60 protein-coding genes are annotated in these 54,151 nt (G+C 64.9%); 38 read left to right on the forward strand and 22 right to left on the reverse strand.

What is annotated here, in order from left to right; all coding sequences use genetic code 11:
* Nucleotides 1–17 precede the first annotated feature (17 nt).
* The 5 genes from RMO95_RS20250 to RMO95_RS20270 all read left to right on the forward strand — a co-directional run bounded on the left by RMO95_RS20250 (nucleotide 18) and on the right by RMO95_RS20270 (nucleotide 3,655).
* Entirely contained in the window at nucleotides 18–161 is a 144-nt protein-coding gene (locus RMO95_RS20250; RefSeq protein WP_310452545.1) for an aldehyde ferredoxin oxidoreductase C-terminal domain-containing protein, read from the forward strand.
* A 186-nt stretch (nucleotides 162–347) separates the two neighbouring features.
* Nucleotides 348–1,664, forward strand: a complete 1,317-nt coding sequence (locus tag RMO95_RS20255; RefSeq protein ID WP_310452486.1) for an NAD(P)/FAD-dependent oxidoreductase — start codon at nucleotides 348–350, stop codon at nucleotides 1,662–1,664.
* Nucleotides 1,665–1,680: 16 nt separating this feature from the next.
* Nucleotides 1,681–1,935 carry a MoaD/ThiS family protein gene (locus RMO95_RS20260; protein WP_310452487.1) on the forward strand — a complete coding sequence of 85 codons (255 nt, stop codon included), beginning with the start codon at nucleotides 1,681–1,683 and terminating at the stop codon, nucleotides 1,933–1,935.
* A gap of 240 nt (nucleotides 1,936–2,175) precedes the next feature.
* Nucleotides 2,176–2,565 carry a c-type cytochrome gene (locus RMO95_RS20265; RefSeq protein ID WP_310452488.1) on the forward strand — a complete coding sequence of 130 codons (390 nt, stop codon included), beginning with the start codon at nucleotides 2,176–2,178 and terminating at the stop codon, nucleotides 2,563–2,565.
* Between the two features lie 151 nt (nucleotides 2,566–2,716).
* Complete coding sequence (locus tag RMO95_RS20270; protein WP_310452489.1) at nucleotides 2,717–3,655, forward strand: COX15/CtaA family protein; 939 nt, start codon at nucleotides 2,717–2,719, stop codon at nucleotides 3,653–3,655.
* 59 nt (nucleotides 3,656–3,714) lie between these two features.
* Here the strand turns inward: RMO95_RS20270 and pyk are convergent, their stop codons facing one another.
* From pyk to RMO95_RS20285, 3 genes are all read right to left on the reverse strand, one after another.
* Nucleotides 3,715–5,163 (reverse strand): pyruvate kinase, encoded by a 1,449-nt coding sequence (gene pyk / locus RMO95_RS20275; protein ID WP_310452490.1) that lies wholly within the window; start codon nucleotides 5,161–5,163, stop codon nucleotides 3,715–3,717.
* 114 nt (nucleotides 5,164–5,277) lie between these two features.
* Nucleotides 5,278–5,499: a hypothetical protein gene (locus RMO95_RS20280; protein ID WP_310452491.1), complete on the reverse strand. Its 222-nt coding sequence runs from the start codon at nucleotides 5,497–5,499 to the stop codon at nucleotides 5,278–5,280.
* 157 nt (nucleotides 5,500–5,656) lie between these two features.
* Nucleotides 5,657–6,628 (reverse strand): MBL fold metallo-hydrolase, encoded by a 972-nt coding sequence (locus RMO95_RS20285; protein WP_310452492.1) that lies wholly within the window; start codon nucleotides 6,626–6,628, stop codon nucleotides 5,657–5,659.
* A gap of 240 nt (nucleotides 6,629–6,868) precedes the next feature.
* Between RMO95_RS20285 and RMO95_RS20290 the strand changes: the two genes are divergently transcribed.
* Complete coding sequence (locus RMO95_RS20290; protein ID WP_310452493.1) at nucleotides 6,869–7,384, forward strand: OsmC family protein; 516 nt, start codon at nucleotides 6,869–6,871, stop codon at nucleotides 7,382–7,384.
* A gap of 241 nt (nucleotides 7,385–7,625) precedes the next feature.
* Here RMO95_RS20290 and RMO95_RS20295 read toward each other — a convergent pair whose 3' ends face one another.
* A complete protein-coding gene (locus tag RMO95_RS20295) occupies nucleotides 7,626–9,059 on the reverse strand; it encodes a PLP-dependent aminotransferase family protein (RefSeq protein ID WP_310452494.1) in 1,434 nt (477 codons plus the stop codon).
* Between the two features lie 176 nt (nucleotides 9,060–9,235).
* Here RMO95_RS20295 and RMO95_RS20300 point away from each other — a divergent pair, with 176 nt between their 5' ends.
* Nucleotides 9,236–9,649: a DUF2917 domain-containing protein gene (locus tag RMO95_RS20300; protein WP_310452495.1), complete on the forward strand. Its 414-nt coding sequence runs from the start codon at nucleotides 9,236–9,238 to the stop codon at nucleotides 9,647–9,649.
* Nucleotides 9,646–10,560, forward strand: a complete 915-nt coding sequence (locus RMO95_RS20305; RefSeq protein WP_310452496.1) for a 2-dehydropantoate 2-reductase — start codon at nucleotides 9,646–9,648, stop codon at nucleotides 10,558–10,560. Before RMO95_RS20300 ends, RMO95_RS20305 begins: the two co-directional genes overlap by 4 nt.
* Before the next feature lie 111 nt (nucleotides 10,561–10,671).
* On the opposite strand, the gene RMO95_RS20310 is transcribed toward RMO95_RS20305, so the two are convergent.
* Nucleotides 10,672–11,568 carry a LysR family transcriptional regulator gene (locus tag RMO95_RS20310; protein ID WP_310452497.1) on the reverse strand — a complete coding sequence of 299 codons (897 nt, stop codon included), beginning with the start codon at nucleotides 11,566–11,568 and terminating at the stop codon, nucleotides 10,672–10,674.
* A gap of 137 nt (nucleotides 11,569–11,705) precedes the next feature.
* Here RMO95_RS20310 and RMO95_RS20315 point away from each other — a divergent pair, with 137 nt between their 5' ends.
* Nucleotides 11,706–13,178, forward strand: coding sequence for an MFS transporter (locus RMO95_RS20315; protein ID WP_310452498.1), 1,473 nt, complete (start codon nucleotides 11,706–11,708; stop codon nucleotides 13,176–13,178).
* Nucleotides 13,179–13,203: 25 nt separating this feature from the next.
* On the opposite strand, the gene RMO95_RS20320 is transcribed toward RMO95_RS20315, so the two are convergent.
* Together RMO95_RS20320 and RMO95_RS20325 are read right to left on the reverse strand one after the other, a co-directional pair.
* Entirely contained in the window at nucleotides 13,204–15,324 is a 2,121-nt protein-coding gene (locus RMO95_RS20320) for a DUF1631 family protein (RefSeq protein ID WP_310452499.1), read from the reverse strand.
* Between the two features lie 159 nt (nucleotides 15,325–15,483).
* On the reverse strand, nucleotides 15,484–16,377 hold the full coding sequence (locus tag RMO95_RS20325) for an EamA family transporter (protein WP_310452500.1): 894 nt from the start codon (nucleotides 16,375–16,377) through the stop codon (nucleotides 15,484–15,486).
* A gap of 317 nt (nucleotides 16,378–16,694) precedes the next feature.
* Here RMO95_RS20325 and RMO95_RS20330 point away from each other — a divergent pair, with 317 nt between their 5' ends.
* Nucleotides 16,695–18,128 (forward strand): diguanylate cyclase domain-containing protein, encoded by a 1,434-nt coding sequence (locus tag RMO95_RS20330; protein WP_310452501.1) that lies wholly within the window; start codon nucleotides 16,695–16,697, stop codon nucleotides 18,126–18,128.
* A gap of 188 nt (nucleotides 18,129–18,316) precedes the next feature.
* Here the strand turns inward: RMO95_RS20330 and RMO95_RS20335 are convergent, their stop codons facing one another.
* Nucleotides 18,317–18,652 carry a helix-turn-helix transcriptional regulator gene (locus tag RMO95_RS20335; protein ID WP_310452502.1) on the reverse strand — a complete coding sequence of 112 codons (336 nt, stop codon included), beginning with the start codon at nucleotides 18,650–18,652 and terminating at the stop codon, nucleotides 18,317–18,319.
* Nucleotides 18,636–19,013, reverse strand: a complete 378-nt coding sequence (locus tag RMO95_RS20340; RefSeq protein ID WP_310452503.1) for a type II toxin-antitoxin system RelE/ParE family toxin — start codon at nucleotides 19,011–19,013, stop codon at nucleotides 18,636–18,638. Before RMO95_RS20340 ends, RMO95_RS20335 begins: the two co-directional genes overlap by 17 nt.
* Nucleotides 19,014–19,282: 269 nt before the next feature.
* Here RMO95_RS20340 and RMO95_RS20345 point away from each other — a divergent pair, with 269 nt between their 5' ends.
* From RMO95_RS20345 to RMO95_RS20360, 4 genes are all read left to right on the forward strand, one after another.
* Nucleotides 19,283–19,537 (forward strand): type II toxin-antitoxin system Phd/YefM family antitoxin, encoded by a 255-nt coding sequence (locus RMO95_RS20345; RefSeq protein WP_310452504.1) that lies wholly within the window; start codon nucleotides 19,283–19,285, stop codon nucleotides 19,535–19,537.
* A gap of 7 nt (nucleotides 19,538–19,544) precedes the next feature.
* Nucleotides 19,545–19,946, forward strand: a complete 402-nt coding sequence (locus RMO95_RS20350; protein ID WP_310452505.1) for a type II toxin-antitoxin system VapC family toxin — start codon at nucleotides 19,545–19,547, stop codon at nucleotides 19,944–19,946.
* Between the two features lie 71 nt (nucleotides 19,947–20,017).
* On the forward strand, nucleotides 20,018–21,154 hold the full coding sequence (locus RMO95_RS20355) for an XRE family transcriptional regulator (protein ID WP_310452506.1): 1,137 nt from the start codon (nucleotides 20,018–20,020) through the stop codon (nucleotides 21,152–21,154).
* Nucleotides 21,144–21,752: a hypothetical protein gene (locus RMO95_RS20360; protein WP_310452507.1), complete on the forward strand. Its 609-nt coding sequence runs from the start codon at nucleotides 21,144–21,146 to the stop codon at nucleotides 21,750–21,752. Before RMO95_RS20355 ends, RMO95_RS20360 begins: the two co-directional genes overlap by 11 nt.
* Nucleotides 21,753–21,871: 119 nt before the next feature.
* Here RMO95_RS20360 and RMO95_RS20365 read toward each other — a convergent pair whose 3' ends face one another.
* The 5 genes from RMO95_RS20365 to RMO95_RS20385 form a co-directional block, all read right to left on the reverse strand.
* A complete protein-coding gene (locus tag RMO95_RS20365) occupies nucleotides 21,872–22,228 on the reverse strand; it encodes a DUF86 domain-containing protein (RefSeq protein WP_310452508.1) in 357 nt (118 codons plus the stop codon).
* Nucleotides 22,225–22,518, reverse strand: a complete 294-nt coding sequence (locus tag RMO95_RS20370; protein ID WP_310452509.1) for a nucleotidyltransferase family protein — start codon at nucleotides 22,516–22,518, stop codon at nucleotides 22,225–22,227. Before RMO95_RS20370 ends, RMO95_RS20365 begins: the two co-directional genes overlap by 4 nt.
* A gap of 106 nt (nucleotides 22,519–22,624) precedes the next feature.
* Complete coding sequence (locus RMO95_RS20375) at nucleotides 22,625–23,020, reverse strand: type II toxin-antitoxin system VapC family toxin (protein WP_310452510.1); 396 nt, start codon at nucleotides 23,018–23,020, stop codon at nucleotides 22,625–22,627.
* Nucleotides 23,017–23,268 (reverse strand): AbrB/MazE/SpoVT family DNA-binding domain-containing protein, encoded by a 252-nt coding sequence (locus RMO95_RS20380; protein ID WP_310452511.1) that lies wholly within the window; start codon nucleotides 23,266–23,268, stop codon nucleotides 23,017–23,019. The genes RMO95_RS20375 and RMO95_RS20380 overlap by 4 nt, the downstream gene beginning before the upstream one ends.
* Nucleotides 23,269–23,379: 111 nt before the next feature.
* Nucleotides 23,380–24,282, reverse strand: a complete 903-nt coding sequence (locus tag RMO95_RS20385; RefSeq protein WP_310452512.1) for a 5'-nucleotidase — start codon at nucleotides 24,280–24,282, stop codon at nucleotides 23,380–23,382.
* An 80-nt stretch (nucleotides 24,283–24,362) separates the two neighbouring features.
* On the opposite strand from RMO95_RS20385, the gene RMO95_RS20390 reads away from it, so the two are divergent.
* Both RMO95_RS20390 and RMO95_RS20395 read left to right on the forward strand, forming a co-directional pair.
* Nucleotides 24,363–24,653 (forward strand): FitA-like ribbon-helix-helix domain-containing protein, encoded by a 291-nt coding sequence (locus RMO95_RS20390; RefSeq protein WP_310452513.1) that lies wholly within the window; start codon nucleotides 24,363–24,365, stop codon nucleotides 24,651–24,653.
* On the forward strand, nucleotides 24,650–25,045 hold the full coding sequence (locus RMO95_RS20395; RefSeq protein ID WP_310452514.1) for a type II toxin-antitoxin system VapC family toxin: 396 nt from the start codon (nucleotides 24,650–24,652) through the stop codon (nucleotides 25,043–25,045). The genes RMO95_RS20390 and RMO95_RS20395 overlap by 4 nt, the downstream gene beginning before the upstream one ends.
* 33 nt (nucleotides 25,046–25,078) lie before the next feature.
* Here the strand turns inward: RMO95_RS20395 and RMO95_RS20400 are convergent, their stop codons facing one another.
* Genes RMO95_RS20400 through RMO95_RS20415 form a run of 4 tightly spaced genes read right to left on the reverse strand, consistent with a single transcriptional unit; the run spans nucleotide 25,079 to nucleotide 28,604 of the window.
* The gene (locus tag RMO95_RS20400; RefSeq protein ID WP_310452515.1) at nucleotides 25,079–26,092 is read right to left on the reverse strand and encodes a YafY family protein; all 1,014 of its coding nucleotides are present in this window, start codon (nucleotides 26,090–26,092) and stop codon (nucleotides 25,079–25,081) included.
* Nucleotides 26,079–26,969: a ribosome small subunit-dependent GTPase A gene (gene rsgA, locus RMO95_RS20405; RefSeq protein ID WP_310452516.1), complete on the reverse strand. Its 891-nt coding sequence runs from the start codon at nucleotides 26,967–26,969 to the stop codon at nucleotides 26,079–26,081. Before rsgA ends, RMO95_RS20400 begins: the two co-directional genes overlap by 14 nt.
* A gap of 6 nt (nucleotides 26,970–26,975) precedes the next feature.
* The gene (locus RMO95_RS20410) at nucleotides 26,976–27,314 is read right to left on the reverse strand and encodes a 4a-hydroxytetrahydrobiopterin dehydratase (protein ID WP_310452517.1); all 339 of its coding nucleotides are present in this window, start codon (nucleotides 27,312–27,314) and stop codon (nucleotides 26,976–26,978) included.
* A 12-nt stretch (nucleotides 27,315–27,326) separates the two neighbouring features.
* Entirely contained in the window at nucleotides 27,327–28,604 is a 1,278-nt protein-coding gene (locus tag RMO95_RS20415) for a M48 family metallopeptidase (RefSeq protein WP_310452518.1), read from the reverse strand.
* A 56-nt stretch (nucleotides 28,605–28,660) separates the two neighbouring features.
* Here RMO95_RS20415 and orn point away from each other — a divergent pair, with 56 nt between their 5' ends.
* Complete coding sequence (gene orn / locus RMO95_RS20420; RefSeq protein WP_310452519.1) at nucleotides 28,661–29,206, forward strand: oligoribonuclease; 546 nt, start codon at nucleotides 28,661–28,663, stop codon at nucleotides 29,204–29,206.
* A gap of 14 nt (nucleotides 29,207–29,220) precedes the next feature.
* Here orn and RMO95_RS20425 read toward each other — a convergent pair whose 3' ends face one another.
* The 4 genes from RMO95_RS20425 to trxA all read right to left on the reverse strand — a co-directional run bounded on the left by RMO95_RS20425 (nucleotide 29,221) and on the right by trxA (nucleotide 33,077).
* Entirely contained in the window at nucleotides 29,221–30,828 is a 1,608-nt protein-coding gene (locus RMO95_RS20425; protein WP_310452520.1) for a glycosyltransferase family 39 protein, read from the reverse strand.
* 191 nt (nucleotides 30,829–31,019) lie between these two features.
* Nucleotides 31,020–31,229, reverse strand: coding sequence for a 50S ribosomal protein L31 (gene rpmE, locus RMO95_RS20430; protein ID WP_310452521.1), 210 nt, complete (start codon nucleotides 31,227–31,229; stop codon nucleotides 31,020–31,022).
* An 89-nt stretch (nucleotides 31,230–31,318) separates the two neighbouring features.
* Nucleotides 31,319–32,578: a transcription termination factor Rho gene (rho, locus tag RMO95_RS20435; protein WP_310452522.1), complete on the reverse strand. Its 1,260-nt coding sequence runs from the start codon at nucleotides 32,576–32,578 to the stop codon at nucleotides 31,319–31,321.
* 172 nt (nucleotides 32,579–32,750) lie between these two features.
* Nucleotides 32,751–33,077 carry a thioredoxin TrxA gene (gene trxA / locus RMO95_RS20440; RefSeq protein ID WP_310452523.1) on the reverse strand — a complete coding sequence of 109 codons (327 nt, stop codon included), beginning with the start codon at nucleotides 33,075–33,077 and terminating at the stop codon, nucleotides 32,751–32,753.
* A 181-nt stretch (nucleotides 33,078–33,258) separates the two neighbouring features.
* Here trxA and fdxA point away from each other — a divergent pair, with 181 nt between their 5' ends.
* From fdxA to RMO95_RS20545, 21 genes are all read left to right on the forward strand, one after another.
* Nucleotides 33,259–33,582, forward strand: coding sequence for a ferredoxin FdxA (gene fdxA, locus RMO95_RS20445; RefSeq protein WP_310452524.1), 324 nt, complete (start codon nucleotides 33,259–33,261; stop codon nucleotides 33,580–33,582).
* Nucleotides 33,583–33,749: 167 nt separating this feature from the next.
* On the forward strand, nucleotides 33,750–34,856 hold the full coding sequence (aroC, locus tag RMO95_RS20450) for a chorismate synthase (RefSeq protein WP_310452525.1): 1,107 nt from the start codon (nucleotides 33,750–33,752) through the stop codon (nucleotides 34,854–34,856).
* A gap of 46 nt (nucleotides 34,857–34,902) precedes the next feature.
* The gene (locus RMO95_RS20455; protein ID WP_310452526.1) at nucleotides 34,903–35,148 is read left to right on the forward strand and encodes a YdcH family protein; all 246 of its coding nucleotides are present in this window, start codon (nucleotides 34,903–34,905) and stop codon (nucleotides 35,146–35,148) included.
* A 209-nt stretch (nucleotides 35,149–35,357) separates the two neighbouring features.
* The gene (locus tag RMO95_RS20460) at nucleotides 35,358–36,509 is read left to right on the forward strand and encodes an MFS transporter (RefSeq protein WP_310452527.1); all 1,152 of its coding nucleotides are present in this window, start codon (nucleotides 35,358–35,360) and stop codon (nucleotides 36,507–36,509) included.
* 30 nt (nucleotides 36,510–36,539) lie between these two features.
* Nucleotides 36,540–37,946 carry a 3-isopropylmalate dehydratase large subunit gene (leuC, locus tag RMO95_RS20465; protein ID WP_310452528.1) on the forward strand — a complete coding sequence of 469 codons (1,407 nt, stop codon included), beginning with the start codon at nucleotides 36,540–36,542 and terminating at the stop codon, nucleotides 37,944–37,946.
* 20 nt (nucleotides 37,947–37,966) lie between these two features.
* Complete coding sequence (locus RMO95_RS20470; protein WP_409574978.1) at nucleotides 37,967–38,077, forward strand: entericidin A/B family lipoprotein; 111 nt, start codon at nucleotides 37,967–37,969, stop codon at nucleotides 38,075–38,077.
* Nucleotides 38,077–38,715, forward strand: a complete 639-nt coding sequence (leuD, locus tag RMO95_RS20475) for a 3-isopropylmalate dehydratase small subunit (protein ID WP_310452530.1) — start codon at nucleotides 38,077–38,079, stop codon at nucleotides 38,713–38,715. The genes RMO95_RS20470 and leuD overlap by 1 nt, the downstream gene beginning before the upstream one ends.
* Nucleotides 38,716–38,725: 10 nt before the next feature.
* Entirely contained in the window at nucleotides 38,726–39,790 is a 1,065-nt protein-coding gene (leuB, locus tag RMO95_RS20480) for a 3-isopropylmalate dehydrogenase (protein ID WP_310452531.1), read from the forward strand.
* A 21-nt stretch (nucleotides 39,791–39,811) separates the two neighbouring features.
* Nucleotides 39,812–40,921 (forward strand): aspartate-semialdehyde dehydrogenase, encoded by a 1,110-nt coding sequence (gene asd, locus RMO95_RS20485; protein ID WP_310452532.1) that lies wholly within the window; start codon nucleotides 39,812–39,814, stop codon nucleotides 40,919–40,921.
* 105 nt (nucleotides 40,922–41,026) lie between these two features.
* Nucleotides 41,027–43,753 carry a FimV/HubP family polar landmark protein gene (locus RMO95_RS20490; protein ID WP_310452533.1) on the forward strand — a complete coding sequence of 909 codons (2,727 nt, stop codon included), beginning with the start codon at nucleotides 41,027–41,029 and terminating at the stop codon, nucleotides 43,751–43,753.
* 46 nt (nucleotides 43,754–43,799) lie between these two features.
* Nucleotides 43,800–44,375, forward strand: a complete 576-nt coding sequence (locus RMO95_RS20495) for a CbiQ family ECF transporter T component (RefSeq protein ID WP_310452534.1) — start codon at nucleotides 43,800–43,802, stop codon at nucleotides 44,373–44,375.
* Nucleotides 44,372–45,157, forward strand: coding sequence for a tRNA pseudouridine(38-40) synthase TruA (gene truA / locus RMO95_RS20500; RefSeq protein WP_310452535.1), 786 nt, complete (start codon nucleotides 44,372–44,374; stop codon nucleotides 45,155–45,157). The genes RMO95_RS20495 and truA overlap by 4 nt, the downstream gene beginning before the upstream one ends.
* A gap of 4 nt (nucleotides 45,158–45,161) precedes the next feature.
* Entirely contained in the window at nucleotides 45,162–45,806 is a 645-nt protein-coding gene (locus RMO95_RS20505; RefSeq protein ID WP_310452536.1) for a phosphoribosylanthranilate isomerase, read from the forward strand.
* On the forward strand, nucleotides 45,781–46,992 hold the full coding sequence (trpB, locus tag RMO95_RS20510) for a tryptophan synthase subunit beta (RefSeq protein WP_310452537.1): 1,212 nt from the start codon (nucleotides 45,781–45,783) through the stop codon (nucleotides 46,990–46,992). The genes RMO95_RS20505 and trpB overlap by 26 nt, the downstream gene beginning before the upstream one ends.
* 13 nt (nucleotides 46,993–47,005) lie before the next feature.
* A complete protein-coding gene (gene trpA, locus RMO95_RS20515) occupies nucleotides 47,006–47,812 on the forward strand; it encodes a tryptophan synthase subunit alpha (protein WP_310452538.1) in 807 nt (268 codons plus the stop codon).
* Nucleotides 47,813–47,915: 103 nt separating this feature from the next.
* Nucleotides 47,916–48,776 carry an acetyl-CoA carboxylase, carboxyltransferase subunit beta gene (gene accD / locus RMO95_RS20520; RefSeq protein WP_310452539.1) on the forward strand — a complete coding sequence of 287 codons (861 nt, stop codon included), beginning with the start codon at nucleotides 47,916–47,918 and terminating at the stop codon, nucleotides 48,774–48,776.
* Nucleotides 48,776–50,083 (forward strand): bifunctional tetrahydrofolate synthase/dihydrofolate synthase, encoded by a 1,308-nt coding sequence (folC, locus tag RMO95_RS20525; protein ID WP_310452540.1) that lies wholly within the window; start codon nucleotides 48,776–48,778, stop codon nucleotides 50,081–50,083. The genes accD and folC overlap by 1 nt, the downstream gene beginning before the upstream one ends.
* A gap of 54 nt (nucleotides 50,084–50,137) precedes the next feature.
* The gene (locus RMO95_RS20530; RefSeq protein WP_310452541.1) at nucleotides 50,138–50,746 is read left to right on the forward strand and encodes an SPOR domain-containing protein; all 609 of its coding nucleotides are present in this window, start codon (nucleotides 50,138–50,140) and stop codon (nucleotides 50,744–50,746) included.
* A gap of 4 nt (nucleotides 50,747–50,750) precedes the next feature.
* Nucleotides 50,751–51,242, forward strand: coding sequence for a CvpA family protein (locus RMO95_RS20535; protein WP_310452542.1), 492 nt, complete (start codon nucleotides 50,751–50,753; stop codon nucleotides 51,240–51,242).
* 118 nt (nucleotides 51,243–51,360) lie between these two features.
* Nucleotides 51,361–52,902, forward strand: coding sequence for an amidophosphoribosyltransferase (gene purF, locus RMO95_RS20540; protein WP_310452543.1), 1,542 nt, complete (start codon nucleotides 51,361–51,363; stop codon nucleotides 52,900–52,902).
* Nucleotides 52,899–54,083 (forward strand): O-succinylhomoserine sulfhydrylase, encoded by a 1,185-nt coding sequence (locus RMO95_RS20545; RefSeq protein WP_310452544.1) that lies wholly within the window; start codon nucleotides 52,899–52,901, stop codon nucleotides 54,081–54,083. The genes purF and RMO95_RS20545 overlap by 4 nt, the downstream gene beginning before the upstream one ends.
* Nucleotides 54,084–54,151 lie beyond the last annotated feature (68 nt).

The raw sequence follows: 54,151 nt of genomic DNA on the forward strand, positions 1-54,151 counted from the left end.
ACGACCTGCCGCCGCGGCTGAAGACCGAGCCGGCCAAGACCGGGCCGGCCAAGGGTCTGGTGAATGGCATCGACAAGATGCGGCCGGAGTACTACAAGGTCCGCGGCTGGACGCCGGAAGGCGTGCCGACCAAGGAAACCCTGGACCGCCTGGGTCTGTAATTCCTGCCCCACCCCTCAGGGGATCGGCGTTGCCGATCCCCTGATCGTTTAAGGAACAAATTTGGCCCCCACGCTGCTCTGCATGCCTGGTATTCCGCTTCGCGGGCAGGCAATTTCATTCGCTGCCCCCACAGGGGGCCGCATTTTGCGACTAAGCTCCCTCGGGACGGCCCTTCGGGAGACATTATGAAACACGTCATCATTGGTAACGGGCCTGCCGGCGTTGTTGCTGCGGAAGCCTTGCGCAAGGCCGATGCCGCGGCCGAAATCGTTCTCATCGGCGCCGAGCCGGAGCCCGCCTATTCACGCATGGCGATTCCCTACCTGCTGGAAGGCGACATCGACGAAAGCGGCACTTATCTGCGCAAGACGGAAGGCCATTTCGCCGGCCTGCGCATTCGCGAACTGCAGGGCCGGGTGGTCTCCATGGATACCGCGCAGCGCAAGCTGCTGCTCGCCGACGGGCAGTTCGAAACCTACGACCGGCTGCTGGTCGCCAGCGGTTCGCACCCGGTGCGGCCATCGATTCCCGGCATCGACCTGCCGCAGGTGCAAACCTGCTGGACCCTGGCCGATGCGCGCGCGATCGCCAACCTGGCCAAGCCGGGCACCCGCGTACTGCAACTGGGCGCCGGCTTCATCGGCTGCATCATCATGGAAGCATTGGCCGCGCGCGGCGTCGAGCTGACCGTGGTGGAAATGGGCGACCGCATGGTGCCGCGCATGATGACGCCGAAGGCCGGCAACATGATCCGTAACTGGGTCGAAAACAAGGGCGTGCGCGTGCTGACCGGCAAGGGTGTGCAACGCATCGCCGCGGTAGCTCCCAATCCGGGTCTGCTCGACCGGCTGGCGCAGGCGGTCGGCGTCGGCGGCAAGGCCGACACCGGCGGACTCACGGTGACCCTCTCCGACGGCGAGGAGATCGCCTGCGACCTGGTGATCGTCGCAGCGGGTGTGGCACCGAACGTGGGCTTTCTCGACAATACCGGGGTGCAGGTGGCCAAGGGTGTGCTGGTCGATAACCGGATGCAGACCTCGGTGCCCGGCATCTACGCGGCCGGCGACGTGGCCGAAGCCCCGGACCTGTTCACCGGGGCCCACCTCGTTGCGGCGATTCAGCCCAATGCCGCCGACCAGGCGCGGGTCGCCGCGCTCAACATGGCCGGCCGCGAGGCGCGTCTGCCGGGCGTCCTGGCGATCAACGTGCTCGATACGCTGGGCCTGGTGTCGACCTCCTTTGGCCAGTGGTGGGGCGAAACCGCGCAAAACGGCGGCTCGGGCGTCGAGCTCGCGGACGACGCCAATCACCGCTACATTTCGCTGCAGTTCAAGGACGACGTGCTGATCGGCGCCACCTCGATCGGGCATACGGAACATGTCGGGGTCTTGCGCGGCCTGATCCAGACGCGAACCCGGCTCGGCTCGTGGAAGGACTCGCTGCTGCAGGATCCGAACGGATTCATGGCGGCCTACCTTGCCAGTGCGCAGAGCGCGGCATAGCGGTCAGCGATAAAACATGAGGGTGATATTCAAGCTGTTTGCGACCTTGCAGGATTACCTGCCGGCCGAGGCGAAGAAGACCAATGCGCTGACGCTGGAACTGGACGCGGCGACGACCATACAGCAGATCATCGAACGCTTCGCCCTGCCGCAGAAGCTCTGCCATCTGGTGCTGATCGACGGCAACTTCGTGCCGCCCGGCGAGCGTGCCGCGCGAGTGCTGCAGGAAGGCGAGACGCTGGCGATCTGGCCGCCGGTGGCGGGCGGCTAGAGGCTAACGCTCATGGCTTCGGCAAACCACCCCGCATTATGAAATCTCTCACCTTCGATGGGCCCCAAGCTGGCAAATGGGCCCGCCCCTCCCATCCTCCCCTCACGGGGAGGCTACTGATTGGCTCGCTGCGCTCGAACCAGACAAGTCGCGCTTGGCGATGTATTTCACGTTAAGGCAGCAACGCAGCGCGACCCGCGCCGCCGGGTCTTTGAACAGGTTTCTTGTTGAGGAGTTGGTATGAAACGCATGACCGCAATCCATCTGTTGCCGCTGCTTGCCGCGGCACTCGCCAGCAGTCCCGCTTTTGCCGATGCAAAGAAGGACGACGCGGCACGTCAATTGGCCACCAAGTCGGGCTGCTTCATCTGCCACGCGATCGAACTCGATGCGAAGGGGCCGGACGGCCTCAAGCCGGTCGGCCCGCCCTGGAAGGCGGTCGCGGCACGCTACAAGGGCGACAAGAATGCGAAGAAGAACCTGACCGCGGCCATCATGGGCGGCACCTCGGTGTACAACCGGCACTGGAAGGAAGAATCCAGCGGCGTGGCGATGCCGCCCAACGGGGTCGCGATCTCGGAAGCGGACGCGCGCAAGCTCGTCGATTGGATACTCGCGCTGGAGAAGTAGTGCCTCGCAGGGTGGCCTGATCGCGGCCGGCGGCGCTATCATCGGTCCCTGCGCCAACTCCGTGCCGCCGTAGCGCCAGCGCCAACTCTTGCGGGCGCGGCGCGGCAAGGTGGCGCCGCAGACCGACTCCGGACAGCCCCCTGAAACCGCCATGGAAACCCGCATCGCCCGCCTCAAACGCATCAGGATTCTGGCGCTGGTATTGACCGCGCTGTCGCTGGTGATCCTGCTGGTCAGCGCCTACATCCGCCTCAACGGCGCCGGCCTCGGCTGCAGCCCATGGCCCTACTGCTACGGTCAGGTGCTGGTCGGCGGCTCGTATCAGCACAGCGACGCGGCCCGCATCCTGCACCGGGTGGTGGCGTCGACGGCGCTGCTGCTCGGCTTCGTGCTCGCCTGGCAGTGCCGGCGCCCGCACCCGATCGAGCCGCCGGGACGGTATGCCAAGGCACTGCTGGTGCTGATGATCCTGCTCACCTTCGTCGGCATCTGGAGCGCCGATCCGCACCGGGCGTGGGCCAGCTTCATCAACATCCTGGGCGGCGCCGGCCTGGTCCTGATCGCCTGGCGCACCGTGCTCGCCGCCGGCAGCGGGCAGGCGCCTGCGCCCCGCCGCCGTCCCGCCGCGTTGCTGCATGCGGGGCTGGGCACACTGGCATTGACCATGGCGCTGGGCGCCCTGATCGGCGCGCGCTACGCGGCGCTCGCCTGCCCGCTGCTGACCGCCTGCGGCGACGCTTCCTGGCCCGCGGCCGCCGGCTGGAGCGCGCTCAATCCCTTCGTCCGCGTCGCCGTCGCGGCATCGCTCGGCGATGAGGGCGGCGTGGCGCTGCACCTGCTGCACCGCTACAGCGCCGTCGCGACCCTGCTGCTGCTCGGTTTCGGCGGCCTGCGGGCGCTGGCGCAGCCGGCATCGCGCCGGAGCGCGGCGCTGTTGCTGGCGCTGCTGTTGCTGCAGTTCGCGCTCGGTGTGCTGACCGTGCTGAGCGGGCTCAGCCTCGGCCTGGCGATCGCCCATAGCGTCTGCGCCGCGCTGCTGCTGGCGGCCGCCATGCAACTGATGGTGCGGGTCAAGGCCGCGCCGGCCTAGCGCCGCCGCGGCGTGCCGGCGTCGCCGTGTCGCCAGCGGCAACTCTCGGGCAGCCGGCGTCAGACCCGCAGGATCTGCAGCAGCGGCGCGTTGCGCGCCACGTCGTCGCTGAAGCCGGAGACCAGCAGCACGCTGTGGCCGGTGCGGGTCAGATCGCAACTGCGCGCGACGCGCCGGCACAGCGTTTGCGAGTCGCGGTACTCGGCTTCGGTGGTGGTCATCGGCACCACGCCCCAGTTCAGCGTGAGGCGCCGGCACACGGTTTCGTTGGTCGACACCGCGATCAGCGGCGCGGTCGGGCGATGCGAGCAGATCACGCGCGCGGTGGTGCCGCTGCGGGTCGGGATGATGATGCCCTGCAGCTTGAGGTCGTGCGCCAGCGCGGTCGCGGCATTGGCGACGCCGTCGCGCAGGTCGAGGTCGAGGTGGCTGGCCGGCTCGTCGCCGAGGAAGCTGCCCTGGCGCCACTGGTAGCCTTCCACTTCGCGCAGCACGCGGTCCATCATCTGCACCGCGCGCAGCGGGTACTTGCCGCTGGCGGTCTCGGCCGAGAGCATCACCGCATCGGCGCCGGTCAATGCCGCGTTGGCCACGTCGCCCACTTCGGCCCGCGTCGGACGCGAATGATCGATCATCGATTCCAGCATCTGCGTCGCCACGATCACGGCGCGGTTGTGGCGCCGCCCGAGGCGGATCAGTTCGCGCTGGATCAGCGGCACCTGCTCGGCCGGCATTTCGATGCCGAGGTCGCCGCGCGCGACCATGATGGCGTCCGAGGCCTGGACGATGGCCTCGATGTTGTCCATCGCTTCCGGCGTCTCGATCTTGGCGATGATCGGCGTGTCGGCCCCGGCGCGCGCGATCAGGCGACGCAGGCCGGCGACGTCCTTGGCGGTGCGGACGAAGGACAGCGCCAGGTAATCGACGCCGAGCTCGATGGCGAACTTGGCATCGGCGATGTCCTTCGGCGGCAGCGAGGAGGCGGACACCTTCGAGTCCGGCAGGTTGATGCCCTTGTGGTCTTTCAGCAGGCCGCCGAAGACCACCTTGCAGCGGATGCGATCGCCCTCGATTGCCAGCGCCTTGAGTTCCAGGTTGCCGTCGTCGAGCAGGATGCGATGCCCCGGCTGCACGTCGCGCGCGATGGCCTTGTATTGCGAGGCGATCAGGCCCGGCCCGCCCTTGTCCACGTGCGGATCGATGATCACCTCCTCGCCGGGCGTGAGCGTGAGCGGCCCGTCGGGGAACTTGCCGCAGCGTATCTTCGGCCCGCACAGGTCGGCGAAGATCGCCACGTGGCGGTCGAGCTTCTTTGCCGCGGCGCGCACCTGGGCATACACCTCGCGGTGGGCTTCGTGGGTGCCGTGGGACATGTTGAGCCGCACCACGTCGACGCCGGCCCTCAGCAGTTCCTCGATGATCTTGCGTTCGGAACTGGCCGGGCCCAGCGTGGCCACGATCTTGGTGCGGCGCCAGCGCAGCGCGATGCGGTTCTTCAGCAGTTCCATCGCCGTACCCTTTCTTCGAGGAAGGCACATGCCCGGTGGCTATGCTACGCGAGCCGGCGATTTCCTTGAAGTTTCATTCAAGTGACGGCCGTCGCCGGCCGGCCCGCGGCGGCGTCAGGGTTTCGCCTTGCTGCCCAGCGCAAACTTGATCCCGAGCAGCGCGGCCGGCAGCAGATGCCAGAACACGTCGAAGATGTCGATCGGCCGCGAGAGCCGGCCTTCCGCCAGCATGCGCGCCTTCTCGACCAAGTGCGGCTCGGGCAGGAAGGGCGCGCCGAGCATGAACAGCGCGGCGGCGATCAACAGGGAATACGGAATCCGGTCCAGCCAGCGCATCGATGCTTCTCCATGGATTTCCCGTCGGTCGTTCTTGCGGGGGCGCGCGCATTATCTCCCGGCCATCACCGGCAGGCCCGCGGCTCCGTCGGATTATTGATTCCTCCGCCCCGGGGCTTGCGGCCGCGCCGCCTCCCGCACAGCCATGCCTCGCGGCTCAGCAGCCGGCGACGCACTTGCCGCCGCCGTCGAACTCCATGGTCTTGCCGCTGAGCGGAACATGGGCCGGCACCTTGACGGCCTTGATGAAGGTCTCGGTGCGCGAGCCCGGTCGCAGCTTGCCGCCGACGGTGGCGACTTCGTTGGTGTGCGAGGGGATCACCGAGGCGGGCTTGACCAGCTCGTTGATCACGTAGGCGGCTTCGGTCGGGCCGGTGGTGAAGGTGTCGCCGATGTTCATCACCGTCAGCCTGGCCGCGTAATGGCCGCGCACGACTTTCTCCTGTTCGCCGGTGATGCCGGTGTCGCCGGAAAGATAGGCCACCAGGCCGTTGCTGAACTTCAGCACGTAGCCGGTCGCCTCGCCGACGTAGCCGGCGATGCCGGCGTCCTTCATGTGCTTGCCCAGTTCGCCGCCGATGAAGTCGGGGTCGAGGCCGTTGCTGTGGATCGCCGGCACCGTGGCGATGGTGACGCCGCCGATTTTCACGCTGGCGCCGAAGCGCGCAAGAATCGAATTCTTCGGCTCGCCGCCGTTGGTCTTGAGCTTGTTGGCGAAGAAGGGCGGCATCTCGCTGCCGGTCACGATCCTGGCGTTCTTCGCCAGCGCGATGTTGACCACGTTCGAATTCGGCATGGCCGATACCGACATGTCGGGCTTGTCGCAGGCGCCCGAGTTCGGCGCCTTGTTGTGCGAGTTGCCGACGTGGTCGCCATGCATGTGGCTGACCAGGATCACGTCGATCCTGCCCAGGCGCGGATCGCCCGCGCCGGCCACCGTGCGGCCCGGATCGTAGAGCACGCGGGTGCCGTTGGGGTCCTCGAAGATCATGGCGCGGTCGAGCGGGCACAGCTCGCCCTCCTGGCCGCCGAGCGGCGTGATTTTGACGTTGGCGGCCAGGGCCGGCTGCGCAAGCGCCGCGGCCAGGCAGCCGGCGGCTGCCAGCGAAAACAAGGAATGGATTTTCATTTGTCTTCTCCTATGGGGGTGCATATTTTTGGACTCGGACTGCGCCAAAACGGTAGCACGATTTTGACGTCATAGGATTCCATGTATTGAATATGGGTATCCGGTGCGCCCGGCACGCCGCGGTTTCTGCGCCGGCACCGGCCCGAGCGCCGTGGAGTCAGCGCCAACTCTTCGAAGCGCGTCGCCTGCTATAGTCGGCTCGCTGCCACCGGGCCACGCCCGAATCGCAAAGGAAACCCCATGAACGCCGACGAACTGAAGGCATTGCAGGCCCCGATCAAGGCCCTGTACAAGGAAAACCCCGAAGCCGCGAAACGCATCTTCCGCGCCGAAGGCACGCTGCTGCCCGACCGCCCCGTCTGCCGCATCGAAACCCGCTTCGGCATCATCGATGCGGGTCTGCATCCCGCTGCCGGCGGCGACGGCAGCGAGGCCTGCTCCGGCGACATGCTGCTCGAAGCGCTGGTGGCCTGCGCCGGCGTCACCTTCAACGTGGTCGCCACGGCCATGGCCATTCCCTTCCGTTCGGCGAAGGTCATCGTCGAAGGCGACGGCGATTTTCGCGGCACGCTGGGCACCTCGAAGGAAGTCCCGGTCGGCGTCACCGACATCCGCCTGCGCTTCGAGGTCGATTCGACCGCCAGCGACGAGCAACTGGCCACCCTGATGCGGCAGACCGAGCGCTACTGCGTGATCTTCCAGACCCTGCGCACCCCGCCGCGCATGGCGGCGACGCTGGAGCGCGTCAGCACCTGAACCGCGCGCCGCGCCGCCGCCTTGGTCGCCCTCGTCGCCGTGTCGCCAACGCCAACTTTCAGAGCTTGTGAAGAAATCGTCCCCCAAGGGGACTTCCTTCGGGGCGTAGCCGCTGGGCCGCAGCGGGGTGTGGCCCAGCGGCTACCGGAATGTACGTCGTTGTACATGAGGATAGCCGGGTTTGCCAAATGAGCCGCCCAAGCCCCGATCCGGTACGCGCAGTAGATTTATTCACAAACTCTTAGCCAGCGATCAAGCGCCCCAGCCGCCTCATGCCGTCCTCCAGCGTCTCGCTCCACGGCTCGCCGCAGGCCAGACGCAGGCAGTTTTTGTACTGGCCGCTGGCGGAGAACATCTCGCCCGGCACGAAGGCGATGCGCTCCTGCACGGCGCGCGCGTGCAGGGCCGTGCAATCCACCTCGGGCGGCAGCTCCAGCCAGAGCACGAAGCCGCCCTGCGGATCGGTGACGCGGGTTTCCGCCGGAAAGTGGCGCGCCACCGCGTCGCGCGTGCGCGCGATCTGCTCGGCAAAGCGCCGCCGCAGCGTGCGCAGATGCACGTCGAAGCCGCGCGACTCCATCAGCTCGGCGATCACATGCTGGGTCAGCGGATTGGTCTTGCCGGAGTTCAAGGTCTTTTGCAGCACGATGTCCGCCGCGCGCCGCCCGGCGGCGACGAAGCCGACGCGCAGGCCGGGGCTGACGGTCTTCGAGAACGAGGTGCATAGCATGGTGTTGCCGCTGGCATCGAAGGCGTGGATCGGCCGCGGCCGCGCCCCGGAAAAGCAAATGTCGCCGTAGATGTCGTCCTCGATCAGCGCCATCCCGCGCGCCGCCAGGAGCTTGGCCAATGCCGCTTTGGCAGCGTCGGGCATCACGCTGCCCAACGGGTTGGCGCCGTTGGGGATCAAGAGGCAGGCTGCGACGCCGCCGGCCTCCGGCGGCTGGCGCGTCGCCAGGTCCAGCGCATCGAGCGAAATCCCGGTCACGGGATGGGTCGGGATCTCCAGCGCGCGCAGGCCCATCGCCTCCAGCAGTTGCAGCATCACGTAATAGGTCGGCGATTCCACCGCCACCGTGTCGCCGGGCCGGGTCACCGCGCGCAGGCACAGCGCCATCGCCTCGGTGCAGGAATTGGTCACCACCACTTCCTCGGCCGCCAGCGGGCAGCCCCATTCCAGCGCGCGCCGCGTGATCGCGCGCAAGAGCGGCGCTTCGTTGAGCCCGCTGTGGCTGCTGGTCGACAATAGCTGCGGCTGGCGGCGCGCGATGCTGGCGTAAAGGCGGTTCAGGCGCGGCGCCAGCAGCAGGCCCGGCGCCGGCAGCGCCGAGCCGAAGGGCACCATCTCCGGCGCTTCGTTCACGCGCAACACATCGACCAGGCGGCGGCTGACGCCCACCGCCACCGGCTGGCCGCACTGCCCCGGAAGCGCGCCGGCGGGCGCGGTAGCCGCCTCGATCATGCGCATCGGCCGGTGCCGTACGTAGTAGCCGGACTGCGGCCGCGCCTCGACCATGCCGCGGCTTTCCAGCGTGCGCAGCGCCTGCACCACGGTCGAGATCGACAGCTTGCGCTGCCGCGCCAGGTGGCGCACCGAAGGCAGGCGGTCGCCCGGCCGCATCTGGCCGTCGCCGATCAGGCGGGCGAATTCGTTGGCGAGGTTTTCGTAAAGCATCGTCGGCGCATTGTGATCCCGGCCGCCGCCGGGCGACCCGTACAGTTGCCCGCATTATCGAACGGCACAGCCGGGTTTTGGAAGAACTGTCACGGTCACAATTTCGCCGCTGTGCATCTGTATCGGCGGTGTGGCGCTGCCTAGCATGGTGGCATCAACCCCAAGGAGGCCGCGCCATGCATGCCGACGAACCACTGCTGCTGCAACCGGACCGGCCGCTGCGGGTGGATGCGCAGCGGCATCGGGAGTTGCGCGTCGAATCCGGCACGGTGTGGATCACCGCCGGCGGCGCAGCGGGGGATTTGTTTCTATCCGCGGGCGAGAGCTATCGCGTGCCTCGGGGGGAGAAAGTGCTGGTCGAGGCGGTGCGAGGCCAGGCCGGCGTGCGGCTGCTTGCTGCCCCGCTGCGCCTGCCGGCGATGCTGGCCCAGTGGGGGCGCGCTTTGCTGCCCGGCGCCATCGCGCGCCGGTCGATCGCCGTGTCGCCATCGCCAACTCCTGGGCGATCCGCTGCGAGCCCATTCCCTGTCTTTGGTGTTTCCCGCCGCGCCGCGATAAGCTCTTGCGAAATCGGAAGGAGACGGACATGAAGATACTGATCCTTGGCGCCGGCGGCGTCGGCGGCTATTTCGGCGCCAAACTCATGCGTGCCGGAGCGGACGTGAGCTTCGTGTTGCGCGACAAACGCCGGCAACTGATCCGGGAGCACGGCCTGCGCATCGAGACGCCGCAGGACAGCTTTACCGTGTTCCCGCGCTGCCTCGGCAGCCAGGAACTGGCGCCCGACTACGACCTGATCATGCTGGCGCCCAAGGCCTACGATCTCGACGACGCGCTGGCCTCGATCGCCGGCGCCAGCGGCAAGGGGGCGCTGCTGCCCTTCCTCAACGGGCTGAACCACATCGACCTGCTCGACCAGCGCTTCGGCCGGCAGCGGGTGATGGGCGGCGTCGCGCACATCGCCGCCATGCTGACCGAAACGGGCGCCGTCAGGCGGCTTTCCGACCTGCATTCGCTCACCGTCGGGCCTCGCCATGCCGGGCACGAAGCGCTTGCCAGGGAGTTCATCGCACTTTGCGCCGGCGCCGATTTCGACAGCCACTATGCGGATAACATCGATCAGGTGCTGTGGGACAAGTGGGTGTTCCTCGCCGCCCTGGCGGGCATGACCACGCTTTGCCAGGGCTCGGTGGGCGAGATCGTCGCCACGCCCTACGGCGCCGACCTGGCCCGCAAGGTCTATGACGAGTGCTGCACCATCGCCGAGCGCTGCGGCTATCCCGTCAATGAGTTGTCGCGCGGCAAGGCGCTGGCCACGCTGACCCAGGCAGGTTCCGCGTTCACCGCCTCCATGCTGCGCGACCTGAAGGCTGGGCAACGTACCGAGCACGAACACATCCTCGGCGAGATGGTCCGCCGCGGCATCGAGCACGGCGTCGCCTGCGACCTGCTCGCCATGGCCTACACCAGCATGGCGGTACGTTCGCCGGATCCGCGCTAGCGGCGGCGCCGGCCTCGTCGCCGTCTCGCCGGCGCCGACTTCTGACCGGTTTCTTCATTGGGGCCGCTCATCCGACCGGACCGGCTCTAACCTCCGGCGCGATTCACTCTATCAGCGCAGCGCCGCGCAGACATCCCTGACGAGGCTGCGCAGCCAGCGATGTGCCGGATCGGCATCCAGCCTCGGGTGCCAGAGCAGTGAAATCGTGATCTCCGGCGCGGCGATCGGGAGCGGGAAGCTATGCATTCCGTCGCGCAGGTTTCCGGTGTGTCGTTCGGGAACGCTGGCAATCAGGTCAGAGGCGCGGGCCAGGGCCAGCGCGGTCGAAAAGCCGCCGACGATGGTGACGACCTTCCGTTCCAGGCCGAGCGAACTCAAAGCTTCATCGATCGGTCCCTTGTCGAAACCCTGCCGCGAGACGTAGATATGCCGGCCGGCCGCATAACGCGCAGGCGTGATCTCACCCTGGCCCAGCGGGTGCCCCATGCGCACGACGCCGATGAAACGGTCGCGGAACAAGGCCTGCACACGCAGCTCCGGCGCCGCCGTGTTTCCCACGACGCCGGTTTCCAGATCGACGATTCCGTCACGCAGCCGAGCGCTGTCCTTGTCGGGCTTCTGCAGGAAACACAGCCGCACGCCCGGCGCTTCTTCGCCGGCGCGGGCAATCAGATCCGGTCCGAAGTTCTCCACAAAGCCGTCGCTGGTCCGCAGCGTGAACGTCCTGACCAGCTGCTTGAGCCTGAGTTTCCTGGCGGGACGCAAAACCGCTTCGCCATCCTGCACCAGTTGGCTGACCCGCTCGCGCAGTTCGATCGCCCGTGGCGTGGGCACGAGACCGCGTCCGGCCCGGACCAGCAAGGGATCGCCGGTCGTTTCGCGCAAGCGCGCCAGCGTCCGGCTCATCGCCGAGGGGCTGAGCCGCAAGCGTCGGGCGGCGCGCGCCACGCTGCCCTCCACGAGCAGCACATCAAGGGCGACCAGCAGGTTCAGATCGGGAGTCGACATGGTTCAAACATAGCAGTGCCGGACCTATACATGGCGTCAGACGCACGAACAAAGTGCAAATGCTGCGCCTTCCGCCATGTCATGTAAACAACTACGATTCCGGCATCCCCGTTTGGGGTCGAAAAAAGGAGCTTACGGTGAAGGCAATCAAGTCAGAACGAGATCAGGCCGCAGCGGGAGTTGCGCAAGGGACAGCGTCTGTCCGGGGAGCCCTCGCCGGCCTGTCGCTGGCCGTGTTGCTGTCGTCGCTCAGTACCAGTATCGCCAATGTTGCCCTGCCGAACCTGGCGCAGGCCTTCGCCGCCTCCTTCCAGGAAGTCCAGTGGGTCGTCCTTGCCTATCTCCTCGCCATCACCACCTTGATCGTCGGCGTCGGCCGGCTCGGTGACATCATCGGCCGCCGACGCTTGCTGCTGGGCGGAATTGTCCTGTTCACGGCGGCCTCGGTGCTGAGCGGCCTCGCCTCCACGCTCTGGCTGTTGATCGCCGCCCGGGCCGTACAGGGGCTGGGTGCGGCCATCATGATGGCCCTCGCCATGGCATTTGTCGGCGAGACGGTGCCGAAGGAAAAGACCGGCAGTGCCATGGGCCTGCTCGGAACCATGTCGGCGATCGGCACGGCGCTCGGTCCGACATTCGGCGGCATGCTGATCGCCGGATTCGGCTGGCCGGCCATCTTCCTCATCAACGTACCGCTGGGCGTTGTGACCCTGTTCTTCGCGTATCGCTACCTGCCCATCGACCGCCAGCAAGCGAAGACTGATCGGGCCGGCGTCGACACCGGATTTGATACTGCGGGCACGCTCTTGCTGGTCGTGACGCTGGCGGCCTACGCACTCGCCGTCACGATCGGGCGCGGCAGTTTCGGCGCGCTCAACCTGGGCCTGCTGCTGGCTGCCGTCGCCGGCCTCGGCCTCTTCGTGCTCGCCGAGACGAAAGCCGCATCACCCCTGATCCGCCTGGCGATGTTCCGCAATCCGGTGCTGGGTGCGGGTTTCGCCATGAGCACCCTGGTCACCACGGTGGTGATGGCGACGCTGGTGGTTGGTCCGTTCTATCTCTCCGGCGCGCTTCTTCTCGACGCCGCCAGTGTCGGACTCGTCATGTCGTCCGGTCCGCTTGTCGCCGCGCTGACGGGCGTGCCGGCCGGCCGCAGCGTGGACCGCTTCGGCGCACAGTGCGTGAGCATCGTCGGGCTGGTCGGCATGGCGCTCGGCTGCGCCCTCCTGCCCATGCTGCCGACAGGCTTCGGCGTACCGGGCTACATCGCCCCGCTGGTCGTCATCACCGCCGGCTATGCGCTGTTCCAGGCGGCCAACAACACCGCCGTCATGACGGCCATCCTCCCGGAGCAGCGCGGCGTCATCTCCGGCATGCTCAACCTGTCGCGCAATCTCGGCCTCATCACCGGCGCATCCGTCATGGGCGCCGTGTTCGCGTTCGGATCGGGGGCAACCGATATCACCGCGGCGCGCCCCGAGGCCGTTGCCATCGGCATGCGGTTCACGTTTGCGGTTGCGGCGGCCCTGATCGTCGTCGCGCTTGTCATCGCGGCCGGCGCCAGGCGCATCACATTGCGCAATGGCGCAGCCGGGGCCACGGCAGGTTGAGCGGCAGGCCCGTCATTACCAATCCTCAGGCGCGCTTGTCCAGCGAATGGATGGCGCCGTGGATGGCGCGCTCGAACAGCGGCCGGTCGGGCGCCACGATGCGCACGGTCTGGTTCCTCAGGCGCACCGCCAGGGCTTCCGGCGTGATGGAAATGGCGCAGGCCGAGGCGCTGTTGGTGAACAGGAACAGCGTCCGGCTCGGGTTGATCCAGGTCAGGCGCTCGCGGCGGTTTTGTCCCGCCGTGATGAAATCGACCCAGTCGCCGCGCACGAGTTGCCTGACGCGGCGCAGGTCGGCGCGATCCGGCGTGCTATCCGCGTCGAGCTCGCCGGCGCCGGGGAGCGAGATGTCCTGCACGCGCACGCCCTGGTCGGTGGCATGGCTGACTTGCAGGGTCGGCCCCGCGCTGCGCGCGCGCGGCTTTTCCTCCGGCGCCGGCATCGACGTCGGCTTGGCCTTGGTGGCGGGGCGCGGCTGTTTTTCCGCGCGCAGCGCGGCGAGCTGCAGCTCGACCAGCGTGTCCATGAACGTCTTGCGCTCGTCGGGCGCGGCGCCGATCTCGTCGAAGCCGGCGTTGAGCTTCTTCAGCAGCCCGGGCAGCCTGGCGGCATGCCGTTTTTGTTCCCCCGGATCAAGCTTCGGCATCACGGCCCAGATCAGCGCGACGGCGGTTTGCAGGGCCTCTTCGGTGGGCGGGCCATCCTCCCCGAACTGCGAGATCCGTCCCTGTACCACGTCGCGCCAGTAGCTGCGCAGGAACTCTTCGATCTCGCGCGGCACCGTCGGCCCCAGCAGCCGCTCGATGCACTGGTTCGCCGCCCGTTGCGCGCGCATCTGGGCCACGCGGGTGAGGCGCATTTCTTCCTCGCGGGCGTGCACGGCGGCGGCCAGTTCGCGGTCCTGCTGCTCCTCGATCTTCTCGCGCTCGGCGAGGAAGGCATCGAGCTCTGCGTTCGCGGCGTCGAACACGCCCAGGTCGCCGTCGTAAGTGGTCTGGACCTTGTTGACCAGCTCCGACAGCTTGACGAAGAAGGGATCGTCGGCATTGACCACCTTGCCCCAGCGGATGGCGACGGTCGAGATGCTGTCCAGGAAGCGCCGCGCCGGGTGACTGCGATCGGAGAAGAAGCGCTGGTTGGACAGCGCCGCCTTCAGTACCGTGGCCTGCAGGCGGCCCACCAGTCCCTTGATGCCGTCCGCGACGTTCGGATCGCCGAAGATCTGGTCGAACAGTTCGGCGACGATATCCAGCGAGACGGCGTCCTGCGGGCGCACGTCGCGCGCGGCGGCGCTGTCGCGCGCCATGCGCACGAGGTTGGTATGGGTACCGGCGGGGGCCTGCGGCGGCGCCGTCTGCAGCGTCTTCAGCGAGTCGAAGAGTTCCAGGCTGCCGCCACCGGACCCGCTGGCGGCGCCTGCGCCGTCCCTGGTGCGCGCCTTCACCAGCCGGTCGAGGGCACTCGTCATCCTGGCCGATTCGGCGGCCAGCTCCTGGGGGTCGACCAGCGTCATCTCGCGGTAGCTTTGCTTGAGGCGCGGCAGGATGTCGGCGTCGATCAGGACTTCGTTGACGACGCGATAGAGCCGGGGCAGTTCCGCAGCGAGATGTTCGCCGACCAGTTGCAGCAGCAGGATGCCTGCCGCCGCGTCGTCGCTCACCTCGGCGCAGGCGGCCTCGATGCAGGACCACAGCGACGAGACCTTGAACGTCGTGTCGCCCGGGATCATGGCGCTGCGCAGCACCAGGTAGGAAATCCGCCGTTCCAGCGGGTTCGTCTCTTCGCGGCAGGCCGTGGTCAGGCGCTCGAGGATCTCGCGTGCGGCCAACTGCAGGGCGACCTCGGCATCGTTGACGATCTTCAGCGCCCGCGCGTCGCCGTAGCCCGGCTTCGCCGCCTGCACGGTACGCCCGGCGAGGCTGGTCTTCAATGCCGGCGTCACCTTGCCCCAGTGCGCTTGCAGCGCGAGCTTGAGGGTAGCGGCGGCGGCGCGATTGGTAGGGTCCTGGCTGGCATTGTCGCGCTCGCCGGCTTCCCTGATCAGCGCAGGCCCGAGTTCCTCGACCAGCTCGCACAAGTCGCTTTCCATCTGTTCGCGGCAGCCGGCAACCAGCTTCGCCAGCGTTGAGGCGTCTTTTTCCGTCATGTCAGGCGTGGTCGGAGTGTCGAGGTGCCGAATTATTACATCGGTAGCCGGCGCGCATATTTCGGGAATGAAAGGATTTCCGGTCCTCCAAGGGCTTTCGGGGCGCCGGAATCCGCCTGACCCGACCAGCCTCGCCGTAGCGCCATCGCCAACTTTTGGTCAGCCGCGTGCGGCCAGTACCGTGCGCAGCTTGGGCCACAGCAGGTTGATCGCCAGGCCGGCCATCACCAGCGCGGCGGCGGTCAGCTTCCAGAGCGGCAGCGATTCGTCCAGCCACAGGGCCGAAGCGCCCATGCCGAACACCGGTACCAGCATCGCCATCGGCGTGATCGTGGCGGCCGGGTGGCGCGCCAGCAGCCAGCCCCAGGCCGCGTAGCCGAACAGCGAATTGCCCCAGGCCTGCCAGGCCACCGCCGCCCAGGCCGCGGCATCGGCCGTCCGCAGCGCCGCCGAGATCGAGGCCCAGCCTTCGACGGCCAGCGACAGCGCAATCAACGGCGGCACCGCGAAGGCGCTGGACCAGACCACGTAGGCCAGGATGTTGGCCGGCGCGCCCTGTTTTGCCGCGATGTTGCCGCCGGCCCAGGCCAGCGCCGCCAGCAGCACCAGGAACAGGCCGAGCGGCGTGGTGCTGCCGTCGGTATGCAGGACGATCACGGCGATGCCGCCCGCGGCCAGCAGCAGGGCGATCCACTGGAAGCGCCGCACCCGTTCGCCGGAAAGGCGCATCGCCAGGCCGATGGTGAAGAACACCTGGACCTGGATCACCAGCGAGGCCAGGCCCGGCGAGATGTGGCCGTTCATCGCGACATACAGCAGCCCGAACTGGCCGGCGCCGATCAGCAGGCCATAGAGCGCGAGGTTGCCCAGCGGCACCGCCGGGCGCGCGAAAAAGAACAGGCCGGGCAGCAGCACCAGGCCGAAGCGCAGAGCCGCCATCAGGATCGGCGGCAATTGCCCGAGCGCGAACTTGATGACCACGAAATTGATGCCCCAGACGGCGACCACGGCGAGCGCGAGCAGGAAGTGTCGCAGGGGAAGGGCGGCGGGCATGCGGCGATTGTCGCACGCGGGTTCAAGGCGAGCTTCGTTGCGTCGAGTTCCGCGTCGGACGGCGCCGGCAGGCCCGTGGCTCCGTCAGATTTTTGATTCCTCCGCCCCGGGCCTGCCGGTGCCGGCTGGTTGCCGTGTCGCCAGCGCCAACTTTCAGCCTGCCGGTGGCCGCCCCGGTCGCGTCCGTTCTGTCGTCACTGCGGCGATTCGGGTCGAATCCATTAGACTCGGCAGACATGGCAAGGCTCAAATCGACGATTGCAGGTTCGGCCATCCCCGACGAGCTTCCTTTCCCAATTTCAAACACTGCCTGAACTATGCATCCGGATCGTGAGCGTCAAATTCGCTCGTTGTTCGACGAGTACATCGAGATGTATGCCGCACGCGATGACCGCCTGACAATGCGCTTCAGTGAGAACTTCAGCGGCTATACGGGCGGCGGAAATGTTCTGGTCAAGGCCCGTGACGAGTGGGTGAAGATCACCCGTCAGGATTTTGCACAAGTGCCGGGCCGGATTCGCATCGAGATGCTGGATATCTCGCTGCAGGATGTCAGCGACAGGGTGGTGGCCGTCACCGCTTTCTTTCATATTCACCTGCCCGTGCCCGACCACATTCTGTCGCGGGAGGTGGCGCGGCTGGTGCTGATTTTTCGCCTCGAAGGCGACGACTGGAAAATCGTGCACAGCGGCATCTCGATTCCCTATCACCTGGTGCAGGAGGGCGAGGTATATCCGCTCAAGAGCCTGCAGGAAAGAAACAGCGCCCTCGAAGCGCTGGTCGCGGCGCGGACCCAGGCGCTTCATGAAAGCCAGGCGCTCTATCGCCTGCTGACAGAAGACACGCTGGACGTGCTTTGGAAGACCGACCGCAATCTTTGCCTCACGTATATCAGCCCGTCCGACGAGCGCCTGCGGGGCTACAAAGCGGAGGAAGTTGTGGGCCACCACGTCTTCGACCTGTTTACCGACGAAGGGGTGGCCGCCGTCAAGAAATTGATGCGCGACAGCCAGGCATCCGGAGAGCCAGCCAGCCAGGCCGGCTTTCTGACTTTCCAGGTCCAGCACCGCTGCAAGGACGGCCGGCTGCTATGGGGCGAGGTCCTGTCGAAACCCGAGCGCAACGCGGAGGGCGCGATTGTCGGGTATCACGGCATCACTCGGGAAATCACGGAGCGCCGGCGCCTGGAAGATCAGGTGCGCCAACTGGCATTCCACGATCCCCTCACCAATCTGCCGAACCGAAGATTGCTGCGCGATCGCCTGGGCCACGCCATGGCCGCCAGCAAGCGCAGCGCTTGCCATGGCGCGTTGATGTTCCTCGATCTGGATGAGTTCAAGACCCTGAATGACACCCATGGGCACGAGGCGGGCGATCTACTGCTGCTGGAAGTGGCCGGCCGTCTGAAAGGCTGTGTGCGCGAGGTCGACACCGTCTCGCGTTTTGGCGGCGACGAATTTGTCGTGCTATTGGCCGAGTTGAATACCGATCGAGCCGAATCACATCTGCATGCACAACTGATCGCCGAAAAGATCCGCGCCGCGCTGGCTGAGCCGTATGTCTTGGTCCTGCACAAGGAAGGCAAGGCGGAATGCACGATCCAGTATCGCTGCTCCGCCAGCATCGGCGCAGTGATATTCGCCAATCATGCCGCCAGCCAGGACGACGTCATGAAGTGGGCGGATGCCGCGATGTACCGGGCGAAAGACGCCGGACGCAACACGATTCGGTTTTACCAAGCCGAAAGCTGATATGCAATACGTGGGTCTGGGTGTCGGGGATCTTCAGCCGATGGGCTCGGCAAAATCTCTGCATCGAACCGATTGCTCATCGCCTGTCCCGGTGTCGTCTTGAAGTGCCCGGCTTGCGTGCGCGGCTACGGTGGTGACGCCAACGCGGCGCAGGCAGTCGGCGAAATATCGATCCGCCCCGGAAAATCTCAGGCCACCACCAGCACCGACACCAGGCCTGCCGCATGATTCGCCGCCTTTGGGCGGATCACGATTTCCACATCCTTGTCGAGCAGGGTGATGAAGTGCAGCAGGCGCTCGGATGAAAAGCGGCTGAGCTTGTAATTGCGCAGCTCGGAAATGTGCGGCTGGGGAATGCCGAATATCCCGGCGATCGCCGTCTGGGTGAGCTTGCGTTCCTTGATCAGATCGTTGAGGCGCATCGCCAGTTGCGTGCGCAGCTTGCGTTCGTCGGCGTCGGCAAAGCCGAGGTCCTTGAACACGTCGCCAGTGCCCACGTCCACCAAATCAGTCTTCTTTGCCATAGCGCACCTCATAGTCATTGCGAGCCAACTTCAAACGTTCATGAATCAGGTCGATATCGGTCTTGGCGGTGCGGATACCGGAAGGCGATTTCTTCTGGAAACAGTGCAACACATACACCGCTTTCGCGAACCGCACCGTGTAGGCCACTCGATAGGTGTCGCCACGATGATCCTCGACCAACTCGAACACGCCCGGTCCCTCGCCGTTCCAGGGCTTTGCCGCTGGCGGCTGGCCACCCTGTTGCACCACGCCCAGCCCGTAGCCAAAATCACCGACCACGTCGTCGGGAAAATCCAGCAAATCGCGCTTGGCGGATGCAATCCAGTGCAGCGGCCGTTCATGTCGCGGTGAAGAACTCATGGCCAAAGTATACCGTTTTCGATATTGGGTGGGAATCTGGCTGGAAAGCGACCCCGTTTGCCCTTATTGCTGCCTTGCCGGCCGTCACCGGCAGGCGAGGCGGCTCCGTCAGGGTTTCACATTCCTTCGCTCCGGGCCTGCCGGCGCCGGTTTCGTCGCCGTGTCGCCAGCACCAACTTTCGGAGGCAGGTCGCAAATCGCGTGGGCGATTTGCACTCCGGCTCGGGTCCGCATAGACTAGTCAGATAACTGGTCAGTGGAGATGCACTATGAATACTTGGCCCGTGCAAGACGCCAAAGCCCGTTTCAGCGAACTGCTGGATGCCTGCGTAAGCGAAGGCCCGCAGGTCGTCACGCGCCGCGGCACGGAAACGGCTGTGCTGATTCCCATCGCAGAATGGAAGCGGCTGCGCGACGCAGCGCGCCCATCGTTGAAGGAACTGCTGCTGTCCGCCTCTGCCCGGGCGAACCTGGCGCTACCTGCGCGCGGCAAGGCAAAGCGTCGCGCCCCGCCCGCGCTTTGATACCGCGATGTATCTGCTCGACACCAACATCGTTTCCGAATTGCGCAAGCCGCGTCCACAGGCGGCCGTGATTTCCTGGCTGGAAAACGTCGACGACTCCGATCTGCACATTTCCGTGGTCACACTGGGCGAAATCCAGGCCGGCATCGAAATCACGCGCGAGCAGGATGCGGCCAAGGCGGCCGAGATCGAAGCCTGGGCGGACCAGGTTGCCGCTGCCTACAACGTACTGCCGATGGATGCCGCAACCTTCCGGCAGTGGGCGAAGCTGATGCACCGCCAATCGGATACCGTGTATGAGGACGCCATGATCGCGGCCACCGCGCTGGTGCACAAGCTAACCGTGGTGACGCGAAACGTAGGCGACTTCAGGCGTTTCGGCGTGCCCATGTTGAATCCGTTTCGTTGAGCGCAATCTGTCGCGCTCAAATTTGAAGCTGACCCTTATTGCTTCTCTGTCGAAGGTTATCAGTAGCAGTTATGAATCTTCAGATCCTTGGACTCAAGCTGTCACGTTATCGGGACCAGCTAACTGAATCGCTTGATGAGGTAGCGATTGCCACTGGCATTGACGCTGAGCGCCTGCGGCTGATCGAGGAGGGTCAGCTTGAGCCCTCGGGTGATGAGATTCTCATCTTGGCGGATCATTACCACTGCGACTTCAAGTTTTTCATTTCCAATGAACAAGTCGCCCCCTTCGAGCAGACAGACACCCTTTACCGAGCGCACGGGAGAGAGTTCTCTAAGAATGACCGCATCGCAGTCCAGGAGTTTCTCTACCTCTGTGATACCGAAGAGTTTCTGATGCAGGAACTCAATCGTCGACCGACCGATTTCTCCTATCGCCCTTCAGGAAACTACTTCAAGGGCAATGGCGAGGGGGCTGCGGCTGCATTTCGCAAAACTATGGGTCACGATGACAGACAGGTGCCTCGTGACATCTACGCCGAGTTTCGTTCGGTCGGCGTGCATGTATTCCGACGGAAGCTTGGCAACTCAAACATTTCGGGGCTTTTCATCGTTCATCCGACTGCGGGCAGGTGCGCGCTGGTGAACTACAGTGAGGACGTATACCGGCAGCGCTTCAGCGCTGCTCACGAAATGGCTCACGCTATCTTCGATAGCAAGGAGGGACCTAGCGTAAGTTTCTATCGCCACGAACAGGTCGACAGGCGCGAGGTTCGCGCGAACCGATTCGCCTCCTGCTACCTCATGCCACCAGCGTTTCTTCAAAGGCTCCCGGCGCCAAGCGGTTGGAGCGAAGCTGACGCACAAAAGTGGGCCAATGAATTGCGCGTGAGCTGCGACGCGTTGGGCATCGCGCTAAAGGAAGCCGAGTTGGTCGACGCCCGGATAAGCGCCAAGATCCGTGGGTTTCGAGTACCCCGGGAGTCGAAGATAGATCCCGAATTGCCCGAGAATCTGACTGAAATCCAACGAGCAAGAAAGACCGCGCTTCTGGAGCGCGGTCTCTCGGATCACTACGTTGGACTCTGCCTCGACGCGCACAGCCAGAGTCTAATCAGCTTAGGCAGGCTCTCTGAGGCGCTCCTGTGCAGCCACGGCGAGCTAGCCGAGATTGCTAGCCTTTATGGACGGCGCATTCATGGCAATTGATCCGTCCAAGTTTCATCCGATCAATGTTGCGGACACCTGTTCAGTGTGGAACGTTCTGTCTTCGGCCCGCTTGCATATGGCAGCGAAGGAAGCAAAGTGTGAGTTCTGTATTACGGCCTTTGTGCGCTACGAGTGCTTGGTTAAGCCGCGCAAAGCTCCTACAGCTGCGGATATAGAACTCCGCGAGCGATTGCTTCGGGAGCAAGCTCGCGGAGGGTTCCAACCGCACTCCTGCGGGATCGGGGACTTGCAGGCCATTCGGGTACTTGAGAGCCGCAAGAAACTTGGAAAGGGTGAGCTGTCCTCAATCGCATTTGCCATGAAAATAGGCCAAGCAGTGCTCACGGACGACCAGAAAGCACGTCGGCTTGCTGAATCATCCGGTCATTTGCTCACCCAGACAACGCCGCATCTCCATTCATGGCTGATCTTTACTGGTCACTTGACCGACGTCGATCACACTCTGGTGGTGAGTCAGCATAAGGCAATGGAGGGGTCGCTGGAACCGCATCTTCAACGCGCTTACGAGCTTGCGTTGCAGTGCAGATTCAACGCGACGCGGCCTGTTGGTCAGAAAAGCAATGTCCATCTGACCTGAGCGATAGAGCTATTTGGGAGCTATTTGGGGTCAGCGTGAATTGATTTCCAAGACAAGCTGAATCGCCGTATCGCCAGCGCCGACTTTCGATGAATCAAAGGGCGCGGCTCGCCCCATCGTCAGCCCAACAAGGATTCGATCAGCGCGTTCACCTGCGGCAGATCGTTCTTGACCGTCTCCCATACCACGGCTGCATCGACGCGAAAGTATTCGTGGGTTAGGACGATGCGCATATCGTAGGCGTCGCGGAACTGCTGCCACGCATCGGGGCTGCGCCGTTCGAGGTCGGGATCGAGGCGCATGACGAGCTTGGCGGCTTCGCCGATGACGATCAGGCTTTCGATCACGGCGCGCTGGGTTTTACCGTCAGCGAGGAATTCCTCTTTGCTCAATGCGCCGAGGTCGCTGCGGGCATTGGTGATGGCCTCGCGGATGTCCTGCAGTCGCTCGGGTACGCGGTGAGCCTTGTCGTTCATACGGGCAACGCTTCGGCCAGCACGGCCTGGCGGAAGCGCTCGTGCAGCGACATCGGCGTGAGTACATCGGTGGCGACGCCGGTGATCGCCTCGATGTCGCGCTTGATGCGCACCAAGCTGAGCAGCGTGGTGCGGCCTTCGATGGGATCGACCAGCAAGTCGAGGTCGCTGGTTTCGTCGTCCGTACCATGGACGACGGAACCGAATACGCGTGGGTTGCTCGCGCCGTGGAGTTCAACTACGGTTCGAATCCGGTCTCGATGTGCCTGCAAGGCCACGGAAGGTTTCATGTATTCACCTGAGTGCTGGTTGTTTCGAGTATTGCGAATTGCGTTGATTCTATCGCGGCGCCTCGAATGAGATTCCTACGCATGCATCCGCAAAATTCGCCCTTGCTTACAAAAGGCGCGCGGACTGACCTGCCGCCTTCAAAAGCGTAACCGCCTTTTTGTCGAAGGAAACGAAGGTTTCCCCGCCGAGCCAGTTGCCCTCGTAGGCAATGACGCCATCGGCGAAATCGCCGCCTGCTTCGAGCGCCGACAGGCCAGCCTCGACGGCGGGCCGGTTGACTTCCACGTTTGCCGCGGCAAACAGTGTCCGGATCGCGATGGCCACATCGGCGGGGGTGAAGCCGTAAACCTTGCGCAGCACCCACGCAAACTCGCATAGGCATGGCAACGCGACCGCGATCAGTTTGGCTTTGGTCAAGACTTTGGCGGCGACGCTCGCTTGCGCGGGGTCGTCATGCACGACAGCACGAATCAGTACGTTGGTATCAACGGCGATTTTCATTTCTTGCCGGCCCAACCCTGTGCGGCTGCCTCGTTGATTTCTTCAATGGTGGCGACTTTCTTTGACCGGCCGGCGAGCAATCCGACGAAGTTGGCTATCGTTCCGGCGGGCCGAGCCGCCTTGAGCATGCCCCGACCGTCTGGCAGCAAATCCAGCTCGATCTTTTCTCCCGGCCTGATGCCGAGGTGCTGCAGCACTTCTTTTCTGAATGTCACTTGTCCCCGGGAAGTAACGGTCAAGGTGGTCATGGCGATGCCCTCATGGTTTCCTGATGGCTTGCAGTGTAATGCAAAATAGCCTTACTCTCAAGAACGGAAGCGGGGAATATTGCGTAACAAGTAGTTTGTCGGGGGCGCAACCTACTCCTGATTTGCCACCCCGCTAACCACATGCCCCGTCGGCACCAGCCTTGACGCCGGCTCGCAGTGTCTTGTCTGGTCGTCGAAGAAGAAGTCGGGTTCGAATTCGCGCAGGAAGTGGGTCTTCTCCAGGCCGCCGAGGAACATCGCTTCGTCGACTTCGACCTTCCATTCCATCAGGGTGCGGATCGCGCGCTCATGCGCGGGGGCGCTGCGCGCGGTGACCAGCGCGGTGCGGATTTTCATCGGGCCGCCGGCGCTGTCGGCGCGCAGGCGGTGCAGGGCTTCGAGCAGGGGCAGGAAGGGGCCGGGCGGCAGCGGGTGCAGCGCGTGGCTCTCTTCATGGTTCTGGAAGGCGGCGAGGCCCTGTTCCTGGAACACGCGCTCGGCCTCGTCGGAGAACAGCACGGCGTCGCCGTCGAAGGCGATGCGCACTTCCTGCGGGTGTTGTTCGGCCTCGGTCAGCGATGAGGAATACACGCGCGCAGCCGGGAAGCCGCCTTCCAGCGCGGCGCGCACGTCGGCTTCGTTGGCGGAGAGGAACAGGTTGGCGCCCAAGGGCTTGAGGTAGTGGAAGGGCGGCCGGCCGCGGGTGAACACGCCGCGCTCCAGTTGCATGCCGGCGGCGCTGGCGGAGCGGAAGATGCGCAGGCCGGAGACCGGGTCGTTGCGCGAGAGGATCACCACGGCCACGCGCTGGCGTTCGGGCGTGTTGAAGGCCAGCAGCTTCTGCACCAGCGGGAAGGCGACGCCGGGCCGCGCCGGCTGGTCCATGCGTTCGAGCTGCAAACGCATGTAGGCGGAATCGTCCTGGTCCTCGAAGACGCGGTTTTCCTCCTCGAAATCGAACAGCGCGCGCGAGGAGAGCGCGACCACGAGCTGGCCTTCGAGGCTGGCGGGCATCAGGCTTGCTCCTGATCGAAAGCGCTTGGCGTGGTGGCGGTCATTGGCTTTGGCGGGGGATTGGAATCACGTGGCGGTGAGTGTACAATGAAACCATTACGGTTCCATTCTGGTGTGAGGTTTCCATGCCGACTACGCTGACCCTGAAGAATATTCCCGACGATGTCTATGATCGCCTGAAGCTTGCTGCAGAGATGCATCGGCGCAGCCTGAACAGCGAGGCGATCGTGTGCCTGGAGGCCGTGCTTGCACCGACGCGGATCGCCACCGGCGAACGACTGGCCCGTGCCCGCGAGTTGCGGGCGAGCCTGAGCGCAACGAAGTTCAAGGCCAAGGACATCGATGCCACGAAGCGGCAAGGTCGCCCATGATCGTAGTAGATACGAACGTGGTGGCCTATCTGTACCTGCCAGGTGAATACACCCCGGCCGCCGAATCATTGCTGGAAAGGGACTCGGCCTGGGCGGCGCCGGTTCTGTGGCGCAGCGAATTCCGCAATATCCTTGCCGGCTACCTGCGAAGGGGAAGCCTGAGCTTCAAACAGGTGCATAGCATCCAGCGCGAGGCGGAGAACCTGCTGGCCGGTGCCGAATATGAGGTGGACTCACTCGGCGTTCTGGAGCTGGTACGTGAAAGCGATTGCTCCGCCTATGACTGCGAGTTCGTTGCGCTAGCCCGGACGCTGGGCACGAAGCTCGTGACCATGGATGCCAAGCTGCTAAGGGCGTTTCCCGGAATCGCGGTTGCGCTTGCCGCCGTTTGATTCGATGGGCGCGTTCCCGGCGCGCGCATTCAGTCAGTTTTTCCGGTTTGGTTTCGGCGCCGCGGCATACATCTGCGTCATCCTCGCCGCCTCGTCGGCGACTCTCTGCCGCAGGTCGGCCGGCGCCAACACCTCGACGTCGGCGCCGAACTTGAGGATGTCCATGATCAGTTCGCGGTGGTCGGCGTAGGGGAATTCGAGCAGCCAGGAACCGTCGGCTTCGTACTGGCCCTTCTGTTTCGGGTGCCAGGTTTCCTGCGCCACCCAGCGCGCACGCTTGGGGGTGAAGCGCAGTCTGGCGTGCTGCAGCTTGCGCCCGGAGAAGATGCCGTAGCCGGGGCCGAGCACTTCGTCGAGGCTGCGATGCGAGACCTCGCGCGCCTTCTTTTCGATGACATCGGCTTCGCGGATGGAATCGAGGGCGAAGTTGCGGATGTCGTTGCGCAGGTGGCACCAGGCGTCGAGGTACCAGTTTTCGCGGTAATACACCAGGCGCTGCGGCGAGACTTCGCGCTCGGTGGTCTGGCCGCTGCCGCGGGCGAAATAGGTGATGGCCAGACGCTTCCTGCGAAGGAGTGCGGCGCCGACCTTCTCGAAATGGGCGAGCTTGAGCTCGCGTTTGCCCAGGCCCACGATCAGCACGCGGCGGCGGATTTCCTCGGCGGTGTTCTCTGCCGTGCCGAGCAGGCTGTTCAAGCGCGCGATCAGCGGCTGGATGTGCGGGGTGAGGATGCCGCCGGGATCGAGGTCGGTGAGCAGGTGCTGCATGGTCAACAGCGCATGGACTTCGCCCGAGTTGAACCAGAGGCCGGGCAGTTCGTACTGGGCGCCGGCTTCGGCATGCGGCGAGTCGAAGCGGTAGCCGCCGCCAGTTCCCCCGTCCCGGTCCCAGACGATCGGCGCGTTGAGCCGGTTGCGCATGTATTCAAGGTCGCGCTTGAGCGTGGCGCGCGAGACTTCCAGCGCCGCCATGAGATCGACGAAGGGCACCAGCTTGCGGTCGTGGATCATCTGGTCGATCTTGTAGAAGCGCTCAGTGCGATCCATGGCGGCTTTCCGAAATGAACTGATGGAAGTGGTCGAGGCGGCGCGGGTGAATCACGCCGGCGGCGACGGCCTGCTTGATTGCGCAGCCGGGCTCAGCGTCGTGCTGGCAATCGCGGAAGCGGCACTGGCCGAGGAAGGGGCGGAACTCGGCGAAGCCGAATTCGATCTCTTGGGCGGTGAGGTGCTTGAGGCCGAATTCCTGCAGGCCAGGGCTGTCGATCAGGGTGCCGCCCGGGCAGGTGTCGTTGGGCAGCTTGTAGAGGCGGGCGTAGGTGGTGGTGTGCTTGCCGCTGTCGAGCGCGGTCGATAGTTCGCGCGTGGGGGCCGCGGCGCCGGGCACCAGGGCGTTGGTCAGGGTCGATTTGCCCATGCCCGATTGCCCCACCAGCACCGAGCTTTCGCCGACCAGCAGCGGCAAGAGCGGCGAGGCGTCGAGCTTGGCCGAGAGTTCGACGACGCGGCAGCCGAGTGCGACGAAGGGCGCCAGCAGCTTGCGTGCGCTTGGGAGGGCGGCGGTCAGGTCGCTCTTGTTGAGGACGATGGTGGTGCTGAGGCCTTCGTGCTCGGCGGCGACCAGCGCGCGGGAGAGCAGCATGTCGGAGAAGGAAGGATCGGTGGCGACCACCAGCAGCAATTGCGTGGCGTTGGCGGCGATCAGTTTCTGGCGGTAGAGGTCGCTGCGGTAGAGCAGGCTGCGGCGCACGGCGTGACCGGTGATCTGGCCGTCGGGCGTGAGTTCGACTTCGTCGCCGACGGCGAAGGGGCTTTTCTTGCCGCGCGGATAACCGGTGGCGAGTGTGCCGTCGGCCAACTCGATTTCGTAGTGCCGGCCGAAGGCGGCGACGATGGTGCCGTGCCTGTTCTTCGCGCCGCTCAACGCGCGTTACAGGCTGAGCAGCGCATCGATCTTGGCCGCGCAGATGAAGTCGTTTTCGCTCAAGCCGCCGATCGCGTGCGTGGTGTAGCTGACCGTGCACTGGCCCCAGCCGACGGCGACATCGGGGTGGTGGTCCTCGCGGTGCGAGATCCAGGCCGTGGCGTTCACGAAGGCCATGGTCTCGTAGTAGTTCTTGAACTTGTAGGTCTTGCTGATGACGGCGCCCTCGCGCTGCCAGCCCGGCAGCGTCGCCAGCAGTTGCGCGGCTTCGTCGTCGGTGAGCGGCGGCACGCCGCCTTCGCAGGGCTTGCATTTGCCCTTGGACAGATCGCAGACTTGGTTCATGGCTGGCTCCTTTTATGTCCCGGAGGGACTGGGTGTTTGCAGCCGCGCAATGCGCTGGCTGGCCGGTGGGTGGGAATCGTGGAACAGCGAGTGCAGCGGGTCGGGCGTCAGGGTCGCGGCGTTGTCGCGATAGAGCTTGACCAGGGCGCTGATCAGGTCGGCGGCGGCGGTCTGTTTGGCGGCGTAGGCGTCGGCCTCGTATTCGTGCTTGCGCGACAGGCCGGAGGTCAGCGGCGCCAGCGGAAAGAGGAACACCGGCAGGACCATGGAGAACAGCAGCAGGCCAATCGCCGTACCCATTGATGACGCCGTACCGTCAGCACCAACTCCCAGGCCGGCGAAGAACCACGGCTGGTCGATGAGCTGGCCGAGCAGCCAGAGAAAGGCCAGGCTCAGCACGCTGGACAGCGCGATGCGCTTTATGACGTGGCGATGTTTGAAATGTCCCAGTTCATGCGCCAGCACCGCCTCTATTTCCTCGGGGCTGAGTTTGTCCAGCAGCGTGTCGAAGAACACGATGCGCTTGGCGCGGCCGAAGCCGGTGAAATAGGCGTTGCCGTGCGCCGAGCGCTTCGAGCCGTCCATCACGAAGAGGCCCGAGGAGGCGAAGCCGCAGCGCGTCAGCAGGGCTTCGATGCGGGCTTTCAGCGAGACGTCTTCGAGCGGCGTGAATTTGTTGAACAGCGGCGCGATCACGGTCGGGTAGAGGAACAGCACCAGCAGGTTGGTGGCGAGCCAGACCAGCCAGACATACAGCCACCAGTAGCTGCCCATGACGTCCATCAGCCACAGCACGGCGAACAGCAGCGGGCCGCTGATCAGCACGGTGAGCACGGCGCCCTTGGCCAGGTCGGCGAACCACAGCGGCCAGGTCAGCTTGTTGAAGCCGAAGCGCGCCTCGATGCGGAAGGTGCGGTAGAGGCTGGCCGGCAGGCCGATGACGAAGCCGAGCAGGCTGACGCAGGCGAACAGGGCCAGGCCGTGCAGGTAGCCGCTGCCGAGCCAGGCGCGCATGGCCTGGTCGAGCAGGCCGAGACCGCCGCCGAGGGTCAGCGCCAGCAGCACGATGGCATCGACGGCGATTTCCAGCAGGCCGAGGCGCACCTTGGCCACCGTGTAGTCGGCGGCCTTGCGGTGATCGGCGAGGTCGATGCGATCGGCGAAGTTGTCCGGCACACGATCGCGATGCGCGCGGACATGGCGCAGGTGGCGGATGTCGAGCCAGAGGCGCAGGGCCGTCGACAGGGCGAGGGCGGCGAGAAAGACCAGCGTGAAGTGATATGGGGTCATGGGCAGTGGCCCGCTGTGCGAAAATGCGCCGACACAGAAACAGGCATTGGAAAATTATGGCACAGGATCAGAACGCGCTCGTCTGGCTGGACATGGAAATGACCGGCCTCAACCCCGACAGCGATCGCATCATAGAGCTGGCGCTGGTCGTCACCAACTCGAATCTCGACATCGTGGCCGAGGCGCCGACCTGGGTGGTGCATCAGACCGACGCGGTGCTCGGTGCCATGGACGAGTGGAACACCAACACCCATGGCCGCTCCGGCCTGATCCAGCGGGTCAAGGATTCCATTCTCGGCGAAGCCGAGGTCGAAGTGCAGGCGCTGGAGTTCATGCGGCGTCATGTGCCGCGGCTGGCGACGCCGATGTGCGGCAATTCGATTTGCCAGGACCGGCGCTTCATGGCGCGCTACATGCCGAAACTCGAGGACTGGTTCCACTACCGGAATCTCGATGTGTCGACGCTCAAGGAATTGTGCAAGCGCTGGAAGCCGGAAATCGCGAAGGGCCTCAAGAAGCACGGCAAGCACGAGGCGCTGGCGGACATCCTCGAATCGATCGAGGAACTCAAGTACTACCGCGAGCATTTCCTGAAAGTGTAAGGGGCGCAGGACGCTCATTCGGCGCGGCGGTAGAGCCTCAGGCGTTCGCCCTTGTCGCCGGGGCGGGAGGTTTCGCGGACCAGCGTCCAGTCGGGCAGGTCTCTTTCGGTGCCGGGCGCGGTCTGCATGATCAGGTAGCGGCAGTCTTTGGCCCGGCTGCCGCCGACGGTGCGGATGCCGTCGAAATAGTCGAGCGAGGCGCGCTGCGCCAGGCCCAGACCGCGCCGCGCGATGCAGCCGGGATGGCTGCCCAGGATCTGGCGAAAGTTGGCGCTGACGCTACGGTAACTCTTGCCGTAGTCGATCCACGGCAGCATCAGCAGCATCAGCAGCACCCAGACGGTGGTCAGCCCCACGCTCCAGCGTGCCGCCGCGCGCCACGGCGAGCGCGGCGTGCGCAGCATCACGGCGATCCAGGCGACGCTGACTGCAATCGCCAGCACGATGATCAGCGGCGAGGCCTCGGCGATGAAGCCGGGGGCGGGCTTGGTGAAATTCTTGGCCACCCGCGCCGGTTCCCCGGTCAGCATGGAAATGCCGCCCAGCCAGATCAGCGCCGCGACCAGCGTAAAGGTCATCATGCCGAACCAGTCGAAGGCGTTGGCCGCGCCACGCCGCAGGCGGCCGGCGCTGGTCGCGGCGAGCAGGGTCAGCGGCAGCAGCGCCGACATCAGCGCCGTCGGCCGCGGCGCGTCGGTAAAAAACGCCAGCAGGGCGATCAGGGTGGCGGCCAGCGGCAAGGCGGTTTGCGCCTCGAGCAGATGCCTGCGCTCCAGCCACAAGGCCCACAGCGCCAGGGGCCATGAGGGCCAGGCGGCCCAGGCCAGCAGCTCGAGATGATCGCGACTGAAGCCGGGGCGCAATGTCAGGCTGGCCTCCTCGGCGGTCCACCAGATGTCGAACAAGGCAGGCGACTGCTGCCAGAGCAGGAAGGGCCAGGGCAGCATCAGCGCAAGCGCGACGGCTGCCGCCGCCAGCCCGGCGAGCCAGCTGCGCCGGGTTCGCCAGTCCGGGTGCAGCATCAGCAGCAGCCCGGTCGCCAGCTCGATGACGACGCTGTCGATGCCGGCGCCGAGGAAGCCGACGCCGATGCCGGCGCCGAAAATCAGTCCGCCGCGCAGGGGCTGTGCGCGCCAGAGCGCGAGTCCCCAGAGCGCGACGGCGAATCCGGTGATTGCCGCGATGGCGGGTTGGGCGTCGTGCAGCGGCACCAGCAGGCCGACCGTGCCGATCGCCAGCAAGGGCGCGGCGACCGCGGCGCTGGTGCCGAGCAGCAAGCCGGCCACACGCGAAAGTATCGCCAGAGTGGCGGCGCCGAACAGGACCGAGGCCAGGCGCGCCGCATCGTGCCAGGGCAGCAGCCAGCCCAGCAGCTTGCCGCACAGGGCCGCCACCCAGTGATACAGGGGCGGTGTGGTCAGCCAGGGATCGCCGGCGATGCGCGGCACCAGCCAGTCGCCGCCGGCCATGCCGAAGGCGACCCCGAGATGCAGGGCGTCGTCGGTCTTCCACGGGTCATGGCCGACGCTCCCCGCGAGCAGCCAGACGGCGCACAGCAACAGCGTGCCGTAGCGCGCCAGAATGGGCGCGGGGCTATGGTTGCGGTCGGTCAGGTCGGGCACGTTGCGAGCTTACCAGTGCGAATCCGGGGATACCGTTCTCGCCCGGAGGGCGGGAACATATCGCGAGGATACCGTCCCGGCCCGGAGGGCCGGACATATCACTAGGATACCGTCTCGGTCCCGGAGGACCGGGACATAAAAAAGGCAGCCCGCAGGCTGCCTTTTGGCCAGTAGGCAGGTCTGATGCAGGATCAGGCGGCCTTCTTGCTGTATTTCTGGCGGAAACGCTCGACACGTCCGGCGGTGTCGACGATCTTCTGCTTGCCGGTATAGAACGGATGGCAGGCGGAACAGACTTCGATGTGCAGCGGTTTGCCGCTGGTGGAACGGGTGCTGAACTTGTTGCCGCAGCTGCAGGTGACTTCGATTTCAGCGTAATTCGGGTGGATGCCGCTTTTCATTTCATGGTCCTTTCGGGTGCAGGCGCGGTTCGTGGATTTGGCGAACCGACAGAACGCGGCATTATCCGCTAATTTTGGGCTGTGCGCAATCAGCGCTGGCGCATGGCGTCGAAGAACTCGCCATTGTTCTTGGTCGCCTTGACCTTGTCGAGCAGGAATTCCATGGCTTCCATGTCGTCCATGTTGTACAGCAGCTTCCTCAGGACCCACATTTTCTGCAGCACGGCCGGTACCAGCAAGAGTTCCTCGCGGCGGGTGCCCGAACGATTGACGTTGATCGCCGGATAGACGCGCTTCTCGGCCATCTTGCGGTCGAGGTGGATTTCCATGTTGCCGGTGCCCTTGAATTCTTCGTAAATCACGTCATCCATGCGTGAGCCGGTTTCGATCAGGGCCGTGGCGATGATGGTCAGCGAGCCGCCTTCCTCGACGTTACGGGCGGCGCCGAAGAAGCGCTTGGGCTTTTGCAGGGCATTGGCGTCCACACCGCCGGTCAGTACCTTGCCCGAAGCGGGCTGCACCGTGTTGTAGGCGCGGGCGAGACGGGTGATGGAGTCGAGCAGGATAACCACGTCGCGTTTGTGCTCGACCAGGCGCTTGGCCTTTTCGATGACCATTTCGGCGACCTGGACGTGGCGCGTGGCCGGTTCATCGAAGGTCGAGGCGACGACTTCGCCCTTGACCGTGCGCATCATTTCCGTCACTTCTTCGGGCCGCTCGTCGATCAGCAGCACGATCAGCGTGACGTCGGGATGGTTGGTGGTGATGGCGTGGGCAACGTGCTGCATCAGCACGGTCTTGCCGGCCTTGGGCGGCGATACGATGAGGCCGCGCTGTCCCTTGCCGATCGGCGCGATCATGTCGATGACGCGGCTGGTGATGTTTTCCTCGCTGCGGATGTCGCGCTCCAGCAGCATATGCGTGGTCGGATGCAGCGGCGTCAGGTTCTCGAACAGAATCTTGTGTTTTGCGGCCTCCGGCGATTCGCCATTGACGCGGTCCACCTTGACCAGGGCGAAATAGCGTTCGCCTTCCTTGGGGGTGCGGATCTCGCCTTCGATGGTGTCGCCCGAATGCAGGTTGAAGCGGCGCACCTGGCTCGGACTGATGTAGATGTCGTCGGTGCTGGCGAGGTAGGACTCCTCGGGCGCGCGCAGGAAGCCGAAGCCGTCGGGCAGGATTTCGAGGACGCCGTCGCCGAAGATGGTTTCGCCCTTCTTGGCCTGATTCTTCAGCAGGGCATAGATCAGCTCCTGCTTGCGCAGCCGGTTGGCATTCTCGATGTTGTTGGCGGCCGCCATCTCCAGCAATTGGCTGACATGATGGGCTTTGAGCTCGGATAGGTGCATGGACTGCCTGCGAGGAGATTCCGGCGGAATGCGCCGGAACAGAGTGGTGTAGGGGATGAATTCAGGAAAGAATTCGATCAGGAGGGGAATCGAATCGGCGCCCTCAGGGCGTGGGCGCCTGTCTTGCTGGTCGGCGGCCCGGAATCAGACTCCGGGCGCCAATGTAACGGGATCAGAGATTGCTGTCAATGAATGCGGTAAGTTGGGATTTCGACAGGGCGCCGACTTTTTGCGCCTCGACGGTGCCGCCCTTGAACAGGAGCAGGGTCGGGATGCCGCGGATGCCGAACTCGCCGGGAACCTTGGGATTGTCGTCGATGTTCAGTTTGGCCACACGCAGCTTGCCGGAATAATCCTTGGCCACTTCGTCGAGTATCGGGGCGATCATCTTGCAGGGGCCGCACCATTCGGCCCAGAAGTCGACCAGGGTCGGTATCGCGGAGTCGAGCACTTCGGCTTTGAAAGTGCTGTCGGTGACGTGGTGAATGTGTTCGCTCATGAATTCCTCGGGGATGTTTGCGTTCCGGTGGGCGCGTCTGCGGCCGGGTGTCGCGATGAATTGCCGCGAAGCGCTCGCTGGCATGGCCGAATCCTAGCAAAAAATTTCCACCCTGGCGACTCCGGCCCGCACCAAGGCCGCGCAGCAATGGTACATTGTTCGCCAATTCTGGAGCGTAATCATGACCTACGTCGTCACCGAAGCATGCATCAAGTGCAAATATACCGATTGCGTGGATGTCTGCCCCGTGGATTGTTTTCATGAGGGACCGAACTTTCTGGCGATCGATCCCGAAGAGTGCATCGACTGCACCCTTTGCGTGGCCGAATGTCCGGTCGAAGCGATCTTTGCCGAAGATGACGTTCCCGCAGGACAGGAGCATTTCATCGCGCTGAATGCGGAATTGGCCAAAACCTGGCCGGTCATCATCGAGCGCAAGGAACCGCCGGTCGATGCCGACGAGTGGGCGGCGAAGAAGGGCAAGCTGGGAGAACTCGAGCGCTGAAACGGTCCATCGGGCGCGGCATGGCCTGATTGCACCAGCGCGGTCCGGCGCCGCCGCAGCGCCGGCGTTCAACGTCGGCGTTCAACGTCGGCGTCCAATTGTCCGTGCGGCCGCCATGGTAAGCTTTGCGTTACTTCCGGCTTCCTTCCCCGATCCAATTCGCATCCATGTCCGGCAATACTTTCGGTTCACTGTTCTGCGTCACCTCCTTCGGTGAATCCCACGGTCCCGCGATCGGCTGTGTGGTTGACGGTTGTCCGCCCGGCCTGGATATCTCCGCCGCCGATATCCAGCACGAGTTGGATCGGCGCAAGCCCGGAACCTCGCGCCACGTTACCCAGCGGCGCGAATCCGACACGGTCGAGATCCTCTCCGGTGTGTACGAGGGCCGTACCACGGGCACGCCGATCGGCCTCCTGATCCGCAACGAGGACCAGCGCAGCAAGGACTACGGCAATATCGCGGAAATGTTCCGTCCCGGCCACGCCGACTACACCTATTGGCAGAAATACGGAATTCGCGATCATCGCGGCAGCGGCCGTGCCTCGGCGCGTGAAACTGCCGTGCGCGTCGCTGCCGGAGCGATCGCCAGAAAGTGGCTGCTGCAGCGCTATGGGGTCACGGTGCGTGGCTGGATGAGCCAACTGGGGAGTATCGAAATCCCCTGGCAGGACGAGGCGGCAATCGACACCAACCCGTTCTTCGCGCCGAATGCGGCCATCGTGCCGCAACTTGAGGACTACATGGACGCCCTGCGCAAATCGGGCGATTCGGTCGGTGCCGAAGTCACCGTAATCGCACGCGGCGTGCCGGTCGGCTGGGGCGACCCGGTGTATGACCGCCTGGATGCCGATATCGCCTACGCCATGATGGGCATCAACGCCGTCAAGGGCGTCGAGATCGGCGCGGGATTCAAGTCGGTGACGCAAAAAGGCAGCGAACACGGCGACGAACTGACTCCGGAGGGTTTCCTGAGCAATAACGCCGGAGGCATCCTGGGCGGCATCACGAGCGGGCAGGATGTGGTGGTCAGGATGGCGGTCAAACCGACATCGAGCATTCGCTTGCCGCGCCGTACCATCAATCTCGCCGGGGAGCCGGCCATGATCGAGACCCACGGTCGGCACGATCCCTGCGTCGGCATACGCGCGACGCCGATTGCCGAGGCCATGCTGGCCCTGGTGCTGACCGACGCCGCGCTGCATCATCGCGCCCAATGCGCCGATGTCGAATGTCCCACGCCGCGAATTCCCGCACGAGCGCCGGTAAAATGATCGACACAGTAGTGAGAATAGTGAACCGCCCAGAATTGGACCAGCAATGAACGTCGAGCACCACGATCTGCACCACGAGTTTCCCGAGTACGCCGCGACCATCCAGGCCCTGAAGCTGGGCGACCATCATTTCGGCAAGCTGCTCGACGAGTACAACGGGCTGACTGCACAAATCGAGGAGCTGGAGATCAAGGATGCCCCCGTTGCCGATCCCTTGCTCGAAGACATGAAGAAGCTGCGCCTGAAACTCAAGGACGAGCTTTACGCCTTGCTGCAGGCGCACAAGGCCTGAGAGCTTGTGAATAAATCTACTGCGCGTACCGGATCGGGGCTTGGGCGGCTCATTTGGCAACCCCGGCTATCCTCATGTACAAAAACGTACATTCCGGTAGCTGCGCTCCGGCCGCACCCCGCTGCGGTCCGCTCGCTACGATTTCTTCACAAGCTCTGAGGGGAACGTTGCGTAGGCAGAGCCGCCGCTAGCGGTCGGCGGCAATCGTCATGGAGCAAAGCACTCGTCTGTCTGCGTGGTACTTCTGGTACTTCGCCTTCATAGGCGCTTTCCTGCCGTACTTCGCGCTCTATCTGCAATCGATAGGTCTCTCCGCGGGGCGCATTGCAATCCTGATGTCGCTCGGCCAGTTCATGCGGCTTCTGGCGCCCTTGTTGTGGAGCTGGCTGGCCGACAGCGGAGGCCGGCGCGTGCGCATCGTCGTCGCCTCGGCGGCGGCCTCGCTGGCGAGTTTCTCGGTGGTGTTCCTGACGCAGGATTTCGTCGGTCTGCTGATCGGCATGGCGATCCTGCATTTCTTCTGGAGCGCATCGCTGCCGCTGGTCGAAGCGCTGACCCTGGGCCATCTGGCGGCCGCTCCGGAACGCTACGGCCGCATCCGGCTATGGGGCTCGGTCGGTTTTATCGTCACCGTGATGGGCGTCGGCCTGCTGCTCGATGCGGCACCCATCAGTTCGCAGCTCTGGGTCAGTTGGGTCCTGCTGCTGGGGACCCTGGTCAGCGCGCTGACGCTGACCGAAGTACCTGCGCGCGCGGGGCAGGCTGCGGGTTCGATCCTCGTCGTCCTGCGTCAGCGCAAGGTGGTGTTCCTGCTCGGCGCGGGCTTGTTGATGAGTGCGGCGCATGGTGCGCTTTACGTCTTCTATTCGATCCATCTGGTGGCGCAGGGCTACGGCAAGACCCTGGTCGGGCTGCTGTGGACCCTGGGCGTGGTGGCCGAGATCTTCGTCTTCCTGTTCATGCCGCGCATTTCCAGGCGGGTCTCGCTGCGCCAGATCCTGCTGGCCTGCTTTGCCCTGGCGGTGCTGCGTTTCCTGCTGATCGGCTGGACCGTTGAATTCATCGGCCTGCTGGTGTTCGCGCAGTTGCTGCACGGCGCCAGTTTCGGCGCACACCACGCGGCGACCATGGCGGCGCTCAATCGCTGGTTCGTCGCCAGCCAGCAGGCGCGGGCACAGGCCTTGTACGGCAGCGTGGCCTATGGCGCCGGGGGTCTCGGCGGCGCCTTGCTGGCCGGCGCCCTGTGGGAAAGCGCCGGTGCCGCGATCACCTTCAGCGCCGCGTCGCTGCTCGCTCTGCTCGGCCTGGCCATGGTCTGGCGCGGCGTTCCGGCTGATTCGGCGGGCGCGCCTGTGCGATAATCCAAGACCCGCGCGGACACTATGCAAATCATGTCAAAAACGCTTTACGAGAAACTTTGGGACAGCCACGTCGTGCATGTCGAAGAGGACGGCACGGCGCTGCTCTACATCGATCGTCATCTGGTGCATGAAGTCACCAGTCCGCAGGCCTTCGAAGGCCTGAAACTCGCCGGACGCAAGGTCTGGCGCATTTCCTCGATCGTCGCCACGGCCGACCACAACACGCCGACCTCGCATTGGGAGCGCGGCATCCTCGACCCGATTTCGCGCCAGCAGGTGGAAACCCTCGACGCCAACATCCGCGAAACGGGTGCCCTGGCCTATTTCCCGTTCAAGGACAGGCGTCAGGGCATCGTCCATGTCGTCGGCCCGGAAAACGGCGCGACCCTGCCCGGTATGACCGTGGTCTGCGGCGATTCGCATACCTCGACGCACGGCGCCTTCGCCTGCCTGGCGCACGGTATCGGCACCTCCGAAGTCGAGCATGTGCTGGCGACCCAGTGCCTGCTGCAGAAGAAGTCGAAGACCATGCTGGTCAGGATCGAAGGCAAAGTTGGCGCTGGCGTCACGGCGAAGGATCTGGTGCTGGCGCTGATCGGCCGCATCGGCACCGCGGGCGGCAACGGCTACGCCATCGAGTTCGGCGGTTCGGCCATTCGCGCGCTGTCGATGGAAGGCCGCATGACGATATGCAACATGGCCATCGAGGCAGGCGCCCGGGTCGGCTTCGTGGCGGCCGACGAGACCACCATCGCCTATCTCAAGGGCCGCAATTTTGCGCCCAAGGGCGCCGACTGGGACAAGGCAGTGGCTTACTGGCGCACGCTGGTCTCCGATGCGGATGCCCGCTTCGATACCGTGATCGACATGGATGCGCGCCAGATCGTGCCGCAGGTGACCTGGGGCACTTCTCCGGAAATGGTCACCGGGATAGATGGCGTGGTGCCGGCACCCGAGGACTTCAAGGATCCGGTCAAGAGCGAAGGCGTGGCGCGCGCGCTGCAGTACATGGGTCTCACGCCGCGCATGCGCATCGACCAGATTGCGATCGACAAGGTCTTCATCGGCTCCTGCACCAATTCCCGCATCGAGGACTTGCGCGCGGCTGCCGCGGTGGCCAGGGGGCGGCGAGTGGCTGCCAATGTCAAGCTGGCGCTGGTGGTGCCTGGCTCCGGCCTGATCAAGGAGCAGGCCGAGGCCGAGGGACTCGACAAGATCTTCATCGCCGCCGGCTTCGAGTGGCGCCAGCCGGGTTGTTCCATGTGCCTGGCGATGAACGACGATCGCCTGAATCCCGGCGAACGCTGCGCCTCGACCTCGAACCGCAATTTCGAAGGCCGGCAGGGCGCCGGCGGCCGCACCCACCTGGTCAGCCCGGCGATGGCAGCGGCGGCCGCGATTGCCGGCCGCTTTGCCGATGTTCGTGAATTGTCTTGAGGAGGAAATTTATGTCCCGCATGCTTATCGCTTCGATCCTGATGCTTGCCCTGTCGGCCTGCAATACCGTGGAAGGCATCGGCAAGGATCTCAAGAAGGGCGGCGAAGCCATCCAGAAGTCGACCAAGTGATGGAAAAGTTCATCACGCTCGATGGCCTCGTGGCGCCGCTGGACCGCGCCAACGTCGATACCGACGCGATCATTCCGAAGCAGTTCCTCAAGTCGATCAAGCGTTCCGGTTTCGGCCCGAATGCCTTCGACGAGTGGCGCTATCTGGATCACGGCGAACCGGGCCAGGATTGCGCGAAGCGGGCCAGGAACCCCAATTTCGTGCTCAACCAGGCGCGCTATCAGGGCGCCTCGATCCTGCTCGCGCGCAGCAATTTCGGTTGCGGCTCGTCGCGCGAACACGCACCCTGGGCGCTGCAGGACTTCGGTTTTCGCGCCATCGTCGGCGAATCCTTCGCCGACATATTCTTCAACAACTGCTTCAAGAACGGCCTGCTGCCGATCGTCCTGCCCAAGACGGAAGTGGATGCCCTGTTCGGCTTGACCGAACATACGCCGGGCTATCGCCTGACCATCGACCTGTCCGCGCAACGGGTGGTGCGTCCGGACGGCCACGCGATCCCGTTCGAGGTCGATGCCTTCCGCAAGGAATGCCTGCTCAACGGCTGGGACGACATCGGCCTGACCTTGCGCCACGCAGAAAAAATTCGCGAGTTCGAGGCGCGTCGCCGCGTCGAGCAACCCTGGTTGTTTGCCTGAAAGAAATTCAATGAAGATATGTGTTCTGCCCGGGGACGGCATCGGCCCTGAAATCGTTGCAGAAGCCGTAAGGGTTCTGCGTGCGCTCGATCTTGGCATCGAAATGGAAGAGGCCTTGCTCGGAGGTTGCGCGGTGGATGCCACCGGCGATCCCTATCCGGTGGCAACCCAGAAGCTGGCGCAGGCAGCCGATGCCGTGCTGCTCGGCGCCGTCGGCGGCCCGCAATGGGACAACAATCCGCGCGAGCAGAGGCCGGAGCGGGGCTTGCTGGGCATCCGCAAGCAGCTCGGGCTGTTCGCCAATCTGCGTCCGGCGATCCTCTATCCGGAACTGGCCAACGCGTCCACCCTCAAGCCGGAAGTGGTGGCCGGGCTGGATATCCTGATCGTGCGCGAACTGACGGGCGATATCTATTTCGGCCAGCCGCGCGGCATAGAGACGCGCAACGTGGATGGAAAAATGCAGCGCTTCGGCTTCAACACCATGCATTACACCGAGAGCGAGATCCGGCGCATCCTGAAGGTGGCCTTCGAAGCGGCGAGGAAGCGCAACAGGAAGGTCTGCTCCGTGGACAAGATGAACGTGCTCGAATGCACCCAGCTGTGGCGCGACGTGGCCATCGAGACCGGCCGGGAATATCCGGATGTCGAACTGTCGCACATGCTGGTCGACAACGCGGCGATGCAGTTGGTGAAGAATCCCAAGCAGTTCGACGTCATGGTCACCGGCAACATGTTCGGCGACATACTGTCGGACGAGGCTTCGATGCTGACGGGCTCGATCGGCATGCTGCCGTCGGCCTCGCTGGATGCCAACAACAAGGGGCTGTACGAGCCTTCACACGGCTCTGCGCCGGATATCGCCGGCAAGGGTGTGGCCAATCCGCTGGCGACCATCCTTTCCGCGGCCATGATGCTGCGTTACACTTTTGCCAACGAGGCCGCCGCCCTGCGCATCGAGGATGCCGTGAAGAAAGTCCTTGCACAGGGCCTCAGGACCGGCGACATTTTTGAGGCGGGAATGAAAAAGGTCGGCACCCGGGAAATGGGTGATGCCGTACTCGCCGCACTGTAATTCGATACTGAAAGATTAATCATGAAGCGTGTAGGTCTGGTGGGTTGGCGGGGCATGGTGGGTTCGGTGCTGATGCAGCGTATGCGGGAGGAGGATGACTTCGCCCATATCGAGCCGGTATTCTTCACGACCTCGAATCCCGGCGGCAAGGCGCCCGCGTTCGCCAAGGGAGCGCCGCCGCTCAAGGACGCAAAGGACATCGACGAACTTCGGCGGCTTGACATCATCATCAGCTGCCAGGGCGGCGACTACACCACCGAGGTCTTCCCGAAGCTGCGTGCAGCCGGCTGGCAGGGTCACTGGATCGATGCGGCGTCCAGCCTGCGCATGATGGACGACACGGTGATCATCCTCGATCCGGTGAATATGGACGTGATCAAGGACAGCCTGGCCAAAGGCGGACGCAACTGGATCGGCGGCAACTGCACCGTGAGCCTGATGCTGATGGCCTTGGGCGGCCTGTTCAAGGCGGGGCTGGTGGAATGGATGACCTCGATGACCTACCAGGCGGCCTCCGGTGCGGGTGCGCAGAACATGCGCGAACTGCTGGCGCAGATGGGCGAAACGCATCGCGTGGTGAAGAACCTGCTCGACGATCCGGCTTCGGCGATTCTCGATATCGATCGCGAGGTCGCCGGCATTCTGCGCGACGACGGTTTCCCCACGGCCAACTTCGGCGTGCCCCTGGCGGGTTCGCTGATTCCATGGATCGACAAGGACCTTGGCAATGGTCAGAGCCGCGAGGAATGGAAGGGGCAGGCCGAGACCAACAAGATCCTGGGCCGCTCCGCCTCACCGATTCCGGTCGACGGCCTCTGCGTGCGCATCGGTGCGATGCGCTGCCACTCCCAGGCGATGACCATCAAGCTCACCCGGGACGTGCCGCTGGACGAGGTCAATGACATACTGGCGGCGCATAACGACTGGGTCAGGGTCGTGCCTAACGAACGCGAGATCACCCTGAAGGAATTGACGCCGACGGCGGTAACGGGAACCCTCGGCGTCCCTGTCGGACGCCTGCGCAAACTCAGCATGGGACCGCAGTATCTGTCGGCCTTTACGGTCGGCGACCAGTTGTTGTGGGGCGCGGCCGAGCCTTTGCGGCGCATGCTGCGCATCCTGTTGCATTGATGCCAAGTGCTGTTGCGACTGGAATGTAATGGGAAGGTTGAGCTTGCATCGCTAACATCCTGATGTTATTTTGATAACATGATAAAAAGCCCGTCGGGAGTCACAGTGCCCAATACTGCCAAGCGAAATCCATTCAAGGCCACCGTGCTTGCGGCGGCGATTGCCGTTCTGCCTCTGGTCACACATGCTGCCGGGCTGGGAAAGATCACCGTGCTTTCGGCATTGGGGCAGCCACTCAAGGCGGAACTCGAAGTTTCCGCTTCCCGCGATGAAGCGTCTTCGCTGGTTGCCAGGTTGGCTGCGGTGGAAGCCTTTCGTCAGGCCGGGATCGATTACTCGCCGGCCTTGGCAACGCTGCGATTTTCCCGCGACATCAAGGAGCGTGGCGGCCGCCGCTACCTTGAAATAACGACCGATCGTCCGCTCAACGAGCCCTTCATCGACATGCTGGTCGAATTGAGTTGGGCCTCGGGACGCCTGGTGCGCGAATACACCTTCCTCCTCGATCCACCGGATCTGGCCGCGAAGACGACACCGGCGCCAATTGCGGCACCCGAAGTCCGAACCGGGCCGGCGGCGACACAACCGGTCGAAAGATCGGCGGCGGCAGTACCCGCGGAAACCCGTCCGGTGATCGAGAGCCGTCCGCCTGCACCCATGCGGCCGGCAGAAAAGCCGGCGGCGAAAGCTGTCGCTGCCAGTTCGCGCGAGGTGGTTCCGGGCGACACGCTGGGCAAGATCGCGGCGCAGACCCTGCCGGAGGGCGTCAGCCTCGATCAGATGCTGGTTGCGTTGTTCCGCAACAACAGTGATGCCTTTATTGCCGGCAACATGAACCGCCTGAAGGCCGGCAAGATACTTTCGATACCCGACGCCGAGACCGCAAGCCAGGTTTCCGCCGGCGAAGCGCGTCGGGAAGTTGTCGCCCAAGCGGCAGATTTCAATACTTATCGACGGCGTCTGGCCGCAGCTGCGGCAGCTTCCGAACCGGCCGGCGACCAGGGCGCCAAGCAGGCAGTGAGCGGCAGGATCTCGCCCAAGGTCGAAGACAAGCTGCCGTTGGCAACGGGCAAGGACAAGCTGCAGGTATCGCGCACGGAAGCGGCGCGCGGTGCCGGGGACAAGCCCTTGCAGGGGCGGATTGCCGCGCTTGAGGAGGACCTGGTGTCCCGCGACAGGGCGCTCAAGGAAGCCGGCGGCCGCATTGCCGAACTGGAAAAGAATCTCAGCGACCTGAAAAAGCTCGCCGAGATCAAGAGTCAGGCGGGTGCCGACCTGCAGAAGGCCGCTCAGGCAACGCAGCCTGCCGCAGCACCCAAGGCAGCAGAGCCACCCAAGCCGGTCGAAGTCGCCAAGCCCGCGGTAGCTCCGAAGCCGGCCGACGCAGTCCAGGTTGCCGATGCCGCAGCCAAACCGGCTGAAGCCGCGAAACCAGCCGAGGCGCCCAAGCCGCCTCCACCGAAGAAGAAGGCTGTTCCGCCACCCCCGCCTGAGCCCGAGCCCGACTTCATCGAGGAGAACGCGCCACTGGTGTTTGGTGGCGGCGCGGTGCTGGCCCTGCTGTTTGCATGGCTGGGGATTACGGCCTACCGCAAGAAGCGCGGAGCGGCGATTTCCAATGCGCCGATTGCCGAAACTGATCTTTCGGCGCACTCGGTGTTCAGCACGACCAGCGTAGCACCGCCCCCGAGCGAACAGGAGACCAGCCAGTTCAGCACGACCGGAATGGGCATGGCTGCAAACCACGAGACCGTCGATCCGGTGGTCGAGGCCGATACCTTCCTCGCTTTCGGGCGCGACGCCCAGGCCGAGGAAATCCTTCTTGAAGCCCTGAAGACGGATCCTCAGCGCCAGGCGATTCACTTGAAGCTGCTCGACATCTATGCGGCGCGCAAGAACGCCGGCCAGTTCGAGCTGGTCGCCCGCGACATGCATGCCCTGACCGGCGGCACCGGTGAGGTCTGGGACAAGGTGGCCGCCATGGGCGCTGCCCTCGATCCCGGATGTTCGCTTTACGCCTCCGGTTCCTCAGGCGTTCAGGCGGCCGCGCCGATTCCTGCCGCCGGGCCGGACATGAACGCGACGATGATCATCCAGCCCGGGTTGGTTACGGCCGAAGCGCAGCCCGCCGCTGCCGCAGAGCCTGCTCCTGCCCCGGCCGCGCCTGTAGCCCTGGATTTCGATCTGGATATCGGAACCAGTGATACGACGAGAGCCGTTATCCCGGCTGCCGAAATCAAGACCGAGTCCGCCGGATTGGATTTCGATCTGGATCTGGGTGCGTCCGCGGCCGCGCCTGCTCCCGCACCCGCCGCCAAGGCGGAGGTCAAGAGCGAGGAAGTCATACTCGATATCAGTTTCGACATGCCGACCAAGGAGGCACCCGCGCCTGCGTCGGGGCTTGATTTCCCCATGGCCGCGGAGACACCCGCGCCGGTCGCAGCCCCCGTAGCGCCTGTCGCCGCGGCGACCGATTCCGGCAGCATCGATTTCGACTTCGACCTGGGGACGTCGGAACCTGCCGCGCCAACTCCCTTGCCCGAGATGTCGATCGATGTTCCGACACCGGCGCCGGCGCCCGCCGAGTTCAATCTTGGGGACATCAGCCTGGAGCTGGATACGCCTGCCGGCACGGCGCCCGAGCCTGCCGCAGCCGCGGCCGTAGCCGATATGCCCGACAATCCGGAAGTCGCCACCAAGCTGGAACTGGCGGCGGCCTATGAGGAAATGGGCGACAAGGACGGTGCCCGCGAACTGTTCCAGGAAGCCCTGGCAGAGGGCAGTCCGGCGCAGCAGAAGGCGGCGCGCGCCAAACTTGACAGTCTCGCCTGAGCGACCCTGCTCTCCCGGCGCCTGTGCGTCGGGAGATGCTGTTCCAATGAAGCGCCCCGATTCCGCCAGCTTGCTCCTGCTGGGCCTGGCCGTACTTGTGGCCGCCTCCTCGCGCGCTGGAATGCCGCTGTTTCTGGCCTGCCTGGCACTCGCCCTGGCGGCACTGACAGTCGCCACTTCGCATTTGAGTTTGCTGCTGCGACGCAGCCGCTGGCTGATGCTCACCATGCTGGTCATGTTCGGCTGGCTGACGCCGGGGACACCGTTGCCGGAGATCCACGGGGCGAGCCAGGAAGGGCTGCTGCTGGCTGCCGAGAGCCTTGCCCGTCTGCTCATCGCACTGTGCACCGTGGCCTTGCTGTTGAAAACCCTGGCCCCCAACCAACTGGTCGCCGGCATGCGTTCGCTGCTGGCGCCCCTGGCGCTCCTGGGCATCTCCCGTGACCGGATTGCGGTGCGCCTTGCGCTGACTCTCGAAGAAGTGGAGGCGGCTCGGCAGCCGGATGACAGGCAGGGCGGCATTGCCGCCACGCTGTCCCTTCCCACGGCAGCTTTTGGTGCGGCGGACGCCTGTCTCGGCGTTCTGGCCGGGACCCTGCTGCTGGGCGCGTGGCTGACGTGAGAATTGCGCTCGGACTCGAATACGAGGGTTCCGGTTTTTGCGGCTGGCAGTCGCAGGCGGGCGGGGGTGCAGTACAAGATGTGGTCGAGGCGGCACTTTCCATTGTTGCCGACAGCCCGACGCGGGTCGTCTGTGCCGGACGCACCGACGCCGGAGTCCATGCCCTGGCGCAGGTGGTGCATTTCGATAGCGAAGCCGTGCGTCCGCTTACGGCGTGGGTGCGCGGCGTCAATGCCCATCTGCCGGCCAGCGTTGCCGTGCGCTGGGCGCAGCCGGTAGGCGACGAGTTCCACGCCAGATTTTCGGCGCGAGGCCGGCGCTACCGCTACCTGCTGCTCAACCGTGCCGAACGGCCCGGCCTCATGGCCCGGCGCGTCGGCTGGTTCCATCGTCCGCTGGATGCGCAGGCCATGGCCAGCGCCGCGAGTTTGCTCCTGGGCGAACACGACTTCTCGGCCTTCCGCGCGGTCGAGTGCCAGGCCAAGTCGCCGGTCAAGATCCTGCGCCGCGCTGATGTCGCACGTCACGGCGACCTGTTGGTATTCGACTTCGAGGCCAGTGCCTTCCTGCATCACATGGTACGCAACCTGGTCGGCGCGCTGGTCTATGTCGGCAAGGGCGCGCATCCGCCGGCGTGGCTGGGCGAACTGCTGGCCGGGCGCGATCGCGCCCGCGCGGCGCCGACTTTCGAAGCTTGCGGCCTCTACTTTGCGGGCGTCGATTATGATCCGGTCTGGCAACTGAAAGTTGGTGCTGGCGACACGGCGCTGATCCTGCTCTGAATCCATGAAACGCACGCGAATCAAGATCTGCGGCATCACCCGCGAGGAAGACCTTGCCACGGCCGTGGCGGCGGGCGCCGATGCGCTGGGTTTCGTCTTCTACGCGCCCAGCCCGCGTTATGTGACGCCGCAGCGGGCGGCACAACTCGTGGCGCAGGTGCCGGCCTTCGTTGCCCGGGTCGGGTTGTTCGTGAATGAGTCGGCGGAAGCCGTAGGCGCGATACTGGCGCAGGTGCCGCTCGACCTGCTGCAGTTTCACGGCGATGAAGACGCGGCCTTCTGCGCCGCTTTCGGCCGGCCTTGGATCAAGGCCGCGAGGGTAAAGCCCGGATTCGATTTGCTAGAATACGCGTCCGCATTTGCCGGGGCTCCCGGGATATCGGGCCTGTTGCTGGATGCCCATGTCGAAGGCTATGGCGGCGGCGGCAAAAGCTTCGACTGGTCCCTGATTCCGCAGTCGTTGCCGCTGCCGGTCATTCTGTCCGGGGGGCTGCATCCGGGCAACATTGTCGAGGCGGTGCGCGCCGTGCGGCCGTGGGCGGTGGATGTCAGCAGCGGCGTCGAGAGCGCCCGCGGCATCAAGGATGCGCAGAAGATCACCGAATTCATTGCCGGAGTGCGAGATGCAGATGCAGGACCTTCCCTATAACTTGCCCGATGCGAGCGGCCACTTCGGTCCTTACGGCGGCGTTTTCGTCGCCGAGACGCTGATGCCGGCCCTGACCGAATTGCGCGAAGCCTATGCCGCCGCCCAGGCGGATCCGGCGTTTCGCGCCGAGTACGAATATGACCTCAAGCACTATGTCGGGCGGCCGAGCCCGATTTACCACGCCAAGCGCTGGTCGGGATTGCTCGGCGGGGCGCAGATTTATCTCAAGCGCGAAGACCTGAATCACACCGGCGCGCACAAGATCAACAACTGCATCGGCCAGGCCCTGCTGGCACGCCGCATGGGGAAGCCACGGGTGATCGCCGAAACCGGCGCCGGCCAGCACGGCGTCGCCACCGCCACGGTGGCTGCCCGCTACGGCATGGAATGCGTGGTCTACATGGGCTCCGAGGACGTCAAGCGCCAGGCCGCCAACGTCTATCGCATGAAACTTCTGGGCGCCACCGTAGTTCCGGTCGAATCGGGCTCGAAGACGCTCAAGGATGCCTTGAACGAGGCCATGCGCGACTGGGTGACCAACATCGGCAACACCTTCTACATCATCGGCACGGTCGCCGGCCCCCACCCCTATCCGATGATGGTGCGCGACTTCCAGGCGGTGATCGGCGAGGAATGCAAGACGCAGATGCCCGAGCTTTCCGGCCGCCAGCCGGACGCGGTGATCGCCTGCGTCGGCGGCGGCTCCAATGCAATGGGCATTTTCTATTCCTATATCCCGGATGCCGGCGTGAAACTGATCGGGGTCGAAGCGGCTGGTCATGGTCTCGCATCGGGCCAGCACGCCGCCTCGCTCACCGCCGGCCGTTCGGGAGTGCTGCATGGCAACCGCACCTATCTGCTGCAGGACGAAAACGGGCAGGTGATCGAGACCCATTCGATATCGGCCGGCCTCGATTACCCCGGCGTCGGCCCCGAGCATGCCTGGCTCAAGGACTCCGGCCGCGCCGAGTACGTCACCATCACCGATGCCGAGGCGCTGCAGGCCTTTCATGACCTGTGTCATTTCGAAGGCATCATTCCCGCCCTCGAATCCAGCCACGCCCTGGCCTATGCGGCGAAGCTCGCGCCGACCCTGGCCGCGGATAAGCTGCTGCTGGTCAATCTTTCCGGTCGCGGCGACAAGGACATGCATACCGTCGCCGAAAAATCCGGCATCCAGTTCTGATTCGGTCCCATTCATGTCACGCATTCCTGCCACATTCGCCACGCTTGCCGCACAAGGCCGCAAGGCCCTGATTCCCTTCATCACCGCCGGTGATCCCGATCCCGATGCGACGCTGCCGCTGATGCGGGCGCTGGTTGCGGGTGGCGCCGACATCATCGAACTCGGTGTGCCGTTTTCCGATCCGATGGCGGACGGGCCGACCATCCAGCGCGCGTCCGAACGGGCTTTGGCGCATGGCATGAGCCTGCGCCGGGTGCTGGCGCTGGTAGGCGAATTCCGTCGGGAGAATGCGACGACGCCGGTGGTGCTGATGGGCTACGCCAATCCGGTGGAAGCCTATGGCGTCGAAGCTTTTGCCCGCGACGCGCAGGCCGCCGGCGTCGATGGCGTGCTGGTGGTCGACTATCCGCCGGAGGAGTGTGCCGGCTTCGCCGCCGCGATGAAGCAGGCGCAGATCGATCCGATTTTCCTGCTGGCGCCGACCTCCACCGAGCAGCGTTACGGGGAAGTGGCGCAGATCGGCAGCGGCTATATTTATTATGTTTCGCTGAAGGGCGTGACCGGCTCCGGCAGTCTCGATCTGGACGAAGTCGCGCGGCGTATTCCGCTGATCCGCGACAAGGTCGGCATGCCGGTCGGCGTCGGCTTCGGCATACGTGATGGCGCCACCGCCGCACGCATTGCCGCCGTGGCTGATGCCGTGGTGATCGGCAGTCGCATCATCGAGGAAATCGACAGCGGTGATGCCATGACTGCGCCACAGCGGGTCACCGCATTTTTGAGCGGGATCCGCGCAGCAATGGACGGAGTAACTTCATGACGACCTACCCCCCATCCCCCTTCCCGAGGAAGGGGGTGACGATGGTTCGCTGCGCTCCATGCTTATTGGCTGTCCCTCCTTGGGGCGGCCCTACGGAGGGACTATGAGTTGGTTACAGAAGCTGCTGCCGCCGAAAATCAAGCGCTCGGAAGGTGCACGCAAGTCGATCCCCGAGGGACTGTGGGCCAAGTGCCCGGCCTGCGAGGCGGTGCTCTACAGCACCGATCTGGAGAACAACCAGAACGTCTGTCCCAAGTGTTCCCACCATTTGCGGCTGCGTGCCCGCGTCAGGCTGGATGCGTTGCTCGATCCGGAGGGACGCTTCGAGATCGGCACCGAAGTCATACCCATGGATCCGCTCAAGTTCAAGGACAGCAAGCGCTATATCGATCGTCTGGCTGCCGCCAATGAGGATACCGGCGAGGCCGATGCCATGGTCGTCATGCAGGGCGCGATCAAGACCGTGCCGGTGGTGATCGCCTGCTTCGAGTTCGAGTTTCTCGGCGGTTCGATGGGCGCCGTGGTCGGCGAGCGTTTCGTGCGCGGCGTCAAGGCGGCGATCGAACTGCAGTCGCCCTTCATCTGCATCACCTCCTCGGGCGGCGCGCGCATGCAGGAAGGCCTGTTTTCCCTGATGCAGATGGCCAAGACCACGGCCGCCGTGACCCAGCTCGCGCATCACCAACTGCCCTTCATCACGCTGCTGACCGATCCGACCATGGGCGGCGTTTCCGCCTCCTTCGCCTTTGTCGGCGACGTGGTGATTGCCGAGCCCGGCGCCCTGATCGGTTTCGCCGGGCCGCGGGTGATCGAACAGACCGTACGCGAGACACTGCCGGCGGGCTTCCAGCGCGCCGAGTTCCTGCTCGAAAAAGGCGCGATCGACATGATCGTCGACCGGCGCGAACTGCGTGACAGGCTGGCATCGCTGATCACACTCCTGCAGCGCGTCCCGGCCGCCTGATGCCGCAATTGCAGCCCGATGCCGGGCTGGATGTTTGGCTGGCGCATCTCGAAGCGCTGCATCCGCGCGGTAGTGCCGGCATCGAACTCGGTCTGGAGCGGGTCGCCGCGGTCAAGTCGCGGCTGGGTCAGCGCGAGACCTATCCGCTTATCCTGGTCGGCGGTACCAACGGCAAGGGATCGACTTGCGCCATGCTGGAGCGCATCCTGCTCGCCGCCGGCTACCGCGTCGGCCTGTATAGCTCTCCCCACCTGCTGCACTATAACGAGCGCGTCAGGGTCAATGGCGTCGCGGTCGACGATGCCGGCCTGTGCGCCGCATTCGCTCGCGTCGAGCAGGCACGCGGCGACGCTGCACTGACTTATTTCGAGTTCGGCACCCTGGCGGCGTGGGAAGTCTTTGCCGCCGCCGGACTCGATGCGATCGTCCTTGAGGTCGGCCTCGGCGGGCGGCTGGATGCCACCAATATCTACCAACCCGCATGTGCCGTCGTCACCGGTGTCGACCTCGATCACATGGATTTCCTCGGCGCCGATCGCGAGGCCATCGGACGCGAGAAGGCGGGCATTTTCCGTAGCGGAATTCCGGCCATCTGCGGCGATCCGCAGCCACCCCTGTCACTGACCGATCACGCGGCAACGATCGGCGCCCGATTGCAGATACTGGGCCGGGATTTCGGCTACCTGAAACAGGAGCAGCAGTGGTTGTATTGGGGCCGCGCGGCCGGCGCTCCAGAGGCGGTCATGCGCCGCGGCGGGTTGGCGTTCCCGGCCTTGCGCGGCGAGCGGCAACTGGCCAACGCGGCCTGCGCGCTGGCCGCGCTCGACGCCGTGCACCAGGCTTTGCCGGTGGCCATGAAGGACATCCGCCAGGGGCTGGGCACGGTTGAACTGGCCGGGCGTTTCCAGGTTCTGCCGGGCCGTCCGGCGGTGGTGCTGGATGTCGCCCACAACCCGCAGGCGGCCCGTGTCCTGGCCGCCAACCTCGGTGACATGAGTTTTCACCGCAATACCTGGGCGGTGTTCGGCATGCTCGCCGACAAGGACATCGACGGCGTGATCGATGCCTTGCGCGACCGGGTCACGCACTGGCTGCCGTGCAGCCTCGAAGGCCGCCGTGCCGCCAGCGCCAACTCTCTGGCCGAACGTTTGCAGAGCCGCGGAATGAAGGTCGCGGGAGTGTTCGCCGCGCCCGCTGCAGCGCTCGCTTTTGCCCAGGAGCACGCAGGCGAAGATGATAGAATCCTCGCCTTCGGATCCTTCCTCACTGTTGCTGCGGCCCTGCAAACGCTTGGCCGCCAGAGCTAACCACGCGTAACCACGATGGCGGAACAAGACACGTCGCCTGACGCAGATTTGCAGTTGAAGAAGCGCGCTCGCCGCCGGCTGGTTGGCGCTGCCGCGCTGGCGCTGTTTGCCGTGCTGGTTCTGCCGATGGTGATGGATCGCGAGCCGCGGCCGCTGAATCAGGACATCCAGGTGCGCATTCCCAGCCAGGACGCGACCGGCCTTGCGGCCAAGGTCATTCCCGGCAAGCCCGTGGCAAGCCCGATGCCGGCGCCGGAAGCCGTGACCGAACCCAAGTCTGAACCCAAGCCCGAGGTCAAACCCGAGCCCGTTGCTGCGCCGGCCCCGGCGGCAAAGCCGGCCGAGAAGTCCGCGCCGCCGGAGAAGAAAGCCGCGACAGACAAGAAACCCGCGGCGAAAATCGCTGCCGACGCCAAGCCGGCACCAGTAGCTTCCGGCCAGTGGGTGGTGCAGCTCGGAGCCTACAAGGAGACCGGCAACGTCAAGTTGCTGCTGGCCAAACTGAAGGGCATCGGCGTGCCGGCCTACACCGAGAATTTCGATTCGCCGCAGGGCTCGCGCACCCGCGTTCGGGCCGGCCCCTTCCCCAGTCAGGAGGCCGCCGAAAAGGCGCGTTCGAGAATCAAGATCATCGGCGTGGACGGCCCGGTCGCCCCAAAGTAGCGCGATGACGGTGTTCGATTACGCCGTGCTGACGATCATTGCGGCGTCGGTGCTGTTGGGTTTGTGGCGTGGCGTGGTCAGCGAGATTCTGGCGTTGGCGGCATGGATAGTGGCTTTTCTGGCGGCGCGTGCCGCGGCGGCGGACGTGGCAAACTGGCTGGCTGCGCATATCGCTGAACCGGGCCTGCGCTTGCCGGTGGCGTATGTGCTGGTTTTTGTCGGGGTATTGCTGGTCTTCGCAATCGCGCGCATGCTTATTTCCTTGATGCTGAAGGCGGTTGGCCTGGGTTTGCTGGACCGCCTGCTGGGTGCGGGTTTTGGTGTCTTGCGCGGGACGCTGGTGGTATTGGCGGTGGTGCTGGTGGCGGGTATGACCCAGTTACCCAGGGAAGCGTGGTGGCGCGATGCGATGCTGGCGCCGCCGCTGGAGACTGTGGTGATTGCGGCAAAACCCTGGTTGCCGCCGGAAGCGGCAAAACGGATTCGGTTTCGATAGAGAAAGACGAGCATCTCCCCTTCTCCCTTCCCGGGGAAGGGGGCGATAATTGTTCGCGGGCGCTGCCCGCTTCATGTTTTGGCTGCTTCCCCTTGGGGCGGCCCTGCGGAGAAGGACCATGTGCGGAATTCTGGGTGTGGTGGCCACCACGCCGGTGAATCAGTTGCTCTACGACGGCTTGCAGGTGCTCCAGCACCGCGGCCAGGATGCCGCCGGCGTCGCCACGGCCGAGGGCGGGCGCTTCCACATGCACAAGGGCTCCGGCCTGGTGCGCGATGTCTTCCGTACCCGCAACATGCGCAACCTGGTGGGCAACTGGGGCATCGGCCATTGCCGTTACCCCACCGCCGGCTCGGCCGACAATGCCGCCGAGGCGCAGCCGTTCTACGTCAATTCGCCCTTCGGCCTGATGCTGGCGCACAACGGCAACCTGACCAACGCCGACCAGCTGAAGCAGGACATGTTCCTCCAGGATCTGCGCCACATGAACACCAACTCCGATTCGGAGGTGTTGCTCAATGTGCTGGCGCACGAACTGCAGGCCGCGTCGACCAAGTACCAGGTCGATGCCGAGACGATTTTCAAGGCGGTGGCCGGCGTGCACCGCCGCGTCAAGGGCGCCTATGCCGTGGTGGCGATGATCGCCGGCTACGGCCTGCTGGCCTTCCGCGATCCCTACGGCATCCGTCCGCTGGTGATCGGCAAGAACGAGACGCCGCAAGGCACCGAATACCTGGTTGCCTCGGAGAGCGTGGCGATCGACACGCTGGGCTTCAAGATGCTGCGCGACGTCGAGCCCGGCGAGGCAGTGCTGGTCGACATGCGCGGCAACTTCGTCAGCCGGCAGTGCGCCGAGCGCACCCTCCATGCCCCGTGCATGTTCGAGTTCGTCTATCTGGCGCGGCCCGATTCGGTGATGGACGGCATTTCCGTTTACGAAACGCGGGCCAAGATGGGCGACTACCTGGCCGACAAAATCCGCCTGACCATGCCGCACCTGGAGATCGATGCGGTGATCCCGATTCCCGATTCCAGCCGCCATTCGGCGATGGAACTGGCGGCGCGGCTGAACCTTCCCTACCGCGAGGGCTTCGTCAAGAACCGCTACATCGGGCGCACCTTCATCATGCCCGGCCAGGCGACGCGGCGCAAATCCGTGCGGCAGAAACTCAACGCCATCAGCCAGGAATTCAAGGGGCGCAACGTGCTGCTGGTCGACGATTCCATCGTGCGCGGCACCACCAGCCGCGAGATCATCATGATGGCGCGCGAAGCCGGCGCCAGGAAAGTCTATTTCGCCTCCGCTTCGCCGCCGGTGCGCTTCGCCAACGTTTATGGCATCGACATGCCGACGCGCTCTGAGTTGATCGCGGCCTTCCGCAACGACGAGGAAATCTGCCGCGAGATCGGCGCCGACGCGCTGATCTACCAGGATCTCGACGCGCTCAAGGCGGCAGTGCGATCGGTCAATCCGACCGTGACCCAGTTCGAGACTTCCTGTTTCGACGGCCAGTACATCACCGGCGACGTCAGCGCGGGCTATCTGCAGAGCATGGAGGACAAGCGCAACCTGCCGCCGCTGCCGAAGCAGGACGACCAGGACGGCTTCGACGGCCCCGACGGCGAACAGCTCGACCTGAATCTGGTGCAGTCGAGATGAGCCCGGTGGACGAAAATCCGCACTGGTCTTTCGAGACGCTGGCCGTGCGCGCCGGCCAGGAGCGCAGCCAGTTCAACGAACACTCGGAGGCGCTTTACCTCACCTCGAGCTTCGTCTTCGATACCGCGGCACAGGCGGCGGCGCGCTTTTCCGGCGCGGAGCCGGGCAATGTTTACGCCCGCTTCACCAATCCCACCGTCAGCACCATGCAGGAGCGGCTGGCGGCGCTGGAGGGTGCCGAGGCCTGCGTCGCCACGGCCACCGGCATGGCGGCAATCCTGTCCACCGTCATGGCGCTTATGAACGGGGGCGAGCATATCGTCGCCTCGCGCAGCATATTCGGCGCCACGCAGCAGCTGTTCGGCAACATCCTGCCGCGTTTTGGCGTTGAGACAAGTTTTGTCGACGGCGGCACGGTCGAGGCTTTTCGCTCCGCAATGCGTCCGAACACCAAGCTGGTGTTCATCGAGACGCCGTCGAACCCCCTGACCGAAGTTTTCGATATCGCGGCACTGGCGCAAGTGGCCCACGCCGGCAGAGCGCTGCTGGTGGTCGACAACTGCTTCTGCACGCCGGCGCTGCAGCGCCCGCTGCAACTGGGCGCCGACCTGGTGATCCATTCCGCCACCAAGTACCTGGACGGGCAGGGCCGTGTTCTCGGCGGTGCGGTCTGCGGGGCGAAACCGCTGACCGAGGAAATCTTCAAATTCCTGCGCACTGCCGGTCCGAGCCTGTCGCCGTTCAATGCCTGGGTAATCCTCAAGGGCCTCGAAACCCTCTCGGTGCGCATGCAGGCGCAGTCGACAAACGCGCTCGAAATGGCGCGCTGGCTGGAGGCCCGGCCGCAGGTGGCGCGGGTGTTCTATCCAGGTCTTGCCTCGCACCCCCAGCATGCGCTGGCAATGCGGCAGCAGACCAGCGGCGGCGCCATCGTTTCCTTCGAGGTGAAGGGCGAGCGCGCCGCAGCCTGGCGCGTGGTGGACAACTGCCGCCTGCTGTCGATCACCGCCAATCTGGGCGACACCAAAACCACCATCACCCATCCGGCATCGACTACCCACGGTCGCATTTCTGCCGAGGCGCGTGCCGCCTCGGGCATAGGCGAGGGCTTGTTGCGGATTGCGGTCGGCCTCGAAAGTCCCGCCGACCTGCAGGCCGACCTGGCCCGCGGCCTGGTCTAGTAAGCAGACATGCTGAAACCGATGGATGTAGGAGCGAGCTTGCTCGCGACAACGGCTTATCGCGAGCA

This window comes from Sulfuritalea sp. (assembly GCF_031426875.1).
GTDB lineage: Bacteria > Pseudomonadota > Gammaproteobacteria > Burkholderiales > Rhodocyclaceae > Sulfuritalea.

Bases quoted from the DNA above. Each gene is read 5' to 3' on its own strand.
- asd (WP_310452532.1), top strand. From the start codon at position 39,812: ATGAAGCGTGTAGGTCTGGTGGGTTGGCGGGGCATGGTGGGTTCGGTG.
- RMO95_RS20460 (WP_310452527.1), top strand. From the start codon at position 35,358: ATGGAGCAAAGCACTCGTCTGTCTGCGTGGTACTTCTGGTACTTCGCC.
- RMO95_RS20265 (WP_310452488.1), top strand. From the start codon at position 2,176: ATGAAACGCATGACCGCAATCCATCTGTTGCCGCTGCTTGCCGCGGCA.
- leuC (WP_310452528.1), top strand. From the start codon at position 36,540: ATGTCAAAAACGCTTTACGAGAAACTTTGGGACAGCCACGTCGTGCAT.
- aroC (WP_310452525.1), top strand. From the start codon at position 33,750: ATGTCCGGCAATACTTTCGGTTCACTGTTCTGCGTCACCTCCTTCGGT.
- RMO95_RS20380 (WP_310452511.1), bottom strand. From the start codon at position 23,268: ATGACCACCTTGACCGTTACTTCCCGGGGACAAGTGACATTCAGAAAA.
- trxA (WP_310452523.1), bottom strand. From the start codon at position 33,077: ATGAGCGAACACATTCACCACGTCACCGACAGCACTTTCAAAGCCGAA.
- RMO95_RS20335 (WP_310452502.1), bottom strand. From the start codon at position 18,652: ATGGCAAAGAAGACTGATTTGGTGGACGTGGGCACTGGCGACGTGTTC.
- RMO95_RS20400 (WP_310452515.1), bottom strand. From the start codon at position 26,092: ATGGATCGCACTGAGCGCTTCTACAAGATCGACCAGATGATCCACGAC.
- RMO95_RS20535 (WP_310452542.1), top strand. From the start codon at position 50,751: ATGACGGTGTTCGATTACGCCGTGCTGACGATCATTGCGGCGTCGGTG.
- RMO95_RS20545 (WP_310452544.1), top strand. From the start codon at position 52,899: ATGAGCCCGGTGGACGAAAATCCGCACTGGTCTTTCGAGACGCTGGCC.
- leuB (WP_310452531.1), top strand. From the start codon at position 38,726: ATGAAGATATGTGTTCTGCCCGGGGACGGCATCGGCCCTGAAATCGTT.
- RMO95_RS20410 (WP_310452517.1), bottom strand. From the start codon at position 27,314: ATGAACCAAGTCTGCGATCTGTCCAAGGGCAAATGCAAGCCCTGCGAA.
- RMO95_RS20495 (WP_310452534.1), top strand. From the start codon at position 43,800: ATGAAGCGCCCCGATTCCGCCAGCTTGCTCCTGCTGGGCCTGGCCGTA.
- purF (WP_310452543.1), top strand. From the start codon at position 51,361: ATGTGCGGAATTCTGGGTGTGGTGGCCACCACGCCGGTGAATCAGTTG.
- RMO95_RS20355 (WP_310452506.1), top strand. From the start codon at position 20,018: ATGAATCTTCAGATCCTTGGACTCAAGCTGTCACGTTATCGGGACCAG.
- RMO95_RS20340 (WP_310452503.1), bottom strand. From the start codon at position 19,013: ATGAGTTCTTCACCGCGACATGAACGGCCGCTGCACTGGATTGCATCC.
- fdxA (WP_310452524.1), top strand. From the start codon at position 33,259: ATGACCTACGTCGTCACCGAAGCATGCATCAAGTGCAAATATACCGAT.
- RMO95_RS20385 (WP_310452512.1), bottom strand. From the start codon at position 24,282: ATGCCCGCCAGCCTCGAAGGCCAGCTCGTGGTCGCGCTCTCCTCGCGC.
- RMO95_RS20310 (WP_310452497.1), bottom strand. From the start codon at position 11,568: ATGTCGACTCCCGATCTGAACCTGCTGGTCGCCCTTGATGTGCTGCTC.
- rho (WP_310452522.1), bottom strand. From the start codon at position 32,578: ATGCACCTATCCGAGCTCAAAGCCCATCATGTCAGCCAATTGCTGGAG.
- trpA (WP_310452538.1), top strand. From the start codon at position 47,006: ATGTCACGCATTCCTGCCACATTCGCCACGCTTGCCGCACAAGGCCGC.
- RMO95_RS20330 (WP_310452501.1), top strand. From the start codon at position 16,695: ATGCATCCGGATCGTGAGCGTCAAATTCGCTCGTTGTTCGACGAGTAC.
- pyk (WP_310452490.1), bottom strand. From the start codon at position 5,163: ATGGAACTGCTGAAGAACCGCATCGCGCTGCGCTGGCGCCGCACCAAG.
- RMO95_RS20470 (WP_409574978.1), top strand. From the start codon at position 37,967: ATGCTTATCGCTTCGATCCTGATGCTTGCCCTGTCGGCCTGCAATACC.
- RMO95_RS20365 (WP_310452508.1), bottom strand. From the start codon at position 22,228: ATGAACGACAAGGCTCACCGCGTACCCGAGCGACTGCAGGACATCCGC.
- RMO95_RS20415 (WP_310452518.1), bottom strand. From the start codon at position 28,604: ATGACCCCATATCACTTCACGCTGGTCTTTCTCGCCGCCCTCGCCCTG.
- RMO95_RS20290 (WP_310452493.1), top strand. From the start codon at position 6,869: ATGAACGCCGACGAACTGAAGGCATTGCAGGCCCCGATCAAGGCCCTG.
- orn (WP_310452519.1), top strand. From the start codon at position 28,661: ATGGCACAGGATCAGAACGCGCTCGTCTGGCTGGACATGGAAATGACC.
- RMO95_RS20370 (WP_310452509.1), bottom strand. From the start codon at position 22,518: ATGAAACCTTCCGTGGCCTTGCAGGCACATCGAGACCGGATTCGAACC.
- RMO95_RS20270 (WP_310452489.1), top strand. From the start codon at position 2,717: ATGGAAACCCGCATCGCCCGCCTCAAACGCATCAGGATTCTGGCGCTG.
- RMO95_RS20455 (WP_310452526.1), top strand. From the start codon at position 34,903: ATGAACGTCGAGCACCACGATCTGCACCACGAGTTTCCCGAGTACGCC.
- accD (WP_310452539.1), top strand. From the start codon at position 47,916: ATGAGTTGGTTACAGAAGCTGCTGCCGCCGAAAATCAAGCGCTCGGAA.
- RMO95_RS20350 (WP_310452505.1), top strand. From the start codon at position 19,545: ATGTATCTGCTCGACACCAACATCGTTTCCGAATTGCGCAAGCCGCGT.
- RMO95_RS20280 (WP_310452491.1), bottom strand. From the start codon at position 5,499: ATGCGCTGGCTGGACCGGATTCCGTATTCCCTGTTGATCGCCGCCGCG.
- RMO95_RS20375 (WP_310452510.1), bottom strand. From the start codon at position 23,020: ATGAAAATCGCCGTTGATACCAACGTACTGATTCGTGCTGTCGTGCAT.
- RMO95_RS20325 (WP_310452500.1), bottom strand. From the start codon at position 16,377: ATGCCCGCCGCCCTTCCCCTGCGACACTTCCTGCTCGCGCTCGCCGTG.
- RMO95_RS20360 (WP_310452507.1), top strand. From the start codon at position 21,144: ATGGCAATTGATCCGTCCAAGTTTCATCCGATCAATGTTGCGGACACC.
- RMO95_RS20260 (WP_310452487.1), top strand. From the start codon at position 1,681: ATGAGGGTGATATTCAAGCTGTTTGCGACCTTGCAGGATTACCTGCCG.
- RMO95_RS20505 (WP_310452536.1), top strand. From the start codon at position 45,162: ATGAAACGCACGCGAATCAAGATCTGCGGCATCACCCGCGAGGAAGAC.
- rpmE (WP_310452521.1), bottom strand. From the start codon at position 31,229: ATGAAAAGCGGCATCCACCCGAATTACGCTGAAATCGAAGTCACCTGC.
- RMO95_RS20395 (WP_310452514.1), top strand. From the start codon at position 24,650: ATGATCGTAGTAGATACGAACGTGGTGGCCTATCTGTACCTGCCAGGT.
- RMO95_RS20285 (WP_310452492.1), bottom strand. From the start codon at position 6,628: ATGAAAATCCATTCCTTGTTTTCGCTGGCAGCCGCCGGCTGCCTGGCC.
- RMO95_RS20345 (WP_310452504.1), top strand. From the start codon at position 19,283: ATGAATACTTGGCCCGTGCAAGACGCCAAAGCCCGTTTCAGCGAACTG.
- RMO95_RS20320 (WP_310452499.1), bottom strand. From the start codon at position 15,324: ATGACGGAAAAAGACGCCTCAACGCTGGCGAAGCTGGTTGCCGGCTGC.
- leuD (WP_310452530.1), top strand. From the start codon at position 38,077: ATGGAAAAGTTCATCACGCTCGATGGCCTCGTGGCGCCGCTGGACCGC.
- folC (WP_310452540.1), top strand. From the start codon at position 48,776: ATGCCGCAATTGCAGCCCGATGCCGGGCTGGATGTTTGGCTGGCGCAT.
- RMO95_RS20300 (WP_310452495.1), top strand. From the start codon at position 9,236: ATGCATGCCGACGAACCACTGCTGCTGCAACCGGACCGGCCGCTGCGG.
- RMO95_RS20295 (WP_310452494.1), bottom strand. From the start codon at position 9,059: ATGCTTTACGAAAACCTCGCCAACGAATTCGCCCGCCTGATCGGCGAC.
- RMO95_RS20305 (WP_310452496.1), top strand. From the start codon at position 9,646: ATGAAGATACTGATCCTTGGCGCCGGCGGCGTCGGCGGCTATTTCGGC.
- trpB (WP_310452537.1), top strand. From the start codon at position 45,781: ATGCAGATGCAGGACCTTCCCTATAACTTGCCCGATGCGAGCGGCCAC.
- RMO95_RS20255 (WP_310452486.1), top strand. From the start codon at position 348: ATGAAACACGTCATCATTGGTAACGGGCCTGCCGGCGTTGTTGCTGCG.